This is a genomic window from Streptomyces sp. bgisy027, assembly GCF_057710365.1.
Genome location: NZ_JBYIVZ010000032.1, coordinates 57,672 through 114,649, shown reverse-complemented (window position 1 = coordinate 114,649; position 56,978 = coordinate 57,672). Strand labels below are relative to the sequence as shown.

Annotated in this window: 51 protein-coding genes, 8 tRNA genes and 1 other RNA gene (2 of these 60 cut by a window edge); 35 read left to right on the top strand and 25 right to left on the bottom strand. The window is 69.3% G+C overall.

What is annotated here, in order from left to right; all coding sequences use genetic code 11:
* The 4 genes from AC3ETA_RS29710 to AC3ETA_RS29695 all read right to left on the bottom strand — a co-directional run.
* A protein-coding gene (locus AC3ETA_RS29710; protein WP_432195962.1) for a PIN domain-containing protein crosses the window boundary here: on the bottom strand, window positions 1-93 show its 5' end (the start). 333 nt of this gene lie to the left of the window's left edge; 93 of the gene's 426 nt are visible here — the first part of the coding sequence; its start codon is at window positions 91-93; its stop codon lies off the left edge, out of view.
* Window positions 90-368, bottom strand: coding sequence for a CopG family transcriptional regulator (locus AC3ETA_RS29705; RefSeq protein ID WP_432195961.1), 279 nt, complete (start codon window positions 366-368; stop codon window positions 90-92). Before AC3ETA_RS29705 ends, AC3ETA_RS29710 begins: the two co-directional genes overlap by 4 nt.
* A 43-nt stretch (window positions 369-411) precedes the next feature.
* Window positions 412-1,323, bottom strand: coding sequence for a phosphorothioated DNA-binding restriction endonuclease (locus tag AC3ETA_RS29700; protein WP_432195960.1), 912 nt, complete (start codon window positions 1,321-1,323; stop codon window positions 412-414).
* Window positions 1,324-1,463: 140 nt separating this feature from the next.
* On the bottom strand, window positions 1,464-3,839 hold the full coding sequence (locus AC3ETA_RS29695) for a helicase-associated domain-containing protein (RefSeq protein ID WP_432195959.1): 2,376 nt from the start codon (window positions 3,837-3,839) through the stop codon (window positions 1,464-1,466).
* 505 nt (window positions 3,840-4,344) lie between these two features.
* On the opposite strand from AC3ETA_RS29695, the gene AC3ETA_RS29690 reads away from it, so the two are divergent.
* Both AC3ETA_RS29690 and AC3ETA_RS29685 read left to right on the top strand, forming a co-directional pair.
* The gene (locus AC3ETA_RS29690) at window positions 4,345-4,674 is read left to right on the top strand and encodes a hypothetical protein (RefSeq protein WP_432195958.1); all 330 of its coding nucleotides are present in this window, start codon (window positions 4,345-4,347) and stop codon (window positions 4,672-4,674) included.
* A 388-nt stretch (window positions 4,675-5,062) separates the two neighbouring features.
* Window positions 5,063-5,689, top strand: coding sequence for a response regulator (locus AC3ETA_RS29685; protein WP_432195957.1), 627 nt, complete (start codon window positions 5,063-5,065; stop codon window positions 5,687-5,689).
* Window positions 5,690-6,051: 362 nt separating this feature from the next.
* Here AC3ETA_RS29685 and AC3ETA_RS29680 read toward each other — a convergent pair whose 3' ends face one another.
* From AC3ETA_RS29680 to AC3ETA_RS29670, 3 genes are all read right to left on the bottom strand, one after another.
* Window positions 6,052-6,912 (bottom strand): ComEC/Rec2 family competence protein, encoded by an 861-nt coding sequence (locus tag AC3ETA_RS29680; protein ID WP_432195956.1) that lies wholly within the window; start codon window positions 6,910-6,912, stop codon window positions 6,052-6,054.
* 142 nt (window positions 6,913-7,054) lie between these two features.
* Window positions 7,055-9,688 (bottom strand): HsdM family class I SAM-dependent methyltransferase, encoded by a 2,634-nt coding sequence (locus AC3ETA_RS29675; RefSeq protein WP_432195955.1) that lies wholly within the window; start codon window positions 9,686-9,688, stop codon window positions 7,055-7,057.
* A 537-nt stretch (window positions 9,689-10,225) separates the two neighbouring features.
* Window positions 10,226-11,323 carry a DUF1152 domain-containing protein gene (locus tag AC3ETA_RS29670; protein WP_432195954.1) on the bottom strand — a complete coding sequence of 366 codons (1,098 nt, stop codon included), beginning with the start codon at window positions 11,321-11,323 and terminating at the stop codon, window positions 10,226-10,228.
* A gap of 80 nt (window positions 11,324-11,403) precedes the next feature.
* Here AC3ETA_RS29670 and AC3ETA_RS29665 point away from each other — a divergent pair, with 80 nt between their 5' ends.
* The 13 genes from AC3ETA_RS29665 (at window position 11,404) to AC3ETA_RS29605 (ending at window position 20,054) form a co-directional block, all read left to right on the top strand.
* A complete protein-coding gene (locus AC3ETA_RS29665) occupies window positions 11,404-12,144 on the top strand; it encodes a GntR family transcriptional regulator (protein ID WP_432195953.1) in 741 nt (246 codons plus the stop codon).
* A gap of 276 nt (window positions 12,145-12,420) precedes the next feature.
* Window positions 12,421-12,858 carry an ATP-binding protein gene (locus AC3ETA_RS29660; RefSeq protein WP_432195952.1) on the top strand — a complete coding sequence of 146 codons (438 nt, stop codon included), beginning with the start codon at window positions 12,421-12,423 and terminating at the stop codon, window positions 12,856-12,858.
* 86 nt (window positions 12,859-12,944) lie between these two features.
* Window positions 12,945-13,673, top strand: a complete 729-nt coding sequence (locus AC3ETA_RS29655) for a GntR family transcriptional regulator (RefSeq protein WP_432195951.1) — start codon at window positions 12,945-12,947, stop codon at window positions 13,671-13,673.
* 128 nt (window positions 13,674-13,801) lie between these two features.
* Complete coding sequence (locus tag AC3ETA_RS29650; protein ID WP_328426412.1) at window positions 13,802-14,152, top strand: SCO3933 family regulatory protein; 351 nt, start codon at window positions 13,802-13,804, stop codon at window positions 14,150-14,152.
* Between the two features lie 5 nt (window positions 14,153-14,157).
* Window positions 14,158-15,531, top strand: a complete 1,374-nt coding sequence (locus AC3ETA_RS29645) for an FtsK/SpoIIIE domain-containing protein (RefSeq protein WP_432195950.1) — start codon at window positions 14,158-14,160, stop codon at window positions 15,529-15,531.
* 84 nt (window positions 15,532-15,615) lie between these two features.
* Window positions 15,616-16,272 carry a DUF2637 domain-containing protein gene (locus AC3ETA_RS29640; RefSeq protein WP_432195949.1) on the top strand — a complete coding sequence of 219 codons (657 nt, stop codon included), beginning with the start codon at window positions 15,616-15,618 and terminating at the stop codon, window positions 16,270-16,272.
* A 19-nt stretch (window positions 16,273-16,291) separates the two neighbouring features.
* A complete protein-coding gene (locus AC3ETA_RS29635; RefSeq protein ID WP_328426418.1) occupies window positions 16,292-16,483 on the top strand; it encodes an RING finger protein in 192 nt (63 codons plus the stop codon).
* The gene (locus AC3ETA_RS29630) at window positions 16,483-16,674 is read left to right on the top strand and encodes a mobile element transfer protein (protein WP_432195948.1); all 192 of its coding nucleotides are present in this window, start codon (window positions 16,483-16,485) and stop codon (window positions 16,672-16,674) included. Before AC3ETA_RS29635 ends, AC3ETA_RS29630 begins: the two co-directional genes overlap by 1 nt.
* Window positions 16,675-16,684: 10 nt before the next feature.
* Complete coding sequence (locus AC3ETA_RS29625; protein WP_432195947.1) at window positions 16,685-16,879, top strand: hypothetical protein; 195 nt, start codon at window positions 16,685-16,687, stop codon at window positions 16,877-16,879.
* Window positions 16,880-16,896: 17 nt separating this feature from the next.
* Window positions 16,897-17,142 carry a SpdD protein gene (locus AC3ETA_RS29620; protein WP_432195969.1) on the top strand — a complete coding sequence of 82 codons (246 nt, stop codon included), beginning with the start codon at window positions 16,897-16,899 and terminating at the stop codon, window positions 17,140-17,142.
* A 132-nt stretch (window positions 17,143-17,274) separates the two neighbouring features.
* Window positions 17,275-18,579 (top strand): replication initiator, encoded by a 1,305-nt coding sequence (locus tag AC3ETA_RS29615; protein ID WP_432195946.1) that lies wholly within the window; start codon window positions 17,275-17,277, stop codon window positions 18,577-18,579.
* On the top strand, window positions 18,572-18,805 hold the full coding sequence (locus AC3ETA_RS29610; protein ID WP_488187649.1) for an excisionase family DNA-binding protein: 234 nt from the start codon (window positions 18,572-18,574) through the stop codon (window positions 18,803-18,805). Before AC3ETA_RS29615 ends, AC3ETA_RS29610 begins: the two co-directional genes overlap by 8 nt.
* Window positions 18,806-18,815: 10 nt before the next feature.
* Entirely contained in the window at window positions 18,816-20,054 is a 1,239-nt protein-coding gene (locus tag AC3ETA_RS29605; protein ID WP_432195944.1) for a tyrosine-type recombinase/integrase, read from the top strand.
* Between the two features lie 79 nt (window positions 20,055-20,133).
* Here the strand turns inward: AC3ETA_RS29605 and AC3ETA_RS29600 are convergent.
* Window positions 20,134-20,221: transfer RNA gene (locus tag AC3ETA_RS29600), tRNA-Ser, on the bottom strand.
* A gap of 73 nt (window positions 20,222-20,294) precedes the next feature.
* On the opposite strand from AC3ETA_RS29600, the gene ffs reads away from it, so the two are divergent.
* The 6 genes from ffs to AC3ETA_RS29570 all read left to right on the top strand — a co-directional run bounded on the left by ffs (window position 20,295) and on the right by AC3ETA_RS29570 (window position 29,822).
* Window positions 20,295-20,391: signal recognition particle sRNA small type (ffs, locus tag AC3ETA_RS29595), an RNA gene on the top strand.
* Between the two features lie 113 nt (window positions 20,392-20,504).
* Entirely contained in the window at window positions 20,505-22,820 is a 2,316-nt protein-coding gene (locus AC3ETA_RS29590) for a DNA polymerase III subunit gamma and tau (protein ID WP_432195943.1), read from the top strand.
* Between the two features lie 231 nt (window positions 22,821-23,051).
* Window positions 23,052-24,302: a phosphoribosylamine--glycine ligase gene (gene purD / locus AC3ETA_RS29585; protein ID WP_432195942.1), complete on the top strand. Its 1,251-nt coding sequence runs from the start codon at window positions 23,052-23,054 to the stop codon at window positions 24,300-24,302.
* A gap of 396 nt (window positions 24,303-24,698) precedes the next feature.
* Window positions 24,699-26,846, top strand: a complete 2,148-nt coding sequence (locus AC3ETA_RS29580; protein ID WP_432195941.1) for a M48 family metalloprotease — start codon at window positions 24,699-24,701, stop codon at window positions 26,844-26,846.
* 357 nt (window positions 26,847-27,203) lie between these two features.
* Window positions 27,204-28,694: a N,N-dimethylformamidase beta subunit family domain-containing protein gene (locus AC3ETA_RS29575; RefSeq protein ID WP_432195940.1), complete on the top strand. Its 1,491-nt coding sequence runs from the start codon at window positions 27,204-27,206 to the stop codon at window positions 28,692-28,694.
* Window positions 28,695-28,922: 228 nt separating this feature from the next.
* Window positions 28,923-29,822 (top strand): phosphoribosylaminoimidazolesuccinocarboxamide synthase, encoded by a 900-nt coding sequence (locus AC3ETA_RS29570; protein ID WP_030947641.1) that lies wholly within the window; start codon window positions 28,923-28,925, stop codon window positions 29,820-29,822.
* 58 nt (window positions 29,823-29,880) lie between these two features.
* On the opposite strand, the gene AC3ETA_RS29565 is transcribed toward AC3ETA_RS29570, so the two are convergent.
* The 8 genes from AC3ETA_RS29565 to AC3ETA_RS29530 form a co-directional block, all read right to left on the bottom strand.
* A tRNA-Gly gene (locus AC3ETA_RS29565) sits at window positions 29,881-29,956 on the bottom strand.
* Window positions 29,957-29,978: 22 nt separating this feature from the next.
* Window positions 29,979-30,593, bottom strand: coding sequence for a response regulator (locus tag AC3ETA_RS29560; RefSeq protein WP_432195939.1), 615 nt, complete (start codon window positions 30,591-30,593; stop codon window positions 29,979-29,981).
* Entirely contained in the window at window positions 30,590-31,816 is a 1,227-nt protein-coding gene (locus tag AC3ETA_RS29555; protein ID WP_432195938.1) for a sensor histidine kinase, read from the bottom strand. The genes AC3ETA_RS29560 and AC3ETA_RS29555 overlap by 4 nt, the downstream gene beginning before the upstream one ends.
* A gap of 18 nt (window positions 31,817-31,834) precedes the next feature.
* A complete protein-coding gene (locus AC3ETA_RS29550; protein WP_432195937.1) occupies window positions 31,835-32,611 on the bottom strand; it encodes an ABC transporter permease in 777 nt (258 codons plus the stop codon).
* Window positions 32,608-33,606 carry an ABC transporter ATP-binding protein gene (locus AC3ETA_RS29545; RefSeq protein ID WP_432195936.1) on the bottom strand — a complete coding sequence of 333 codons (999 nt, stop codon included), beginning with the start codon at window positions 33,604-33,606 and terminating at the stop codon, window positions 32,608-32,610. The genes AC3ETA_RS29550 and AC3ETA_RS29545 overlap by 4 nt, the downstream gene beginning before the upstream one ends.
* 140 nt (window positions 33,607-33,746) lie before the next feature.
* A tRNA-Gly gene (locus tag AC3ETA_RS29540) sits at window positions 33,747-33,819 on the bottom strand.
* 81 nt (window positions 33,820-33,900) lie between these two features.
* Window positions 33,901-33,972: transfer RNA gene (locus AC3ETA_RS29535), tRNA-Gly, on the bottom strand.
* Window positions 33,973-34,131: 159 nt separating this feature from the next.
* On the bottom strand, window positions 34,132-34,449 hold the full coding sequence (locus AC3ETA_RS29530; RefSeq protein ID WP_030947653.1) for a histone-like nucleoid-structuring protein Lsr2: 318 nt from the start codon (window positions 34,447-34,449) through the stop codon (window positions 34,132-34,134).
* 373 nt (window positions 34,450-34,822) lie between these two features.
* Between AC3ETA_RS29530 and purS the strand changes: the two genes are divergently transcribed.
* The 9 genes from purS (at window position 34,823) to purM (ending at window position 43,889) form a co-directional block, all read left to right on the top strand.
* A complete protein-coding gene (gene purS, locus AC3ETA_RS29525) occupies window positions 34,823-35,086 on the top strand; it encodes a phosphoribosylformylglycinamidine synthase subunit PurS (protein ID WP_015659417.1) in 264 nt (87 codons plus the stop codon).
* Window positions 35,083-35,787 (top strand): phosphoribosylformylglycinamidine synthase subunit PurQ, encoded by a 705-nt coding sequence (gene purQ / locus AC3ETA_RS29520; protein ID WP_432195935.1) that lies wholly within the window; start codon window positions 35,083-35,085, stop codon window positions 35,785-35,787. Before purS ends, purQ begins: the two co-directional genes overlap by 4 nt.
* Window positions 35,784-38,042 (top strand): phosphoribosylformylglycinamidine synthase subunit PurL, encoded by a 2,259-nt coding sequence (gene purL, locus AC3ETA_RS29515; RefSeq protein ID WP_432195934.1) that lies wholly within the window; start codon window positions 35,784-35,786, stop codon window positions 38,040-38,042. Before purQ ends, purL begins: the two co-directional genes overlap by 4 nt.
* Before the next feature lie 121 nt (window positions 38,043-38,163).
* Window positions 38,164-38,664: an ArsR/SmtB family transcription factor gene (locus AC3ETA_RS29510; protein ID WP_432195933.1), complete on the top strand. Its 501-nt coding sequence runs from the start codon at window positions 38,164-38,166 to the stop codon at window positions 38,662-38,664.
* 22 nt (window positions 38,665-38,686) lie between these two features.
* The gene (locus AC3ETA_RS29505) at window positions 38,687-39,520 is read left to right on the top strand and encodes a M23 family metallopeptidase (RefSeq protein WP_432195932.1); all 834 of its coding nucleotides are present in this window, start codon (window positions 38,687-38,689) and stop codon (window positions 39,518-39,520) included.
* A gap of 10 nt (window positions 39,521-39,530) precedes the next feature.
* A complete protein-coding gene (locus AC3ETA_RS29500; RefSeq protein WP_432195931.1) occupies window positions 39,531-40,328 on the top strand; it encodes a maleylpyruvate isomerase family mycothiol-dependent enzyme in 798 nt (265 codons plus the stop codon).
* 76 nt (window positions 40,329-40,404) lie between these two features.
* Entirely contained in the window at window positions 40,405-41,190 is a 786-nt protein-coding gene (locus AC3ETA_RS29495; RefSeq protein ID WP_432195930.1) for an META domain-containing protein, read from the top strand.
* A gap of 61 nt (window positions 41,191-41,251) precedes the next feature.
* Window positions 41,252-42,781: an amidophosphoribosyltransferase gene (purF, locus tag AC3ETA_RS29490; RefSeq protein ID WP_432195929.1), complete on the top strand. Its 1,530-nt coding sequence runs from the start codon at window positions 41,252-41,254 to the stop codon at window positions 42,779-42,781.
* 31 nt (window positions 42,782-42,812) lie between these two features.
* A complete protein-coding gene (purM, locus tag AC3ETA_RS29485) occupies window positions 42,813-43,889 on the top strand; it encodes a phosphoribosylformylglycinamidine cyclo-ligase (RefSeq protein WP_432195928.1) in 1,077 nt (358 codons plus the stop codon).
* 72 nt (window positions 43,890-43,961) lie between these two features.
* Here purM and AC3ETA_RS29480 read toward each other — a convergent pair whose 3' ends face one another.
* Both AC3ETA_RS29480 and AC3ETA_RS29475 read right to left on the bottom strand, forming a co-directional pair.
* Window positions 43,962-44,222, bottom strand: a complete 261-nt coding sequence (locus tag AC3ETA_RS29480) for a DUF3073 domain-containing protein (protein WP_432195927.1) — start codon at window positions 44,220-44,222, stop codon at window positions 43,962-43,964.
* 284 nt (window positions 44,223-44,506) lie between these two features.
* Window positions 44,507-45,604 carry a Leu/Phe/Val dehydrogenase gene (locus tag AC3ETA_RS29475; RefSeq protein WP_432195926.1) on the bottom strand — a complete coding sequence of 366 codons (1,098 nt, stop codon included), beginning with the start codon at window positions 45,602-45,604 and terminating at the stop codon, window positions 44,507-44,509.
* Between the two features lie 224 nt (window positions 45,605-45,828).
* On the opposite strand from AC3ETA_RS29475, the gene AC3ETA_RS29470 reads away from it, so the two are divergent.
* Window positions 45,829-46,671 carry a DUF8083 family protein gene (locus AC3ETA_RS29470; protein WP_432195925.1) on the top strand — a complete coding sequence of 281 codons (843 nt, stop codon included), beginning with the start codon at window positions 45,829-45,831 and terminating at the stop codon, window positions 46,669-46,671.
* 582 nt (window positions 46,672-47,253) lie between these two features.
* A complete protein-coding gene (bldC, locus tag AC3ETA_RS29465; RefSeq protein ID WP_003949541.1) occupies window positions 47,254-47,460 on the top strand; it encodes a developmental transcriptional regulator BldC in 207 nt (68 codons plus the stop codon).
* Window positions 47,461-47,997: 537 nt separating this feature from the next.
* On the opposite strand, the gene AC3ETA_RS29460 is transcribed toward bldC, so the two are convergent.
* The 7 genes from AC3ETA_RS29460 to AC3ETA_RS29430 all read right to left on the bottom strand — a co-directional run bounded on the left by AC3ETA_RS29460 (window position 47,998) and on the right by AC3ETA_RS29430 (window position 54,747).
* Window positions 47,998-48,192 carry a DUF6274 family protein gene (locus AC3ETA_RS29460; RefSeq protein WP_432195924.1) on the bottom strand — a complete coding sequence of 65 codons (195 nt, stop codon included), beginning with the start codon at window positions 48,190-48,192 and terminating at the stop codon, window positions 47,998-48,000.
* A gap of 377 nt (window positions 48,193-48,569) precedes the next feature.
* Window positions 48,570-48,644 (bottom strand) — tRNA-Asp (locus AC3ETA_RS29455).
* A gap of 94 nt (window positions 48,645-48,738) precedes the next feature.
* Entirely contained in the window at window positions 48,739-52,716 is a 3,978-nt protein-coding gene (hrpA, locus tag AC3ETA_RS29450) for an ATP-dependent RNA helicase HrpA (RefSeq protein ID WP_432195923.1), read from the bottom strand.
* Between the two features lie 95 nt (window positions 52,717-52,811).
* Window positions 52,812-52,885: transfer RNA gene (locus AC3ETA_RS29445), tRNA-Phe, on the bottom strand.
* A 22-nt stretch (window positions 52,886-52,907) separates the two neighbouring features.
* A tRNA-Asp gene (locus AC3ETA_RS29440) sits at window positions 52,908-52,985 on the bottom strand.
* Between the two features lie 37 nt (window positions 52,986-53,022).
* A tRNA-Glu gene (locus tag AC3ETA_RS29435) sits at window positions 53,023-53,095 on the bottom strand.
* Between the two features lie 80 nt (window positions 53,096-53,175).
* Entirely contained in the window at window positions 53,176-54,747 is a 1,572-nt protein-coding gene (locus AC3ETA_RS29430; protein WP_432195922.1) for a metallophosphoesterase family protein, read from the bottom strand.
* Window positions 54,748-54,832: 85 nt separating this feature from the next.
* Between AC3ETA_RS29430 and AC3ETA_RS29425 the strand changes: the two genes are divergently transcribed.
* From AC3ETA_RS29425 to AC3ETA_RS29415, 3 genes are all read left to right on the top strand, one after another.
* A complete protein-coding gene (locus AC3ETA_RS29425; protein WP_432195921.1) occupies window positions 54,833-55,183 on the top strand; it encodes a metallopeptidase family protein in 351 nt (116 codons plus the stop codon).
* A gap of 112 nt (window positions 55,184-55,295) precedes the next feature.
* Window positions 55,296-55,835, top strand: a complete 540-nt coding sequence (locus AC3ETA_RS29420; protein WP_432195920.1) for a hypothetical protein — start codon at window positions 55,296-55,298, stop codon at window positions 55,833-55,835.
* Between the two features lie 248 nt (window positions 55,836-56,083).
* Window positions 56,084-56,978, top strand: partial view of a DEAD/DEAH box helicase gene (locus AC3ETA_RS29415; protein WP_432195919.1) — the start only. Its footprint extends 1,223 nt past the window's final position; 895 of the gene's 2,118 nt are visible here — the first part of the coding sequence; it begins with the start codon at window positions 56,084-56,086; its stop codon lies beyond the right edge, outside the window.

Here is a 56,978-nt window from a genome sequence, read left to right as displayed (position 1 = left end):
CCGGTCGCCGCGCACGGCCAGGGACAAGGCTTCGCAGTCGAGTACGAAGACGCGCAGTGGTCGCTGCCCCGGCTCACCGGCCCGCTTCGTCACGCGGCCTCGCCCGCGCCATGGGTTCCAGCGGCGCGACGGCGCTCGTGCTCGGCGTCGAGCTCCTCCAACTCCTCGAACGCTGCCGTGCGCTCCTCCTCGGTGAGGGAGCCGTGTTCCTCCTGCAGCCAGTCGGACAGCTCCCGCAGCCGGTCCCGGTCGCGCTTGAAGCGCAGCGCCTCGGTGACGTACGCCGACAGGCCCCGCTCCGCCGCCTCCGCGCGGATCTCGTCCAGGAGATCCTCGGGAATCGTCACCGTTACCTTCTTCGTCGCCATACAAGAGACCATACTCTTGGTATCGCGCTCCTTACCAGTGCATTCATGTGACCGCCGGATCGGCGATCAGACGGTCGTGGCGGGGGCTGCCGTGGAAGACCTGGCTGGTGTGCCAGGAGCGGTGGGCGGCGGCGATGGGGCGGACGCCCGGCTGGGGACCTATGAGCGGACGGCCGGCGAGCGTGATGACGTGCTCGCGGGCGGCGGTACTGCGGCCGACGAAGCTCTGCGAGACCAGGATGCGGTGGCCGTCGCCGATGCCGAGAACGCCCTTGTCGAGGAGCTTGTGGTGCAGCGAGCACAGGCACAGCCCGTTGTCGATGTCGTCCGGTCCGTCGAACGCCCACCAGCGCACATGGGCGGCCTCCAGCCCGACCGGCACCGCGCCGATCCTGCCGTCGTACCCGCAGAAGGCGCACTGGTACTCGTACGCGGTCAGGACCATCTCCCGCATCCGCCGGTCCCGCTGCCTGCGCGCGGCCGAGAGCCGTCCGGTCTCGGCCTCCTCCAGCTCCAGGCCGACGGCTTCGCACAGCTCGCCGTGGAGGGAGGGCGGGAAGTTCAGATCGAGCAGCACCCGCGTCAGTCGGCCGAGCAGGGACGGCTCCCGCCGCAGCGCTGCCCGCAGCTGAGGCGTCAGCCGCCCGGCGGCCCCGGTCGCCCGCAGCTCCCTGACCCCGGTCCCGGGGCTGCCCGTCCCGCGCTCGGTGCGCACCTCCCACACTCCGTCACTCACCAGGTGATGGAAGGGATAAGCGGGCGTCGTCCGGTTGCCGGGCCCGTACTCGGCGAGCAGCCGCCGCAGGTCCTGCTCCACCGCGCTGTACCGCAGCTCGCCGTCGGCGTCCTGCTGGAACCGGCTGAGCGCGTACAGGAACAGCAACGGCTTGTGCGGAGCCCGCACCCCACTCCTCGTCCACTGCCTCAGCTGCGCGGTGCGCTCGACCCAGTCCATGACCGGCGATCGTAGTGGCGGCTCGTCGAACAGTGACCCGTGCACGGGGTGGGCCAGTGGGCCAAGTCGAGGGCTACGCGGGCATGACGCCGAGGACGCGGGGAGAGGGTGAAGACCCGTTCGTCCTCGCGCAGATGGCATCAGGCGTACAGATGGGGCGGGTCGAGATCGAGCTCGCTGAGGGTACGTACGGTCCGGTTGCCCGAGGCGGCGACGTACTCGACCGTGATGGCCATGCCGGCGTCGACGGCGTGGGCGAGCTGGCGGACATCGCTGTACGTCAGGTTCTTCGCGTACCCGGCGATGATCTCCTCGGTGTCCGTGCCATACGGGACCCCGGTGCCGAACGGGTCGGGATCCGGAAGTGTCGGCGGGGCGTCGCACAGCCTGGCGGCCAGGGCGCTCAGGCCGACGTCCACCGGGGTCTGCGTCGGCACAGACCGCCGTCGTTGGCCTGGGAGTGGGGTCGGAGCCGGGGCGGAGGCACGTCGGCTCCGGGGCTTCTCGACGCGTACGGTTCCGTCGGCCTTCTCGGCGACGGGCGCGTAGCCTGCGGCCCGGAGCGCGGCGAGGGCCTTGTCGAGCGGAGTCCGGCAGACCAGCACGGTCGGCACCAGCTGCCGCAGCCCGAGCACGGCGAGCCCCCGGTGGGCGGCGAGTTCGGCGAGGAGGGCGGGTTCCTCGCCGTGGATCACGCAGGCCGCGGGGGCGATGCGCATACGGCCGTGAGCGCGCGCGGTGTCGTGGATCAGATACGACAGCGGCTGGGGGAGGGCGCCGACGGCGACGTCGGCCAGATCGGCGGTGATGGCGTCGGGTGTACGGCCGGTGTCCAGGGCGCTGCGGATGGTGCCCGGGCTGAACCGCCACACGGATGCCGTGCCGACGGCTTCCCGGTCTGCGACGGCGTCCAGCAGGGCGGCCAGGCGGGCTGACGGTGTGCCCGTGACGACGGCGGTGAGGTCCGCGCCGAAGCGGGCCGTGCTGGTGGCCGTCGGCAGCAGCCGCCGACTGGCCGCGGCCAGTGCTTCGCCGTCATCGGCCTGCAAGGCGGCACCGATGCGGGAGAGGGAGCCGCGGGCAATCACACCGAGCAGTTCTGCTTCGCGGACCACGGAGGCGAAGGGCGTGGCGTCCTGGGGGAGTTGATCGGCGAGCGGACGGTGCCAGGCGACGAGCGGCCCCAGTTCCACGGGGCTCCGCACCCCTTGGTCCGCCGGGAGCGCCACCACCGCGGCGAGAAGCCCGCCCCGGGCCTGCAAACAGCCGCCACAGGGTGGTGTTCCGGCGAGTGCGGGCAGCGCCTTGCCGTCCTCGTCGCGGGCCTGGGTCGCGGTCAGCGGCAGCGTCCGCCACGCCTGGAGAAGGGTGGTGAGCTGTTCCGCCGGTTCCCGCTCCGCCCAGGCGTCGTAGCCTTCCGTCGCCGCGACCCGGTCACCGTCCCGGGCCAGCAGCCCGGCGTCGTACGCCGTCTCCAGGACGAGGCGTACGACGATGGCGTCGCACTGTGCGGCCTTGCCGATCCGGGACAGCTCACGCGCCCCGACCCCGCCGGACTTCAGACGGGCCGGCGGAGACGCGGCGCACGCCGCCAGAACCGAGGCGGCGTGGACGGCGAACGCCGTGGCGGATGCCGCCGCCTCCCGATCCACCTCCGCCTCGGTGACGGACACCGTCTGCACGATGGGCGGGCACGGCTCGAACGGGGCGTGCCAGTCGGCCCCTCGCAGCGCGAGCGCCACCTCGGCCGGCATTTGTGCGGGCCCGTACCCGGAGTACCGGTCCTGGACCAGGAGTCCGCGCTCCAGCGCCCACCGTGCACCCGGTTCGGAGTCGGCCCGTGGGGCCCCGAGCGTGAGGAACTCTGTCTGTTCCTGCCGCTGTTCACCCTGGTGACGGGCTCGCCGCTCAAGCAGTTTCCGAGTGGCCACAGGCGCCGAAGCGACCACCGCGGCCACCCGCTCCGGATCACTGTGGTGTTCCAGCAGGGTGGCCAGCCGAGCCTTCTTGGTGGTGCCGGGAGCCGGGATGCCCAGGGCCACCAGCATGCGCCGCAGCTCCTCGGAGGTCGTTGCCGCCAGTAGCCGGGCGAGCGGCGCGTCCAGCCCCAGCGGCGAATCCCACGCCTGCCGCAACGGCGCCGCCATGTGGAGCAGCCCTTGGCCGTCCGGCCAGACAAGCGCGTGATCGGCCAGTGTCTCCAGGGCAGCGACCAGCCCGCGATCGGTCTCCGTTTCGGTCACGTCCAGCAGGTCGGCCAAAGCGGCACGTGGAACGGGCCCCAATGCTGCCAGCGCCTCAGCCACCTGCAGCTGTGGCAGCGCGAGCTCCGCCAGCACCGGTGCCACCGACGCCGGGCGCTGAAGGCGGTCCGCGAGTTCGCCGAACGATCGCGGCTCCGGCGGGGACACGGCATCCGGGCGAGTCGCCAGGACTCGCTCAAGTCGACCGACTTCCAGACCGCTCAGCCACGAGGCCAGAGTTGATCCGCTGGGCTTGCCGATGGGGCACCTCACCAAGACGACGCCGTTGCTCTTCGAACCGGAACCGGTCCTGCACACGCTCCAGAATGGCGCACGGCGAGGGACACCCGCGTCCTGCGGCGGCAGGAAGCCGCTCGTGAGTGAAGGCGTTGCCCTGTCGGGCGCCCCGTCAGCGGCAAAGCGAGGCGGTGAAAAGTGCCTTATGCCGGAAATAAATGAGACCGGAACTGAGACCAGAGCATGCCGAGAACCCCGGCCGCTGAGCGGTCCGGGGTTCTCGTTTCGCCTGTTCAGGCAGCTGCGGAGGATACGAGATTCGAACTCGTGAGGGGTTGCCCCCAACACGCTTTCCAACTGTGGTGGTGGGGTGGTGGGGGTCGTTCGGGGGCGTTCACCTGGGTTCATGGGCGGCTGATCCTGGGAGCGGCTTCTACCTTCGGCCCCGTCCGAACGGCCATGAACGGCGCTGAATGAGACGGAAAGTGAGACGGAGCGCGGAGCCAGGGTCGTTAGCATCTTCGCTGTTGAAGGGGGGGTCATGGCGTTGGTTCGCAAGGGATCGCGACGCATCGTTGTCGACGGCACGGTGTACCGCTGGCGGCTGCGAGGCAGGCCGACGTACTTCCAGGGTCTGGCCTGGTCGCCGTGCACGTTCGCGGTCGAGCATGCGGACACGCCAGGGACGATGCTCGTGGTCACGACCGACCAGCCGCATCCGAGCAACTGGATCGGTCGCGAGGCTGAGCCTGTATTGCCGTCCGGGGTTGCTGCGGCTGTTCGGCTTGCCCTGAGTGAGGGTTGGACTCCGACGGCTCTGGGCTCCGCGTTCCACCTCGACCAGTCCGCCGGCTTCACGCCTTCGTACTGAAGAGCCGGGGAATCGTTGGTACCTCAGCCGACGACAGTCCGCCACGACGGAGGGGACGCCGACCGACCACGCGCGCGTATGCCTCGCCGCATCCCCACCGACCTTGGCCACGCTGCTGGCGCCGTCGACCAGAGCAAGCCACGACGGCCGGTCGGTGACGATGGCGCCTCGGCCCTCACTTGGGAAGCTGCGGGCACTTGGGGGCGGTGGGGAGCTGACCTGGACGAATCGCTGGGCCGTAGCCTCGTCGGGCTCGGCTGCTTCACTGTGATTCCCCGTTGGTCTGGTGCGCTTGTGGTGCGCCTGCCGCCCCGCAAGACTCGGATGGTCGTCACTCAATTGCGGTAGCAGTCGCCTATAAGGGCTGTCTGCATGGAAGGGCGACAGCGTGGACACCGCGAACATGATCTTGGACTTCGTCGAATCACTGGTCTGGCCCGCTGTCGTCCTGCTCTCGCTGTTGCTCTACCGGAGGGACATTAGTGATGCGATCCGGCGCCTCAAGAGTCTTGCCACGCCGGCAGGGAATGCTGAGTTTGCCGAGGCAGCGGGAGCGCTCCTGGATGAAGCCGCGGCCATGACCAAGACAGTTGTCTCTGCGGGATCGAAGCGTGGTGTTCTGCGGCGGTTGGAGCACGCGGCAGACGTCCTCAAGGGGGGCAGGCTGCTCTGGGTTGACGATCACCCAGAGGGCAACGCATCACTGATCCAGCTCTTCCGTGCCGCAGGCATGGAAGTAGACACGGCCCTTTCGACAGCCGAAGCCCTCTCGCGTCTGCGCATGCGTTCGTACGACGTCATCCTGAGTGACATTGGCCGCCAGCAGGATCCAAGCGCCGGAATCAGCATGCTTCGGGATCTCGACGACCTAGGAATTGATACGCCGGTGGTGCTTTACACCTTGGGGTTCGACTATCAAAGGGGATTTCCTCGCAGGGCCTTCGCCGTGACGGAGGCTCCCGACGAAGTAGTTCATTACGTGATCGACCTGATAGAGAGAGCCAGAGTCAGCTGAGCCTGTTGCAGGGGCCGGTACGCCTGGCCCAGTCGTGGAGCAGGACCCGCCAGAACAATCTGCTTGGGAAGCTAAGGTCATCTAGCGCTTGCTATGGATCTGACCAGCCACGGAGCGCTGTCGGCGCCTGATGGGTCGTCGCCTGGTTCCCCGATGTTCCCCGTGAGTCCCCGCCCGATCTGGCACGAGTCTGGCACGCCCTCTTCGTCCCGGAGCACCTTGGGGAGGTGGAACTTTCGGCAGCCCATGCTTCTCATCCGGGCGAGAAATCCAGGCACATGTGCAATTCCGCGACCGGTGATTGCTGTGAGGGAGTCAACCACCCACCGCCACGGTCGCTCCGGAGCGGTGCACGGTCATGTTCACGCTTGGCAGCGGGGGTGAGCCCAGCCCGCAATGGTGGAGCGGTGTTTTGGGATGCTGGGTGTGATCAAAATACCGCCGCCCTGCCGCAGCCGAACTGAAACGGTCCCTGCACACTGCCTTACCTCCCGCGCCGAGAGGCTGTGGCAAAGGGGAGTAACCTCTGTGCACATTACATGCGAATTAGAGTCGCGAATAGTTTCTATGAAGCCCTCTTGAGGATGTCTGTAGCGGTTTTGGCTACCCACACTCACGATTACGTGAGTAGGTGACACGTGGTGCAATAGCGCCGCTGAATCTAGCCCTTGATTCGTATGTGTCAGAGCTCCATGATGAGGCCACCGTAGAACATCGGAATTGAGCGAGACGCCTTTGTCGACGAGTGCTTTCCAGACGCGACCGTCAGCATCGCCGGCCACGATAATTTTCGATCCATGCGCCTCTAGAAATACAACCGAGCTGGCCAAATTTCGATCACGATGCACGAGAGCTCTATGAAGAGTCTGCCGCGATGGTGCAGCAATAGTATAGGAGAGGTTGCCAATCTTCCCGACGGCTCCCTCCTCTGCATTACCCATTTCTAGGTGCCTATACCTGTCGTCGGCGAGACGCCGATGCACTGCCAGCGCGCGCGCCCCTCGGGTGCCGTCGAAGAAAGTGTCATAGTTGTATCTAAGTGAGCGTACTCCCAAGGTATCGACGATTTGGATGATACCGCCATAGTGGTCGGCGTCCCAATGACTGATGATTGCGGTGTCGAGCGAGATACCTCGACTCTCGACGGCATCTTCAACAACAGTCTCTTTTCCTGCAGGGCAATCAATGAGCAAGGCCCTCAGCGTCTGCCAGTCGATGGCCAAGGTGGCATCGCCTTGGCCTACGTCTAGAAAGAGGATCTCTACGGTACTGCTATCGAGACCATCCCTGGTTGACGTAACAGAGTTCACTTGTGGGCCCGCCCCTCGTTTCCTAACCCGCCGTTCCGCACTGTTACCAACTTGACTAATCGTCCATGGTGCGTACGGCTTCTTGTAGGTCCTCTGGACTCATCCAGGAAGCAGACTGATGCCGAAATTGGCCAGAACTCAGGGGGGCCCCGTCACGGATCATCACATCAAAAGTTTCACCAGGACGGCAAATACTCCCCGGCATCCCTCCGGGTGGTTCAATCCACTCGCCATCTAGTGACGTGATGCCAGGCACTTCGACTAGAACCCTGCCATCAGCTACCGATAGTACTGAGCCATAGCGATCACGCATTTTCCCAGTCGTACCGAGGTGTGCCGACATAGATGCTGTACCTACTCCGCTATGGCGTTGTACTCCTTCGGGAGCCAAGGAGGTATTCAATCGCCTAACAAGCTTTTCCTGTAGCCAAGCTGGGACCCCCATGGACTCCCAAACGGTATCTTCCAGCTGGCGTAGCAATCCACTGGCCTGGTCGAGTCGATCGCTTAGGCGATGAAGTTCCTTCCCGAGTTCGGCGAATCTACGCCAAACAATCGGGTCGCTAGGAATCGGAATGGATCGTGCGTCCGCGGTACTTACGTTGCGCTCCAGCGCCCGCTCGTCAATCCAGCAGGATGCGAATCCTGAGCCAAGAAAGGCGAGAAGGCCATACAGTAGGTCATCGTCATCGTTTTTAGGCATGACCATGTGCAAACTGTTCCGCACTAGGATTCCGCGTGTATCGATGCTGGGTTTTAGCCGCCAAGGAGTGTCGGGACCACTTGCAGCCGGTGTCAGAATCTTGCGTTTTCCGAGGCCGGCGCTACCACGGCCCGTCTGAAAGTCATCGGGGAAGTGCAAGGACATGAGCGTTTCAGGATCTGGCTCTGCAAAGGGCCGAAGAGACCCTGAGAGTCTCAGGTACTCGCAGTTTCCCGTGCCGTCCAAGCGGTTTTCGATACGAGGCTTTGGCTGAGGTCCGGTAATAATTTCAGCTACATCGCCGACGCTGGCAAAATCCTGTCCCGCCGCCCAATCAGTGAGGGGTCCGGTAATGAGGTGCGAATCGGCTGGGCTATGAGCCAATGACTCAGTAAGGAAGCTCTCTGAGGGCTTGCCGTTCTTGTAGAAAGGTTCCAGCGATCCGCGGCTAATCACTCTACGGAAGAGGATTGCCCCTTGGTTTCCAGTGGCTTTCTCATGCCGCTTTGCAATGAGCACGGCGGGTGCGGCGTTCGCAGAGTTGAATGATCCTTTTGGTAGTCGCCAAACCTCAAAGATGTCGCAGAGGGCACGCACTCTATTACGACTGTCTCGGCTGCTTCGATTGCTTAGCCAGCCGATGGGCAAGACGATCGAAAGTAGACCTCCTGGCCGCAAACTGTTGAGCATCCAAAGGAGGAAGTCATCAGCGCGCTCAGACCTTCGCCCACCCACGGTGTTGGTATTCTTCCAAGGTGGATTAGCGACAATGATGGACGGTCGAGTGTCCCCTTCCAGCCCAATGGTTAGCGCGTCTTCATTCTTGACGTCCCACCCGTTACCTGCAGGTACCGCATGCAGGAAGAGACTAAGTCGCGCAATCTCGACGGCAAAAGCATCGGTGTCGTATCCGTGGAGGTGGGCGGTCAAGTCCCGATGGCTTTCCCGCAAATCCCAATCTGTTGGCTGGAGGGCTCGCAGCCGGTCATGAGCTGCTAGGAGAAGTCCTCCTGAGCCGCACGTCGGATCGACCACAACGCGTTCTTCCGGGCAAACAGTTTCTACCGGCGTGGCAGCAAGCATTTTACGTGCTAGTGCTGGCGGCGTGTAGTGAGTTCCAAGCTTTCGACGCTGTGCATCGCTGACCAATGTCTTTTCGTAAACTTCGCTCAAAATGGATGGATCCAGGCTGCGGAAATCAATGTCCTGGCCTAGACCTGAAACAATACCGGTCAATGCATCTAGCTCGCGGCTGTCCAGAGACGTGATCCAGCGAAATTCTTTAGGATGGCTCTGCATTACGGCGTCGACGGTGACGCCAGGTGTCCCCTTTGGGAGTCCTTCTTTGTCGCGGAGGACTAGGGTTGTCAGGGCACCTACGACGAGACGTGCTGCACGCTTGTGTAGACGTTCGGTTGCTTCTTCCGAAGTGGATTTCGCGTTCTGATATCCGAGCACATCAAAAGCACCTTTGAGTGCCTCTTCGACTCTGGGCGACAGGCGGTCGCCGCTGTCCTTGCGCGCGTGCTCAAGGATGGATACATCAATGGGGAAAAGTGACGGCTGGCGACTGCCTGTCTTAGCTTCTAGAACGCTTCGCGGATCAATCCTATGGGCGATACGACTCGCCTGATTGCGGTCGCTATATTCGATCTCAGTCAGAGTTTCAGAAGATCCGTCAACATTGACTGATGCGATTCGAAGGGATTCTGGAAGTGCTACCGCGATAAATGGGGCAGCCAGCGTCACGGCTAGATTGGATGCCTCATCCTGTACGCGCACCGAGGCTTCGCGAGAAGAGTGTTGCACCACTATGGCGGCAGTGCTCATGTCTTTGGGATTGCGTCGGGCAAAAGCGGCTAGGTCAACAACGGCGTTACCCAATCCGGTCCAAATTGGGTAATTTTCTTCGATCAGTTCTTCGCCGTAGCCGAGCAGGCTCAGTGTTGACTTTGCCTGACCGAGGGGCGCATGCGGCGCTGTCATGGTCTGGCCTCTCCCCTCAAGTCGCTGGTCATGGGCCTGATGCTATGTGACTCGTACGAGACGGTACCGATCGACCCCCTTCAGGGCTACACATATGGGTGATCGTGCCCATCTTTCTTCGGTCGCTACCGCGCCAATGACGGTTACAAAACGTGGTGGTGGATGAGTTCGAGCGTGCGTCTCAGGTCGGCGGAGCGGGTTTGGCCGGTGGCCTGCCCGGTCTGGGGTCGAGCATGATCAGGGGGCCGTACGCTGGTTGGCAACTCGGGCAGGCTTTGGGCCTGACCGCAATTAGCACGAGTGGCCCCCTGGTCTTGCTCGACGCGGGACCCGGACCGGGGAGGTGGCTAAAGCCGTGGAGCTGACCGCCCCAGCCACGAGGTACCCCTTCTCTGGCATCAGGCGGCTGAACGCCTAGTGCGCGGCACGGGCGCCGGCCGGGCTGGAGTGGGGCGGAGACAGGAGCGCAGGCCCGGCCGGGGGTCGGGCCGCGCGCGGGGAGCGGAGCGAGCCGCCTTGAACCCGTGAAGAGAGTTGTTACTCAGGTGGCGTCGTGACGCGCCACAGGGGCGCGTCGTACTGCTTGGGTCGACTGCTAACGAGCAACTCGCGCAGGTTGTGGCGCTGGTTGCCGTTGAGGTTCAGGGCCTCGGTGATGTGGCGGAACGTCGTGTGGGTGACTCCGCGGTCCCGGGCTTCGGCCTCGAACTGGTCCAGCTGGGCCAGGACCGTATCCGGGGCCAGCTTCAGCGGTGGCCGTTCGCTGAGCCATGCGGCCTTATTGCGCTCATAGTCGATCTCCGAGTAGCCGCAGATTTCGCGGCTATGTGTCTCCACCTCTTCGAGGGTCTCCGTCGCTATGACGGCACGAGCCAGACTGTTACGGCTCAACGCCTCGTCCATGTCGACTTCGTGGACGGTCGGACCTTCGTCCGTGAGCGGTACGGGAAGCCCAGCGTCCCGCACTTCGCAGGTGCCTCTCGCTCCTCGTGCCGTCGCCGCGAGCATCGCGGTCGCCTCGGACGGATGCCACTCCAGAACCGAGCTGATCGACTCTGTGTCCTTCACCGTGAAGGCGTGGACTAGCGGGCCGAGTATCCCGCGCAGGTCTTCGTGCGGGAGTTCGCCGTCCAGGCCGGGCCCAGCAACCAGGAGACGGATGGGCGCATTCACCTGGCAACAAGCGGCCAGTGTGAGGGCGTCAGCGAGCGGGCTCTTCAGCGTGGGCTCGTCGCCTCGGGCCAGAATGTCTCCGCCCACGTCCAGGAGGTCAATCGACGCGGGCTCCAAGTGGCTCACTAGCTCTTCGAGTTGGCGCGTCACGCCCTCTGCGCCCTGGTGTGGGTCGATCAACGCGAATGTGTGAGGGAGCTCTGCCGCGAGTCGAGGGAGGGTAGATCCCGCCGGAGCGATCGGGCGGGCTTCAGCTGGCACTGTCGAGACGGACGGTGTGAGTTGTTCGAGGCCGGTGAAGTCGTGGACGCCTCGGGGACCCGGGACCGGATCGACGAGCAGGCGGTCCCACGCGTACGTGAAGATCACCGCCGGGTCCTCGTCGCCGTAGAGGGCGGCGTCAAGCATTGCGGCGGCGACTGCGTCGCCCCCTCCTCCTGCTGCGACGATCAACCGCGTCATGCGGACAGGATACGGGGTCGAACATTTGCCACCCGCCCTATAGTGGCTAGAGGCCATAGCCACTTGGACAAGGAGGGGGCATGCCTCAGATCGAGGAGGCTCAGCCGAAGTATCTCCAGATCGCGCACTTCATCCGTGATCAGATCCTGCGGGGGGATCTGCGACCGGGGGACGAGGTTCCCTCGGAACGGCAACTTGCCGCGGACTGGAAGGTGTCGAGGCCGACGGCTGCCCGTTCGCTGGAGGCGCTGAGCCATCAGGGTCTGGTCGAGAAGCGACAGGGGTCGGGCACGTACGTGCGGAGCCTCGAAGTCAACCGGCGGGCGCGGGAGTTGTACGGGCGGGCCAGGCAGACAGGGAAGATCTACACCGCAGGTGAGTACGCGGTCATCACGTCTGCGGGCTGGCTGGAGGCGCCGGACCACGTCGCCGAGGCGTTGGGCCTGGTTAAGGATCGGCGAGCCGTGCACCGACGGCGCATCACCAACAACCAGGACGGGCCCATCACGCTGTCCACCTCCTGGTTCGCGCCGGATGTCGGCCAGAAGGCGCCCAAGCTCCTGGATCCCGAGCGGATCCAGGAAGGCGCGCTGATGTACGTCGAGAACATGACGGGCCGCCAGGGGAGCTACGCCGAAGACCGCATGTGCGCTCGGGCGGCCACGGACGAGGAATCGGCAGACCTGAAACTGGCCTTTGGGTCAGCGGTGTTGATCGTCCATCACGTCGTCTTCGACCTCCAGGACCGGCCTTTGGAGTTCGCCGAAGCCACCTACCCGCCCCACCGCTGGGCGTTCGAGCAGGGCTACCCACTCTCCTGACGGTTCGTAAGTTCCGTCGAACCGGTTGCACCTCGCGAGTGGCTAATGCCACTATCCAGTAAGTGGCTAAGGCCACTTGATCGGAAGGGGCACGGTGTGACGGGTCAGCGGCCGGAGCAGGACGCGCGCTTAGCTTGCCGGGGTTGCCGGGGGCGCGGCTGGAAACGCGTCAGCTCACGTACGGCGCTGGCGCTCTCCACCGTCAACGACCGTGCCCGTGCCACATCGAAGCGACGGTGCCTCGACTGCGACGGCACCGGCAGGGAGTGAGCACGGATGGCCTACACAATCGACCGCCACCCAGGCCCGGACGCACCCCGACTCGGAGCGATGGTCTTGCATCCAATCGCGGAGTCCGTACCGCGGGCCCGACGCTGGTTCCAGAAATTCATCGCCCCGTACAACCCGGCCTGCTCGGTCGACGACTGCGTACTGATGATCTCCGAGCTGGTCACCAACGCCATCGTCTACGGACGGTCGGATGATCCATGGGTCGTGCGGGTGGAGTGGTTCCGCGAGGGGGACTCACTGCGCGTTGAGGTGCACAATCCCGGCTTCCCTGCGAATGTGCGCATGCGCTGGCCGGACGCCAACGAGGCGCATGGGCGTGGACTCCTCCTGGTCGACTCCATCGCCGACTCCTGGCACTCCGCCCCGAGCCGCTTCGGCGGTACGGTCGTGACCTTCGTGATGGCTGATGCCTGGCGATGCTGAAAACCGCAGTAGCCCATATTCCATGGCGTAGCCATGGGCTAGCCTGGTTGACCAGTTGACTTGGCCAATCCCGACAGGCGGCACTCATGGCGTATGAGGTGGAGGCGCCGAAGTACGTTCGCCTCGCGCAGACGATTCAGCGTCGCATCGAGGACGGCACGTATCCGCCAGGCACCCGCGTTCCCAGTGAGAATCAGCTGGTGCAAGCCTTCGGGATGTCCCGCCCGACCGTCGTACGGGCGCTGGAGCTGTTGAAGCGTGACGGATGGCTGGAGTCCCGGCAGGGCTACGGCACGATTGTCCGTGGCCGCCCGGCCGTCGCCGAGCAGAGAGACCGTCGGGGGCGCGAGGCGCTGGAGCGCGATGAATCGTTGGCCGCAGGGCGCCTCGTCGAGGTCGGCCAGGTCCCGGTGCCCGCTCGCGTCGCTTCCCCGCTCGGGCTACCCAAGCGGACCAAGGTACTTGTGCGCCGGTTCCTCGTCGAAGCGGACGGCGAAGCTGTCGAGCTGGTCTCGTCGTACTTCCCCGCCGGGTTGGTCGACGGCACCGAGTTGGGCAGCCCTGAAGCCTTGACCGGCAGCCCCCGTGAGCACCTGGAAGCCCGGAAGAAGATCCGCTTCGATCACGTCACGGAGCGGGTCTCGGCTCGACTGCCGGAAAGCGACGAAGCCGAGCTGCTCGACTTGCCAGAGGGTGTGCCTGTCCTGAGCGTCCTGGTCATCGCGTGTGACGCCTCCGGGCAGGCGCTACAAGTTTCTGACGTGCTGCTTCCTGCCGATCGGCAGGAACTGGAAGACACCTACCGCTTGAACTGAGCCTCACTCGGGGCCAGTTCTCCCCAAAACTCCACTTGACAAGTCAACCTGGCATCCCTAGCTTCGAACTTGCTAAGTCAACTTGTCAGGTGGCGGGTTGATCGACTTCCGAAGAAGGAGAAATCCCTGTGCGTGTGATCCGCATCGACACCTCGGCCGCCACGATCCTGCTTACCGAAGCTCCGGCACCGAAGGTGCGCGACCGGCAGACCGGTGAGATCGCCAAGGACTCTGTAAGCGGTGAGGCACTGATGACGGTCGGCGTCGTCTTCATCGACGAGGGCGAGTCGTCCCTGGTCCAGGTCACGATCCCCGAGAGCGGGGTGACGGACGGCCTGACCGTCGGCGCCCCTGTCTCGTTGCCGGGGCTCATCGCCCGTCCGTGGGAAAGCGTGTTCAACGGCCAGCAGCGACACGGCATCGCCTACCGGGCCACCGCCATTGCTCCGGGCGCCTTCCCGATGGCTCAGGCGGGCTGATCGACGTGACCGACCTGGTGACGTGGGCCGAACTGGGAGGGTCGCTAACCGCGATAGGCGGCGCGGCCTACGCCCGGCACGCCCACCCCGCGGCGTACTGGTCCACGGTCGGACTGCCGGTCTCGGTGGTCCGGCTGCTGGTCTCGTACTCCTCGACGATGGACGCGTGCGGCCTGACGGTCGAACCGTCCCGCTGGCGGGCGCTGGCCATCAAGGCGACCACCCGCCGTGAGGTCCGGCCCGTCCCGCCCCGCCGGGGTCTGATTCGGCCCACCTCGACCGGTCTGCGTCTCCGGCTCCGCTTGGCCCCGGGCCAGGAGCCGGCGGATGTTGCGGCCTCGGCCGAACGCCTTCGGCATGCCTGGGGCGTACACGCCGTGTATGTCCGGGACGTCAAGCCCGGCGTCGTTGAACTGCGGCTCGTCGGCTTCGATGTCTTGCGGAAGGTCCGGATGCCTCGCCGGACCGAAGGCAGCCACCTCCGGGTGCCGGTGGCGCTGCGGGAGGACGCGACAGCGTTCGTCCGCGACTACCGCGCCGTACCGCATGAACTCGTCCTCGGTGCCACGCTGTCCGGCAAGTCCATGTACCTGCGCAACCTGCTCACCGGACTGGCCGCTCAGCCGGTGGTGCTGGTCGGGATCGACTGCAAGCGCGGGGTTGAGCTGGCGCCGTTCGCTCCCCGGCTTTCCGCTCTGGCGACCGATCCGGAGCAGGCGGCCGAGCTGCTGCCCGTGCTCGTGAAGGAAATGGAGGACCGCTACGACTTGATCAAGGCCCGGCAAGGCATCGCGCCCGGCACACCTGATGAGCTGATCGCCTCGGACATCTGGGGCCTGCCCGAGAGTGAACGCCCTGCTCCCCTCGTCCTGTTTATCGACGAGGTGGCCGAACTCTTCCTCGTTGCCACGCGGAAGGAGGAGGAACGGCGGGACGAGATGGTCACCCAGCTCATCCGCCTCGCTCAGCTCGGCCGGGCCGCCGGCATCTACCTGGAGGTCTGCGGCCAGCGCTTCGGCGCCGAGCTGGGCAAGGGCGCCACCATGCTCCGGGCCCAGCTCACCGGGCGCGTCTGCCACCGCGTCAACGACGAAGCCTCCGCCAAGATGGCTCTCGGCGACATCGCCCCTGAGGCCGTCTTCGCCGCCTGCGCCATCGCCTCCCAGCTACCCGGCCTCGCCGTGGTCGGCGATACATCCGGCGGCTGGTCCCGCATCCGCACTCCGTATCTCTCCCTAACCGACGCTGCGGTCAACTGCCGCGATACGGCCCACCTCGCCCCCGACGTTCCGGCGCTCGCACCCTTCCGGCCGTATGTCCCGCCTGCGGCCGTCAAGGGCGCCGGGCCGGTACCCACCCCGCGCCCCGTCACCGAGTAGCCGTACCCGCTCCCACGGTTGGCGCGGCCGTCCTGCGCCAAGTCCCTACTCCCTCTATGCCCGAAATCCGGAAGGAGTGGCGCCGTGCGTGCCTTGCCCGTCCGCGTTGACGCCGTGCTCGTCCAGGCGTTGATCGCCGCCGCGCTGTCCTTCGCCCACCTGCACGACCTGGCCTCGGCCGCCGGACAGCACGGCTGGAAGGCGTGGGCCTACCCGGTCTCCGTCGACCTGCTGATGGTGGCGGCCTGGCGGCGGCTTCGCTCCGGTGAGGCGAAGGCGGCCGGGTGGTGCTGGTTCCTCGTCGCGCTGACCGCGTCGCTCGGCGCCAACGTCGCCACCGCCGGACTGCTCGACCTGGACGACGTACCGGCCTGGCTGCGCATCCTCGTCGCGGGCTGGCCCGCTGTCGCCTTCCTCGGCGGCACGCTCCTCGCCCACGGATCGCCGAATCCGGACCAGGCTCCCGGACCGATGCCCGAACCGTCCTCGACGGCCGCAGCACCGGAACCCATCGCTCCGGAGGTCGAACCGCCCTCGACTGCGGCCGAACTGCTCGCAAACGAAGCGGAGTCGGCCCCATCGTCTCCGTCCCCGGTCCCGCCCGCTCTCGCCGCCCTGGCCCGGAAGGTCGCCGACGAACACCGTGCCCGGACCGGAACCCCCATCGACACCTCGACGCTCCGCGCCCGGCTCGGCGTACCGATGCCGCTCGCCGAAGCCATCGCAACCCAACTCAACTGATCCCGGAGGACTTTCCACCGTGCGACCGTCCACGCTCCGCGCTCTGAAACGTGCCGCCGAGCTGACCCGACAGAACCGCCTCACCGAAGCCGTGCTGATCGCCGAGCCGGTCATCCTCGCCGCCGACAGCTACGAGGGCGACGAGATCTTGCGCTGGCTCGCCGACCACGTCACCGACTTCACCGGCGAGACGAAGAAGGAGATCGACTGATGCCAGCCAACCGCCGCTTCCGCCGCATCATTCGCATCGGGCCCGTCCAGGTCGGCACCTACTACGACGGCCGGGGCCACGAGAAGCACACCGCCGCCTGCACCGCACCGCGCTGCGGCTTCTCCACGGACTACGACAGCCGCGCCGCCGCCGAACTGGCCGCCCGAACCCACCGTTGCCGCGTCCGCTGAGGAGAACGCCGTGACCGTCTCGCTCCCGCTCGTCTTCGTCCTGGGCGTCATCGCCTGGGCCGTGATCAAGTTCCTCGGCGTCCGACTCTGGGTCGCCGTCGTGATCGCGCTGTTCGGCTTCTGGCTCTCGCACACCTTCCTCGCCCCGGCCATCGAGTCCGGCACCCGCTCCGGGGTCGGCGTCGTCAACGGCACCGACAAGTGACAAGGAGGTACGCCGTGTTGTTCCGCCCGCAGCTCCCCGACACCCCGCACTCGCCCCCGGCCATCACCAGGCAGCACCAGGTGCAGGCTCCGGTGCCGTCCGCCGGCCGCCCGCTCACTCCCTATGTGGGAGCGGTCACCGCCGTGGTCGTCGTCCTCATCGTCCTCACCGCGCTCCTGGCGGCGGTCGCCGTCACGGCCGTGTCCGTGGCCATCGCCGCCGTGGTCCTGCGCTCCCTCGTCAGCAACGCCAACAGGCGCTGACCGGCCGCCGGGGCGGCAACAACGCCGCCAAGCATCCCGCCGCCCCGGGGCCGTCCCTCCCAACCGCAGAAACAGCCGAAAGGAACCCCCATCATCACCCGGCAGACTCCGCCCCCGCTGGCGGAACTCTCCATGCTGGCCTCGCTGGGCACCATGCCCGAGCTGGCCCGCCAACTCTCCGGCCTGGGCGGCTGCACCCACCCCGTCCGCCTCGACGGCCACCGCACGGAGTACGCCGTCAATACGGAGACCGGCGAGATCGGCAATGTCCTGCGCCACCTGGACTCCGCCGCGCTCCCCGCCGGTCAGCTCCTCGTCCGCTGCAACAACCGACGTGCAACCCGCTGTGCCGCGTGCGCCGAGACGTACCGCCGCGACACCTACCACCTGATCACCGCCGGACTGCGCGGCGGCAAAGGCACCCCGGAACAGGTCTCGACCCACCCGCGCGTCTTCGCCACCTTCACCGCCCCCGGCTTCGGCCCGGTCCACAACCGCCGCACCGACGGGCGCCCGTGCCGCTGCGGCACCCATCACGACCAGGAGGACGCCGCACTCGGCACCCCGCTGAACTCCGACACCTACGACTACGAAGCGGCCGTTCTCTGGAACGCGCACGCGGGCGCCCTCTGGCGGCGCTTCTCGATCTACCTCCGCCGGGAAGTCGCCAAGCGCGCCGGCCTTACTCAACGCACCTTCCGCGACCACGCCCGCGTGTCCTTCGCGAAAGTCGCCGAATACCAGAAGCGCGGGGCCGTCCACTTCCACGCGGTCATACGCCTCGATGGCCCGCAGGGCGGCGACACCTCGCCCCCGGCCTGGGCCACGGCCGAGCTGCTGACCGACGCCATCCGCGCCGCCGCGACCGCCGCACGCATCGACGGCCCGCAGATCGACGGCCGGGCCCACACCTTCGCCTTCGGGCGTCAGCTCGACGTCCGCGCGATCCGTTCCGCCGACTTCGACGACGGCCAGGACCTGACCGAGCGGGCCGTAGCGGCGTACATCGCCAAGTACGCAACCAAAGGCGCCGAGACGGCGACCGGCACCCTGGACCGGCCGATCCGCTTCCTCGCCGAGCTGGCCCACGCCCGGATCAGCGACCACGCCCGGCGCATGATCCGTACCGCCTGGGCCCTCGGCGCGCGCAAAGAGCTGGAACACCTCCGCCTACGCGCCTGGGCCCACATGCTCGGCTTCCGCGGCCACTTCTCCACCAAGTCCCGCCGCTACTCCACCACCCTCGGCGCCCTCCGTGACGCCCGAGCCGACTGGCGCCGAGCCCAAGCCGCCACGGCCGCTCCCCAGGACGGCGAAACCACGCTCGTCCTCGCCCACTGGGTCTTCGCCGGAACCGGCCTCAGCGCTGGTGAGACCTGGCTCGCCGCATCCCTCGAACCCGCCCCTGGGGTGGAAGGAGAACCAACACATGGCTGAGGTGCAAGCCATGGCGACCGCGCAGGAGTCCGCTGATCCTTCCTTGGCCCTCCTGACAGTGGAAGAGGCAGCTCGACGGCTCCGCATCGGCCGTACGACGTGCTTCCGGCTCGTGCGCGCCGGAGAGATCGAATCCGTCACGGTCGGCCGATTGCGTCGAGTGCCCGCCGATGCCGTTCCCGCCTACGTGGCCAAGCTCCGACACCGACCCGCCGAAGCGGCCTGAGGAGGACGTCATGGAAGAGAAGAAGCGCACTCGCCAGCCCAACGGGGCCTCCTCCATCTACTTGGGCAAGGACGGCAAGTGGCACGGCCGGGTGACCGTCGGCGTCCGTGATGACGGCAAGCCGGACCGCCGCCACATCGAGCGCAAGACCAAGGCGGCGGTGACCAGGGCCGTCCGTGACATGGAGCGGGCCCGAGACGAGAAGAAGCTCAGGAAACCGGGCCAGAGCTGGACCGTCCAAGCCTGGCTTGAGCACTGGGTCGAGAACATCGCCAAGCCGTACGTCTCCGAGAACACATACGACGGCTATGAGGTCGACGTACGCGTGCACCTCGTGCCCGGCCTGGGCGCTCACAAGCTCGACAAGCTGGAGCCCGAGCACTTGGAGCGCTTCTACCGGAAGATGCAGGACTCCGGGAGCTCCGCCGGCACCGCCCACCACGTTCATCGGACGATCCGGGTCGCCCTTGGTGAGGCCAAGCGGCGTAGCCACGTCGCCACCAACGTGGCCGAGATCGCCAAGGCTCCGCGACTCGAAGAAGAGGACATCGAGCCGTTCACGATCGAGGAGGTTCAGAGCGTGCTCGTCGAGGCCGCCAAGCTCCGCAACAGCGCTCGCTGGGTCGTCGCCCTGGCGCTCGGCCTCCGCCAGGGGGAGGCGCTCGGACTTCACTGGGAAGACGTCGACCTGGACGCGGGATACGTGCGCATCCGCAAGAACCGTCTCCGTCCCAAGTACGCCCACGGCTGTGGCGACAACCCGTGCGGCCGGAAAGCCGGCTACTGCCCCCAGAAGCAGCAGACCCGCCGAGAGCACAAGTCCACCAAGTCTCGCGCCGGCCGTCGCACGATCGGGCTGCCCGACCCGCTGATCAAGCTCCTCCGCCGACACCAGGAGCAGCAGGAGAAGGACCGAATCGAGGCCGGCACCGACTGGGAGCACAAGGGATATGTCTTCGCCTCCCCGACCGGCGGTCCCCTCAGCCCGAACACCGACTTCCACGTCTGGAAACGACTGCTCCGGGACGCGGGCGTACGAGACGGCCGTCTCCATGACGCTCGCCACACCGCCGCGACCGTCCTCCTGATCCTCGGCGTCCCGGACGTCGTGGTCGACGCGATCATGGGTTGGGAGCCTGGGGGAGCGGCCCGCATGCGCGCCCGCTACATGCATGTCACTGGAACGCTGCTGCGGAAAGTCGCCCAGCAAGTCGGCGACGTTCTCTGGGAGCCGCCGACGACGAACTGAGACGGAAAGTGAGACGGACAACGTCGAAGGGCCCCACCGCAAGCGGTGGGGCCCTTCGACATCGTGCCCGGTGAGGCACTGGCGGAGGATACGAGATTCGAACTCGTGAGGGGTTGCCCCCAACACGCTTTCCAAGCGTGCGCCCTAGGCCTCTAGGCGAATCCTCCGCCGGAAACATTACATGACGCTGGAGGGTGCTAGCGAACTCGTTCGGCCCCCCGGCGATCAGGTACGCTGGGCCTCAGCCCCTCACGCGGCGCTATCTGACTGAACTCCCCCAGGGCCGGAAGGCAGCAAGGGTAGGTTGGCTCTGGCGGGTGCGTGGGGGGTCTTCTCGTGCCCGGGGCCCACGGCAGGTGCGCCCGGCCCGGATTCCCGCCGCCGCGGGCGGGGCGAGCCCCCGCAACCGGGCGGTCCGCGTTGTCAGTGGGCGCCTATAACCTCGTATGCGTGTCGTCTCTCGCGCTGTACCGCCGCTATCGCCCGGAGTCGTTCGCCGAGGTCATCGGGCAGGAGCATGTCACCGACCCGTTGCAGCAGGCGCTGCGGAACAACCGGGTCAATCACGCGTACCTGTTCAGCGGTCCGCGCGGATGCGGCAAGACGACCAGCGCGCGCATCCTCGCGCGGTGTCTGAACTGCGAGCAGGGCCCCACTCCGACCCCCTGCGGGGAGTGCCAGTCCTGCCGCGACCTCGCTCGCAACGGGCCGGGGTCCATCGACGTCATCGAGATCGACGCCGCGTCCCACGGTGGTGTGGACGACGCCCGTGAGCTGCGCGAGAAGGCCTTCTTCGGGCCCGCGAGCAGCCGCTACAAGATCTACATCATCGACGAGGCCCACATGGTCACGTCGGCCGGCTTCAACGCGCTGCTGAAGGTCGTCGAGGAGCCGCCGGAGCATCTGAAGTTCATCTTCGCCACCACCGAGCCCGAGAAGGTCATCGGGACCATCCGGTCGCGGACCCACCACTACCCCTTCCGGCTCGTCCCGCCGGGCACCCTGCGCGAGTACCTGGGCGAGGTGTGCGGCCGCGAGAACATGGCCGTCGAGGAGGGCGTCCTGCCGCTCGTCGTGCGCGCGGGCGCCGGTTCGGTGCGTGACTCCATGTCCGTCATGGACCAGCTGCTCGCCGGAGCGGGGGAGGAGGGTGTGACGTATGCCATGGCCACCTCTCTGCTCGGCTACACCGACGGCTCGCTCCTCGACTCCGTCGTGGAGGCCTTCGCGACCGGTGACGGCGCCGCGGCCTTCGAGGTCGTGGACCGGATCATCGAGGGCGGCAACGACCCCCGCCGCTTCGTCGCCGACCTGCTGGAGCGGCTGCGGGACCTGGTGATCCTGGCCGCCGTGCCGGACGCCACCGAGAAGGGCCTCTTCGACGCCCCCGCCGACGTCCTGGAGCGCATGCAGGCCCAGGCGGGCACCTTCGGCGCCGCCGAACTGAGCCGCGCCGCCGACCTCGTCAGCGAGGGGCTGACGGAGATGCGGGGCGCCACCTCGCCCCGCCTCCAGCTGGAACTGATCTGCGCGCGCGTGCTCCTGCCGGCCGCCTACGGGGACGAGCGCTCGGTCATGGCCCGCCTCGACCGCCTGGAGCGGGGCGTGAACTTCTCCGGTGGCGGCGGCATGCCCGCGATGGGCTACGTTCCCGCCCCCGACGCACACGCAGCACCGGCCGCGGCTCCCGCCGCCGTTCCCCAGGCCCCGCCGGTTCCCCCCGGCGGCGGCCCGGCCGCGGCGCGGGCGGCCGTACGCGCCACGGGCCCAGCGGCCCCCGCCCCGGCCCCGGCAGGACAACGGGCCGCACCCATGGCGGAGCAGGCCCCACCCCCCGCTCAGCCGTCCCCCACACCTGCCCCTGCCCCGGCCCCCACACCTGCCCCGGCCCCGGCCCCCGAGCAGCCTCAGACTCCACCCCCCACCCCCACCCCCGCCCCCGGCGCCTGGCCCACCGCCGCGCCCGCAGGCGGCGGCCGACGCCCCGGCGGCTGGCCCACGGCGGCTCCGGCGGGCGGCGGCGCCCAGCCGACCCCGCCCCCGGCCGGGCCGGGCAGCGCCCCCGCGCCCACCCCACCACCGCCGGCGGCATCCGCACCCGCTCCGGCCGCGGGCGCGGCACCCGCCTACGCCCCGCCGAGCGGCGGCCTCGACCCCCGCATGCTCTGGCCGAACATCCTGGAGGCGGTCAAGAACCGCCGCCGCTTCACCTGGATCCTGCTCAGCCAGAACGCCCAGGTGGCCGGCTTCGACGGCACCACCCTCCAGCTCGGCTTCGTCAACGCCGGAGCGCGCGACAACTTCGCGAGCAGCGGCAGCGAGGAAGTGCTGAAGCAGGCCCTGGCCGAGCAGTTCAGCGTCCAGTGGAAGATCGAGGCGATCATCGACCCGTCGGGCGGCGGCTCGGCTCCCCCGCCGAGCGGCGGCTCCTTCGGCGGCGGAGGCGGCTACGGCGGTGGCAACACCGGCGGCTACGGCGGCGGCTACGGCGGTGGCGGTACGGCCGTCCAGCGTCCGCCCGCTCCCCAGCCGACGCCCACCCCGCCTCCGGCAGCCCCGTCGGCCCCCTCCGCCGCCCCGGCCCCGGCCCCGCAGCCACCCACGTCCGCTTCCGCCTCCGCCCCCGAGCCCCCGCCTCCGGTCGCCCCCGAGGACGACATCCCCGAGGACGACGACCCCGACCTCAACGAGTCGGCGATGTCGGGCCACGACCTGATCGTGCGGGAGCTGGGGGCGACGGTGATCGAGGAGTTCATGAACGAGTAGGGAGCGCAGGACGCCCCGTCACAGGGGCCTCCCATCTCGGCGCCGGTCCGTTCTTTTCAGGCGGTCCGGCGATCGAGGTTGAGGCCCGTTCAGGGCCGAAGCGGGGTTCTGGGGGCGGCAGCCCCCAAGGCGCGGCAAGGGTGAGCGCCGAGCGGCCCTTGGAGGAACGTCCAGCCCAGTCGGAACGGCCCCTTCAGATGCCCGCACAAGAACCCCGTTAGGCTGACCCCCGTGAAGGTCCTCGTCATCGGCAGCGGCGCCCGCGAACACGCCCTGTGCCGTTCCCTGTCCCTCGACCCCGACGTCACCGCGCTGCACTGCGCCCCCGGCAACGCCGGCATCGCCGAGGTCGCCGAGCTGCACCAGGTCGACGCCCTGGACGGCGCGGCCGTAACAGCGCTCGCCGAACGCCTCGGCGCCGACCTCGTGGTCGTGGGCCCGGAGGCACCCCTCGTCGCCGGAGTCGCCGACGCCGTGCGCGAGGCGGGCATCCCGGTCTTCGGCCCCTCCGGGGAGGCCGCGCAGCTGGAGGGCTCCAAGGCGTTCGCGAAGGACGTGATGGCGGGAGCCGGCGTCCCGACGGCCCGCTCCTACGTCTGCACCACCCCCGAGGAGGTCGACGAGGCACTCGACGCCTTCGGCGCCCCTTACGTGGTCAAGGACGACGGCCTCGCCGCGGGCAAGGGCGTCGTCGTCACCGCCGACATCGAGGCGGCCAGGACGCACGCCAACTCCTGCGAGCGCGTCGTCATCGAGGAGTTCCTCGACGGCCCCGAGGTCTCCCTCTTCGCCATCACCGACGGCGAGACGGTCCTCCCGCTCCAGCCCGCCCAGGACTTCAAGCGGGCGCTCGACGGCGACGAGGGCCCCAACACCGGCGGCATGGGCGCGTACTCCCCGCTCCCGTGGGCCGACCCGAAGCTCGTCGGCGAGGTCATGGAGACAATCCTGCAGCCGACCGTCGACGAGATGCGGCGCCGCGGCACCCCGTTCTCCGGCCTGCTCTACGCCGGTCTCGCGATCACCTCGCGCGGCGTGCGGGTCATCGAGTTCAACGCCCGCTTCGGCGACCCGGAGACACAGGTCGTCCTGGCCCGTCTGAAAACCCCGCTGGCCGGTGTCCTGCTGTCCGCCGCCAAGGGCGACCTGGCCGACCTGGAGCCCCTGCGCTGGAGCGAGGAGGCCGCGGTCACCGTCGTCGTCGCCTCGCACAACTACCCCGGCACCCCGCGCACCGGCGACCCGATCACCGGCCTCGACGAGGTGGCCGCCGAGGACGCCCCGCACGCCTACGTGCTGCACGCCGGCACCAAGCAGGACGGCGACGCGATCGTCAGCGCCGGCGGCCGCGTCCTGTCGGTGACGGCGACGGGCAAGGACCTCACCAAGGCCCGCGACCGCGCGTACAGAGCGGTCGCCCGCATCAAGCTCGACGGCTCCCAGCACCGCACGGACATCGCGGCGAAGGCGGCCGGCGAATAATTCGCACTCCCGATAAACCGGACAGGCCCCGATTCCGTCTCAGGAACCGGGGCCTGACCCTTTTCGAAGCCCAAGCCCAAGCCCAAGCCCAAGCCCAAGCCCGGGCCCGGGCCGAAGCCGAAGCCGAAGCTGGAAACTTGGCGACTGGACTTTGTTCTGGGGCAGGGGCCTGATGCTCGCTGTCCGTCATCCACCTCTCCCCAAAGCCATTCCATCGAGTGACCGATGCCCCATCCGGCTGACGTGGGTCGACGCCCCAACTAGGGTGCGGCGAAAGCGTTCCGGCACTTGGCCCACCGGCATTGCGATGTCAGTGGCGGGTGCCACAGTGGGGGAGTGAGCAAAGCCAGGACAGTACGGACAGCCAGGACACCGCGGAGGGGGTGAGGTCCGGCCGTGACCGGTATGGGTGTGGAGGCGGGTGCGCAGGCCGCGCGCGCCCGGGCCCTCGCGGTGCTGCGCATCCGCAGCCGCGCGCTGGCCGTCGCCCTGCTCCCCGCGGCGTTCGCCGTGGTGCTGCTCGCCGGCCCGTCGACCGGCCATCTCGTCGGCCCCGGCTGGCACGCCGCCCGCTGGGTGCTCACCCCGTTCGCCGTCCTCGTCCTGATCGCCGCCGCGGCCGTCGCGCTGGTCGTGGCCCGCGCCCGCCCCGCCGTCACTCCCACGGTCCCGATCGCCGAGGAACAGGCCCCGGACCTCTACCGGCTGGTGCGCGACCTCGCCGACCGCCTCGACGTCCCCGCCCCGTCCGCCATAGCGCTCACCCCGGACTGCGACAGCTGGCTGGAGGACCGCACGCACCAGGCACACGGCCCGCCCCCGGCCGAGAGCCATGAGGACGACGGGCTCAACGGCCTGCACGGCGGAAGCGCGCACGGCCCCCATCGCCGTACGCCCGCCGCGCCCGTCCTCGTCATCGGCTCCCCCTTCCTGTGGTGGATGCGCGTCGGTGAACTGCGCGCGGTCCTCGCCCCGGTGGTCGCCGGTACGGGACCCTCGGCGCACCCGGACATAGCCCAGGCCCGGCGCTTCGTCCGGGGTCTGGACGCGGCCGTGGCCGTCGCCTCGACACGCGGTCGCTGCCCGGGGTCGCGGGCGGTGTGCGCGGGCATCGGCTGGGTCGCACGGCTGCTGCTGCGCAGTTGCCGGGACCACGCAGCCGAGATGGAGCGGGGTGTGGCCGCAGCTGCCGCCGAGCGTGCACAGGCTGTGGATTACGGCCTGCGGATCGTCGCCCAGGAACAGGTCGGGCTGGCGTACGCGGGCTGGGACCGGCTGCTCACGCGGGTCGCGCTGCCCGCCTGGCGGATGGGCCGCTGGCCCTCGCGGTTGGACGCGGGCGTGGTCGCCGCGCTGACCGAGCTGTCCCGCCGGGACCGGCTGGCCGAGGGCTTTGCCTCCCGGCTGGGTGAGCGCCCCGCCTGTGACCTGCTCGAAGAGCCCGGTCTGATCGACGAGGCCACCTCGCTCCTCGCGGCCCGCCTCTTCCACGGCGGCCCCGCCGAGCCCGGCCCGGACTGGTCCCCGGTGGACTGGCAGGCGTATCCGGAGGAGGTCGTCGACCGCAAGTGGCGCACCGACGCGGCCCGCCTCCACCGCGTCCTCGACGCGCTGGGCGTCCGCCGCACCACCCGCGACACCTCCCCGGAGACCGACGGCCCGACCCTGGCCCGTGTCCTGGACCACCTGTCGACCCCGGAGACTCCCGAGCCCCTCAACCCGCACCAACTGCCCGGGACCCCGGCAGGGCACGAGATGCCCGGGACCCCGGCAGGGCACGAGATGCCCGGGACCCCGGCAGGGCACGAGGCGCCCGGAACCTCGGCGGCGCACGAGATGCCCGGGGCCCCGGCAGGGCACGAGGCGCCCGGGACCCCGGCGGCGCACGAGATGCCCGGAACCTCGGCGGCGCACGAGGCGCCCAGGACCTCGGCGGCGCACGAGCCGCCCGCATCCCCGGCAGGGCACGAGCCGCCCGGAACCCCGGCAGCGCAAGAGGCCTCCGAACCGCACCCGGCCCCACAACAGCCCAAGCCCCCCCAAGCCCTCAAGCCCCCCAAGCCCCCCAAGCCCCCCAAAGTCGCCAAAGCCCCCAAGCCCCCCTACGCCGCCATGGCCGACGATCACCCCGGCGCCGACGACCCGGAGACCGAGCGCAGCTCCGCCCTCGCCGCCGGACTGACGGCGGAGATGGCCCGCGAGGAGGCCGCGACCCCCGCGGGGCTCGCGACGTCGCCTACCCCGGACAGCACCCTCCTGGACATTGGGGCGCTCCCCCTCTTCCCGCTCCAACCCCCGCGCACCTCGCGCGAGTTGCTCACCGACCACGTCACGGCGATGGTCTGCTGCGCCGCGATGGACACCGCGGGCGCGACCCCGGGCCTGGACTGGCTGGACGGTCCCACCCTGCTGATCGACGGCGCACGGGCCGCCGATCTGACCCCCCGCGTCCTCAGCCTCATCGAGGAAGGCGACCCGGGCCCTCTGCGCGCCTGGCTCGTGGAGTCGGGGATACGCCCCGAGAAGCCGGTGCGCCTGGTCTGACGGCCGCGCCCGCCCGGGCCCGAAGGGTCGTGCAAGCCCAGGCCAGACGGCTGTGGACGGCACACGCGGCCGGAGCCCCCGGTTCCACTTTCGGCCAATTCGCAACGAATAGTGACAGGATGCGTGCGCAATGTGATGTGCTGGGACCGATAGCGCATATGGCAAGGGCTTACGACATACGACAGCCGTAACGAAAGCCCACGCCGTACGACCGAAACCTCAAGCACGAGCACCACACCGGGCACCGCAGACCCACTCGCACGCCACACACCACACGCCACGCCACACACCACGCCACGCCACACACCACACGACGCTCGACGCACCACCACGGGGGAACGAGGGAGGGGTACGGCCATGGGGTCGGAGCAGATCCGCCGCTGGGAGTCGGGAGCACTCGCGCACGCCGTGACGGACCCCTTCGGCCAGGGCCCCGTCCCCTGGCTGCGCGGAAACGTCACGTACTTCGACGACACGGGCCAGGTCGTCCCCTGGTACGTCGACGGCCAGGCACACCCGCCGACGTCGGACGCCCCGAGGGTCCCGGCCTCCCGAAGCGCCGGCCCGCGCTCCGCGGACGACGTCCACCGGCAGATCAAGGGCTTCATCTCCACCGGCGCGGTCGCCCCCGGCGAGGCGGTCGACTTCCACATCACCGTGGACCCGCCGCAGGAGTTCGCCGTCGACATCTACCGCATCGGCCACTACGGCGGCGACGGCGCGGCCAAGATCACCACCAGCCCCCGGCTGTCCGGCATCGTCCAGCCCGCGCCGCTCACCGCGGACCGCACGGTCTCCTGCCACCACTGGTGGCTGTCCTGGCGGCTCCAGATCCCCTCGTACTGGAGCATCGGCGCGTATGTCGCCGTCCTGACCACGGTCGACGGCTACCGCTCCCACATCCCCTTCACCGTCCGCGACAACCACCCCGCGGACCTGCTCCTGCTGCTGCCCGACGTGACCTGGCAGGCCTACAACCTCTACCCCGAGGACGGCCGCACCGGCGCCAGCCTCTACCACGCCTGGGACGAGGAGGGCCGGCTGCTCGGTGAGGCCGACGCCGCCACCACCGTCTCCTTCGACCGCCCGTACGCGGGCGCGGGCCTGCCCCTGCACGTGGGCCACGCCTACGACTTCATCCGCTGGGCCGAGCGCTACGGCTACGACATCGCCTACGCCGACGCCCGCGACCTGCACGCCGGCCACGTCGACCCCACCCGCTACCGCGGCCTGGTCTTCCCCGGCCACGACGAGTACTGGTCGTCGAACATGCGCCGCACTGTCGAGCTCGCCCGCGAGAACGGCACCTCCCTCGTCTTCCTCTCGGCCAACACCATGTACTGGCAGGTCGAATTGGCCTCCTCCCCGTCCGGTGTCCCGGACCGCCTGCTCACCTGCCGCAAGCGCAGGGGCCCCGGCCGCCCGGTCCTCTGGCGGGAGATCGACCGCCCCGAGCAGGAAGTGATCGGTATCCAGTACGCGGGCCAGGTCCCCGAGCCCCAGCCCCTGATCGTCCGCAACGCCGACCACTGGCTCTGGGAGGCGACCGGCGCCCACGAGGGCGACGGGATCGACGGACTGGTCGCCGGCGAGGCCGACCGCTACTTCCCGCGCGCCCCGCTGCCCGAGCACGAGGAGCGCATCCTGCTCGCCCACTCCCCCTACCCGGACCGCGAGGGCACCCTCCGCCACCAGGAGACGTCCCTGTACCGCGCCCCCTCCGGCGCCCTGGTCTTCTCCTCCGGAACCTTCGCCTGGTCCCCGGCGCTGGACCGCCCGGGCCACGTCGACGCCCGCGTCCAGCGCGCCACCGCGAACCTCCTGGACCGCATCTGCAAGCGTGACTGAGCGTCCCCGTCCCTCACTCAGCACAGCCCCCGTCACTCACCCAGCGCTGTCCCCGTCATCACCCAGCACAGCCCTCGTCACCCACTCAGCACAGTTCCCGTCACTCACCCAGCACAGCCCCCGTCATCACCCAGCACAGCCCCCGTCGCGACCCAGCACACCCCGTTCCAAGGTCAGAACCCGCATACGGGACAATCGATCCGTTGGACAGAACCACGGGGAGGAACCGTGTCCGGATTCGTAGAAAAGCCCGAGCCGATCGAGGTTCCGGGCCTGGTGCACCTGCACACCGGCAAGGTGCGGGACCTGTACCAGAACGAGGCCGGCGACCTCGTGATGGTCGCCAGCGACCGCATGTCCGCCTATGACTGGGTGCTGCCGACCGAGATCCCCGAGAAAGGCCGCGTCCTCACGCAGCTCTCGCTGTGGTGGTTCGATCAGCTCGCCGACCTGGTCCCCAACCATGTGCTGAGCACCGACGTCCCGGCCGGCGCCCCCGCCGACTGGGCGGGCCGCACCCTGGTGTGCAAGTCGCTGCAGATGGTCCCGGTCGAGGCCGTGGCCCGGGGCTACCTCACCGGCTCGGGCCTCGCCGAGTACAGCGCCTCCCGCACCGTCTGCGGCCTCGCGCTGCCCGAGGGCCTGGTCGACGGCAGCGAGCTGCCCGCCCCGATCTTCACCCCGGCCACCAAGGCCGCCGTCGGCGAGCACGACGAGAACGTCTCCTACGAGGAGGTCGCCCGCCAGGTCGGCGCCGACACCGCGGCCCGGCTGCGCCAGGCGACCCTCGCCGTCTACTCCCGGGGCCGGGACATCGCCCGCGAGCGCGGCATCATCCTCGCCGACACCAAGTTCGAGTTCGGCTTCGAGGGGGAGACACTGGTCCTCGCCGACGAGGTGCTCACGCCGGACTCCTCCCGCTTCTGGCCGGCCGACCAGTGGCAGCCGGGGCGCGCGCAGCCGTCGTACGACAAGCAGTTCGTCCGGGACTGGCTGACCTCGCCGGCCTCCGGCTGGGACCGCAAGAGCGAGCAGCCCCCGCCGCCGCTGCCGCAGGAGGTCGTGGACGCGACCCGCGCGAAGTACGTCGAGGCGTACGAGCGGCTGACCGGCACGAGCTGGAGCTGACGAGCTGACGAGCTGACCCCATGACAAAGGCCCCGGTCGTTGACCGGGGCCTTTGATCTGGAGCGAACGACGAGGTTCGAACTCGCGACCTCAACCTTGGCAAGGTTGCGCTCTACCAACTGAGCTACGTTCGCATGCGCCGTGGCGCGAGAACCACTATACCCAACCTCGCTCCCGCGCGACCCGCACCGCCGCGTGACGGTTCTCCGCGCCGAGTTTCGACGCGGCGGACGACAGATAGTTCCGCACGGTCCCCTGGGACAGCGCGGCCCGCTCCGCGATCTCCGCGACGGGCGCCCCGTCGGCGGCGAGTTCCAGCACCTCCGCCTCCCGCGCGGTCAGCGGCGAGTCCCCGGCGGCGATCGCGTCGGCGGCCAACTCCGGGTCGACGTAACGGTTGCCGGCGTGCACGGTACGGATGATCTCGGCCAGCCGCTGCGCGCTGACGGTCTTCGGGACGAACCCGCGCACACCCGCCGCAAGGGCCCGCTTCAGATGCCCCGGCCGCCCGTGACTGGTCACGATCAGCACCCGGCAGCCGGGAAGTTCGGCGCGCAGAGATGTGGCGACCTTCACACCGTCGGCCCCCGGCATCTGAAGATCCAGCACCGCGACGTCGGGCCGGTGGGCCCGGGCCATCGCCAGCGCCTCGGGTCCGCTGGCCGCCTCGGCGACGATCACGAGGTCGTCCTCCAGCGACAGCAGCGTGGCGAGCGCCCCCCGGATCAGATGCTCGTCGTCGGCCAGCAGCAGCCGCACCGGCCCGCTCATACGGTGACCTCCCGCACACCCGCCCCCGTCAACGGCACCTCCGCCACCAGCCGGAACATCCCCTCGCCGGCCCGGCCGGCCTCCAGGGTCCCGTCCACCGCGGCCAGCCGCTCACGCAGCCCGGCGAGGCCGGAGCCGCCACCCCCGTCGGAGGCTCCGGCCGCCCCGTCGTTCTCCACCTTCAGCACCACGCGTCCCTCGCTCACCCCTACTTGCACCGCACACCGCTCGGCGTTCCCGTGCCGCAGCACATTGGTGGTCGCCTCCCGCACCACCCAGGCCAGCGCCGACTGCACCTCCACGGGCAGCCCGGCCGCCTCCCCGGTCACCTCGCACGTGATCCCGGCCGCCGTCAGCACGCCCCGCGCACCGACGAGTTCGACCTCCAGATCGGCCTCCCGGTACCCCCGGACGACGTCCCGCACCTCGCGCTGCGACTCCCGTGCGATCCGCTGCACCTCGATCATCTGCTCCACGGCCTCGGGCCGGCCGCGCCGGGCCAGCTGCACGGCGAGCTCGCTCTTCAGGGCGATGACCGCGAGGTTGCGCCCCATGACGTCGTGCAGGTCCCGCCCGAACCGCAGCCGCTCCTCGGCGACCGCGAGCCGGGCACGGGCCTCACGGGCCTCGTCGAGCTCGTAGACGGACCTGAGCAGCCAGACCGAGAAGACGGCGGTGAAGGCGAGGAATCCGCCGGCGAGCAGCACGATCACCGCGGTGACGAGCGCACCGAGCGGCGACCGGGTCAGCGCGACCACCATGAGCCCCGCACCCGCCGCGAAGCCCGCGACGACGGCATACACCTGCCTGCGCGCCTTCAGGCCGAGCGCGATGATGCCCATCCCGAAGATCATGCTGACGCCGAAGACGCTGCCGGCCGCCGAGTCGATGTCGTCGCCCTTCGGGCCGTACTCGGAGATCGCGAGAGCCGTGACGGCGACCGTGGCGGTGAACGCGCCGAGCGCGCACATGAGCCGGACGGGCTGCGCACGCCGGCCGCGCACCCAGTCCACCGCCCGTGACACGGTCAGCATGCAGGTCGCCGCGTGCGCGCACACCAGGAGCATCAGCACGGCACCCGGCCAGCTCCCGATCCGGCCGATGACGGGCAACCCGACCCCGGCGAGCTCGCTCACCGCGAAGAAGTGGAACGACCCCCGCGTGTACGTCTCCACCTTCGCCGGGGTGCTCTTCCCCCGCCACCACGTTCCCGGCCCGCGCATCCGCCGCTCTCCCCTAGGTCAACGCCGGGGTTCCCAGCGGAACCACCGTCGTACAGCAAACATGCCCCCGACCGTCCAGACCAGCGCGACGAGCACGGCGCCCAGTGCCTCGGACGCCGACAGACCGCCGGTCCAGCCGCCGCGCACCAGCGTGATCACCGGGGTCAGCGGCAGCAGTTCGCACGCCGACGCCACCCGGTCGGGCAGGATCTCCATGGGCACGAACATCCCGGAGAAGATCATGGAGAGGAACACCACCGGCAATGTCGTGACCTGCGCACTCTCGACGCTGCGGGTGAAGGCGGAGGTCACCGCGGCGAGGGAAACGCACAGGAGGACTCCCAACAGCAGGCCCAGCGCGGCGAGATGGGGAGCGCGGGGCGCACCCACGTCGAGCAGGACGGTGCAGCCGATCGCCAGCACCACGCACTGTGCGAGGCCCGTGGCCACGGCCGGCAGCGCGGCCCCGGCGAGGATCTCGGTGTCCCGCAGCTCGCCGGTGCGCAGCCGCTTGAGGACGAGTTCCTCGCGCCGGGCGGTGTAGACGCTGACGAGCGTCGCGTACACCGCGTAGAGCAGCGAGAAGCCGATGGAGGCGGGCAGGATGACCGTGCCGAGGGTGAGGCCCACTTCCGCCAGGTCCATCTGCTTCGCGGCCTCCCGTGCGCTCAGGGGCAGGATCAGCGGCACGAACAGCGCCGCGAACAGGGTGCCCCTGCTGCGCCCGAGCAGGGTCAGCTCGGCCCGGGCCAACGACGTCATGCGCCCCACCGGGGTGGTCGTCGCCGTACTCATGCCGCGTACTCCTTCGTCCCGGCGGTTTCCGCCGCCTCCCGCGCGATGCCCAGGAACGCCTCCTCCAGCGACGCCGAGCGCACGTCCAGCCGCCGCAGCTCCACCCCGGCCTGCTCGGCCCACACCAGCAGCCGGGTCGCCGCCCACTGGAGGCGATGGGTGCGCAGCCGTACGAGCCGCCCCTCGACCTCGTGTCCGCTCACGCCCAGCTCACCCAGCGGCGGCAGGTCGCCGAGGAAGTAGCCCTCGGGCAGCTCGAAGGTGATCCGCGACGGCTGGGCCGCGGTCACCTCGGCCGGTGTCCCGGCCGCCGCGATTCGCCCCTGGTGCAGGATCGCGAGCCGGTCGGCGAGGCTCTCGGCCTCCTCCAGGTAGTGCGTGGTCAGCAGCACGGTCGTGCCGTTGTCGCGCAGCCCGCGCACCAACTCCCAGGTGTCCCGGCGCCCTTCGGCGTCGAGCCCGGTCGTCGGCTCGTCGAGGAACAGCACCTCGGGATCCCCGAGCAGCGCGAGCGCCAGGTCCAGCCGCCGCCGCTCACCCCCGGACAGCTGCTTGACCCGTACGTCGGCCTTCCCGGCCAGCCCTACGAGGTCCAGCACCTCCAGCGGCGGCCGCGCCCCGCTCACGCACCCCGCCCACATCCGCGCGGTCTCGGCGACGGTCAGCTCGGACGGAAAGCCGCCCTCCTGCAACATCACCCCGGTACGCGGCCGTACGGCAGCCCTCCCCCAGGGTCTCGACTTCGCTCGACCAGGGGGGACCCCCATGGCGTAGGGATCGTGCCCGAGCACCCGGATGTGCCCTGCGGCGGGCTCGGCGAGCCCTTCGAGCAGCTCCACGGTCGACGTCTTGCCGGCGCCGTTGGTGCCGAGCAGCGCGAAGACCTCTCCGCGGTCCACGGAGAAGGTGATGCCGCGCACCGCCTCGAACCCGCCCCCGTAGACACGTCGTAGGTCGGTGACCTCAATCACGTGTTCGTGTTCGTTGATGTCCATGCCCTCAGCGTCTCCGCCGCCGGATCCCGGCAGCAGTGCGCGCTGTCACCACTCGGCATGACAAATGTCAGAGCGCGCGCGGGCAAGGGCGCGCGGGCACAAGAAAGACCCCGGTCCAGTGGACCGGGGTCTCTATCAAGAGCGGACGACGAGGCTCGAACTCGCGACCTCAACCTTGGCAAGGTTGCGCTCTACCAACTGAGCTACGTCCGCATTGCCCCCGACCGGCTCTCACCGATCGGTGCGAGCACCAGCCTACCTGATCCACTTCAGTGGACCGGACCGGCGGTGCAGAGCGGGTGACAGGAATTGCACACTGCGCCTTCCCCCTGGAAGGGGGATGTTCTGCTACTGAACTACACCCGCATGCTCGGCGAGCTGGACTTTTTCGGTCCCGCCCGGCGGCGTGCTCCAGACATTAGCTGATCAGCAGGGGGGTAGCGCAAGTCGGTTGTCGCACCGGCCCAAGTCGGCTGCCCTCAGGGCCCGCTGACGGAGCCTGAGGGCACGCGGCCCCGGGTCGGCTCACTGTGCCGAGGCGAACGCCTCGTAGACCTTCTTGGGGATGCGGCCGCGGGCCGGCACCTCCATCTTGTTGGCCTGGGCCCAGGCCCGGACGGCCGCCGGGTCCGGGGCGACCTCGGTCTGCTTGTACGCCTTGCCGGACTTCGACCGCTTGCGGCCGGCTTCCACGTAGGGCGCGAGCGCCTTACGCAGTTTCTTGGCATTGGCTTCATTCAGGTCGATCTCGTACGACTTGCCGTCGAGTCCGAAGGCGATCGTTTCCGCCGCTTCCGAGCCGTCGATGTCGTCAAAGAGAGTGACCACGACCTTCTGCGCCACGAATATCGGTCCCTTCAGGCGGCACCTCATACAGCTCAGCTGCTACGACGTGCCGAGTCTCGGCTTTTGCCAATTCATTTGTACAGTGCGCGGCAATGCAATGTGAAGCCCGACTAAATCTCTCCGCGTGTCAAAAATCAAGAGGGAGCGCAGCGACTTCGATTGAGGGTGGTGGTGGGAGACGGGCGGGCGCAATAGCCATCCGCGGCTGATCGGGGATCTTTCCCGTAACTTTTCGTGAACGCCCCCCTTCGATACCTGATCGTGACGGCTGTCACGTAGCTTCCTACAACTCTACTCGCGTAGAAATTTTGTGCGGGTAGTCTGAAACCACTGCAGGAACCTGCTCAGCACCACACCACCGGGAGTGCACGTGGCACGCGTCGTAGTCGACGTCATGCTCAAGCCGGAGATCCTCGACCCCCAGGGCCAGGCGGTGCAGCGCGCACTGCCGCGACTGGGTTTCGAAGGCATCTCCGACGTACGTCAGGGAAAGCGATTCGAACTGGAAGTTGACGGACCGGTCGACGAGGCCGCGCTCGCCCGCATCCATGATCTTGCGGAATCCTTCCTTGCGAACACCGTGATCGAGGACTTCACCGTCAAGGTCGAGGAAGTCGCGGAGGCCGCGAAGTGACCGCTCGTATTGGCGTCGTCACTTTCCCGGGAAGTCTCGATGACAGGGACACCCGGCGCGCGATCCGCCTCGCGGGCGCCGAACCGGTCGCTCTCTGGCACAAGGACAAGGACCTGGGGCAGGTCGACGCCGTGGTGCTGCCCGGCGGTTTCTCCTACGGCGACTATCTGCGCGCCGGCGCCATCTCCCGCTTCTCTCCGGTGATGGAGACGGTCATCGAGCAGGCTAAGGCGGGCCTTCCGGTCCTCGGCATCTGCAATGGCTTCCAGGTCCTCACCGAGGCCCACCTCCTCCCGGGCGGGATGCTCGGCAACGACCACCTGCACTTCATCTGCCGCGACCAGAAGCTGCGGGTGGAGAACGCGGAGACGGCCTGGACCAGCGACTACAGCGCCGGCCAGGAGATCCACATCCCGCTGAAGAACATGGACGGCCGCTACGTCGCCGACCAGTACACGCTGGACAAGCTGGAGGCCGAGGGCCGGGTCGCCTTCCGGTACCTGGTCCGCGGCGAAGCCGCTGATGGATACGGCAACCCGAACGGCTCGCTCAACGACATCGCCGGCATCACCAACGAGGCCGGCAACGTCGTGGGCCTGATGCCGCACCCGGAGCACGCCGTCGAGCCGCTCATCGGGTCGGGCCGCACCGACGGCCTCCCCTTCTTCACCTCGATCCTCAAGAAGCTGGTGGGCGCATGAGCCGGACGCCTCTGGACACGGTCGAGCACGCGGCCGCGACCCCCGACGTCGAGCTGCCCTGGGCCGAGCTCGGTCTGAAGAAGGACGAGTACGAGCGGGTCGTGGAGATCCTCGGCCGCCGCCCGACCGGCGCCGAGCTCGCCATGTACTCGGTCATGTGGTCCGAGCACTGCTCCTACAAGTCCTCCAAGGTGCACCTGCGCCAGTTCGGCGAGAAGGCGCCCGAGTCGGACGCCCTGCTCGTCGGCATCGGCGAGAACGCCGGTGTCGTCGATGTCGGCCAGGGCTACGCGGTCACCTTCAAGGTCGAGTCGCACAACCACCCGTCGTACGTCGAGCCCTACCAGGGCGCGGCCACCGGCGTCGGCGGCATCGTGCGCGACATCATCGCGATGGGCGCCCGCCCGGTCGCGGTCGTCGACCCGCTGCGCTTCGGCGCCGCCGACCACCCCGACACCAAGCGCGTGCTGCCCGGCGTCGTCGCCGGCATCGGCGGCTACGGCAACTGCCTGGGCCTGCCCAACATCGGCGGCGAGGTCGTCTTCGACGCCTGCTACCAGGGCAACCCGCTGGTCAACGCCGGTGCCATCGGCGTCATGCGGCACGAGGACATCCACCTCGCCAAGGCGTCCGGCGCCGGCAACAAGGTCATCCTCTACGGGGCCCGGACCGGCGGCGACGGCATCGGCGGCGCCTCCATCCTGGCCTCCGAGACCTTCGACGACGCCAAGCCGTCCAAGCGCCCGGCCGTCCAGGTCGGCGACCCCTTCCAGGAGAAGCTCCTCATCGAGTGCACCCTGGAGGCGTTCGCCGAGAAGCTGGTCGTCGGTATCCAGGACCTGGGTGCGGCGGGCCTGTCCTGCGCCACCTCCGAGCTCGCCTCCAACGGCTCCGGCGGCATGCGCGTGACCCTGGACGACGTACCCCTGCGTGACTCCACGCTCTCGCCCGAGGAAATCCTCATGAGCGAGTCGCAGGAACGCATGTGCGCGGTCGTCGAGCCGGAGAAGGTCGACCGGTTCCTGGAGATCTGCGAGAAGTGGGACGTCATCGCCACCGTCATCGGTGAGGTGACCGACGGCGACCGCCTGGAGATCTACTGGCACGGCGGCAAGATCGTCGACGTCGACCCGCGCACGGTGGCGCACGAGGGCCCGGTCTACGAGCGCCCGTACGCCCGCCCGTCCTGGCAGGACGAGCTCCAGGCCGACGACGCGAACAAGCTGCCGCGGCCGGCCACGGGCGACGAGCTGAAGGAACAGATCCTGAAGCTGGTCGGCTCCCCGAACCAGGCCAGCAAGAAGTGGATCACCTCGCAGTACGACCACTTCGTGCAGGGCAACACCGTCCTCGCCCAGCCCGAGGACTCCGGCATGATCCGCATCGACGAGGAGACCGGCCTCGGCGTCGCCATCGCGACGGACGGCAACGGCCGGTACGCCAAGCTGGACCCGTACCACGGCGCCCAGCTGGCCCTCGCGGAGGCCTACCGCAACGTGGCGACGACCGGCGCGAAGCCGCTCGCCGTCTCCGACTGCCTGAACTTCGGCTCGCCCGAGGACCCGGCGGTGATGTGGCAGTTCGCGGAGGCCGTGCGCGGCCTGGCGGACGCGTGTCAGCAGCTGGGCACCCCGGTGACCGGCGGCAACGTCTCGCTCTACAACCAGACGGGCGAGGTGGCGATCCACCCGACCCCGGTCGTGGCCGTGCTGGGCGTCATCGACGACGTCGCGCGCCGCACGCCGGTCGCCTTCCAGGAGGACGGGCAGCTGCTCTACCTCCTCGGCGACACGCGTGAGGAGTTCAGCGGCTCGGCCTGGTCGCAGGTCGTCCACGACCACCTCGGCGGGCTGCCCCCGAAGGTGGACCTGGAGCGCGAGCGGCTGCTCGCCGAGATCCTGATCTCCGCCTCCCGCGACGGCATGATCGACTCCGCGCACGACCTGTCCGACGGCGGTCTGATCCAGGCGGTCGTCGAGTCGGCGCTGCTCGGAGGCAAGGGCGCCCGGCTGGTCGTGCCGGACGGGCTGGACGCCTTCACCTTCCTCCTCTCGGAGTCGGCCGGCCGCGCTGTCGTGGCCGTTCCGCGCTCCGAGGAGGTCCGCTTCAACGACATGTGCGGTGCGCGGGGCCTGCCGGTCACCCGTATCGGTGTCGTGGACGGTGACTCGGTGGAGCTCCAGGGCGAGTTCGCGCTCCCGCTGGAGGAACTGCGCAGGGTCCACGAGGAGACGATCCCGGCGCTGCTGAAGTAGCCGGTACCCACCCTTCGCGAAGCCCCCGTCCGGTCCGCCGGGCGGGGGCTTCGCCGTGCGCGCGGACATCCGCTGCCGGACCGCGCTTGCACGTAATTACGTAGTTCCGTAATGTCGAAATGTGGAGCTCGAACAACGCGTCGCCGACCTGGAGCGACGACTGGCAGCGCTGGAGAGCGCGCAGCACACCGCCCCTCGCCTCGGCGAAGGGGACTTCTGGGCCCTGGAGGGGCTCAAGGAGCAGTTGGCCGCGCTGACAGCGGCCGACGGAGGTGTGCTCTTCACCGGCGCCGTACGGCTGCCGACCGGGGAGCAGTACGACTGGCAGCACGGCTCGCTGACCGAGGGCCTGCTGGAGGCCGACTGGGCCGAGTGCGCGGAGTCGTTCGCGGCGCTCGGTCATCCCGTCCGGCTGCGGCTGCTGCGCGAGGTCGTCGGCGGCCGGCGCACCGCGGCCGAGCTCGCCGAGCTGGACGAGATCGGCACGACCGGCCAGATCTACCACCACCTGCGCCAACTGACCGGTGCGGGCTGGCTCCACACCACGGGCCGGGGCCGCTACGAGGTGCCGCCGGGGCGGGTCGTACCGCTGCTGGTGGCGTTGGCGACGGCTCGTCCGTGACACCGACCGAACTGGGGGAACGATGTCCGCACGCAAACTCGCCAAGATCGTCTACCGCGCCCTGCAGCTGGCCTTCGTCGGCCTGGTGATCGCCCACTCCCTGCTGGATCTGGGATATCCGTGGTGGTGGAACTTCCTGCCGATCGCCCTGTCCTTCGTGATCCTCTTCGTGGTCAACCGCTGGGGCGGCGCCCCGGACAGCCCCCGCGCCGCCCGGGAGCCGGTCGAGGTCGGCCCGCCGGTCGCCGGCCGCTGGTCGGCGCTGAACAGCCCGGCCGACCGCACGCCGAGCCACGGCACGCACGCCTACGGCCAGACCTTCGCCATCGACGTCGTCGCCGAGCCCGAGGAGGGCGTCCGCCCGGGCTTCCGGTGGCTGTGGCCGATCGCCCGCCGCAACAGCGCCTTCCCCGCCTTCGGGGCCCCGCTGCTCGCGGTGGCCGACGCCGCCGTCGTACGCGCCGTCGACGACCAGCGCGACCACCTCAGCCGCACCTCGCTGCTCGCGCTGACGTACCTGATGCTCGTGGAGGCGTCCGTACGCGACCTGTCCGGCGTCAGGCGGGTCGTCGGCAACCACGTCGTCCTCGACCTCGGCGACGGCACCTTCGCGCTCTACGCCCACCTGCGCAACGGCTCGCTCACCGTCCGCGAGGGAGACCGGGTGACCGCCGGCCGGCAGCTGGCCCGCTGCGGCAACTCCGGCAACTCCACCGAGCCCCACCTCCACTTCCAGCTGATGGACGGCCCCGACCCGGACACCGCCCGCGGCGTCCCCTTCACCTGGCGGGGCCTCGGAGTCCCCCGCAACCGCGAGATCTTCGAGGCCCCTACGGCGCAGTCGCAGGCCGCATAGGCTGCCGTTCATGCCCCCGGCCAAGAAGCGCGCCCGTGCCTACGACCCCGTCAAGATCCGTACCGCGGTGCTCGCGCAGTTCGGGCACGTACGGCAGGCCGTGCACGGCCTCACCGGCGAGCAGCTCGCGCTGCCCACCCGGCTGCCCGGCTGGACCGTACGGGAGCTGGCCGCGCACGTGACCATGGCCGTGGGGAGCGTCAACCGCAACCTCGACCGCGACGAGCCGGCGAAGGCCGAACTGACGCTGCTGGACTGGCCCTTCGCCACCGCGGCCCGCGCCGCCGACATCTCCGACCGCACCCAGGACCTCGCCACCGCCAACCCCGACCTCGACGCCCTCTACACCCGCACCGGGGAACGGCTCGCGCGGAACCTGGCGGAGGCACCCGGCGACCGCCTCCTCGCCGCCCGCACCGGCACCATGACCCTCGCCGACTACCTGGTCACCCGCACCGTCGAACTCGTCGTCCACACCGACGACCTCAACGCCGCCGTCCCCGGCCTCGACATCCCGTACGACCGCCAGGCCCTCGCCGCCTGCACCCGGCTGCTCGCCGACGCGCTCGCCGCGAAGGCGCCCGGCGGTTCGACCGAGGTGCGGATCCCGCCGTACGCCGTCGTGCAGTGCGTCGAGGGGCCCAGGCACACCCGGGGCACCCCGCCCAACGTCGTCGAGACCGACCCGCTGACCTGGATCCGGCTCGCGACCGGGCGGGTGACCTGGCGGGACGCCGTCGAGGGGGCCGAGGTCAGCGCCAGCGGGGAGCGCGCGGACCTCGGGGCCCTGCTGCCGCTCCTGGCGTGATCGGCGACGACCGGCGACCGGGGCCGGCAAGCGGAACGGAGCGGAACCGGTCCCGTGTCCCTCCCGTCCCACCGGCATGGACACACTCGGCACGGACACAAAGCGACTGGCCGCCCTCGCCGCACTGACCCTGCTCCCGTTCGCCGCCGCCTGCGGCAGCAAGGACGCGGGCAGCGAATCGGTCGGGCCCGGGGCCGCGGCCTCCGTCACCGGCGTCCACTGGGCCGTCGACGGGGTCACCGTCGACGGCAGGAAGAGCGACGCCCCGAGCGGCGCCTGGCTCAGCATCGCCGACGGCGGCAAGGTCAAGGGCAGCCTCGGCTGCAACAACTTCGGCGCGGACGCGGCGTTCGCCGACGACCACGTGACCTTCGAGCAGGTGCGGGCGACCGAGATGGCCTGCGAGGGCGTACCGCCGGACTTCGAGCAGACCCTCGCCCGCACCCTCGCCGACGGCGACCTCGGCGCCGAGGTCGACGGCGACAGGCTCACCCTCACCACCGCGGACGGCGACCGGGTCGCCCTCACCCGGCAGGAGGGCGCCCCGCTCCACGGCACGAAGTGGACCGTCACCAGCCCGGACACCGGCGGCAAGGCCCACCTCACGTTCGACCGGAAGACCTCAGAGGTCAGCGGCAGCCTCGGCTGCAACAAGGTGAAGGCGACGGCGACGGTCCGCGACGGCAGTATCACCCTCGGCACCGCGTCCACCACGCGCATGATGTGCGACACCTCACTCATGAATACGGAGAAGACCCTCCTCGGCCTCTTCGACGGCACCGTGAAGTACGGGATCGATCACCGCAACCTCACTCTGACCAGCGAAAACGGCGAGCGTGTGACCGCGGTCGCCGCAGAGTGATCGTTTACAGGCGCGTATCCCCAATTCGGACCAGTGGTCGATCTCGCCTACACTCGGTGCCGTGCCACGTGGTGACGGTCGACTCAATCACGATCTGCTCCCCGGCGAGAAAGGCCCCCAGGACGCGTGTGGCGTCTTCGGTGTCTGGGCTCCGGGCGAAGAGGTCGCAAAGCTCACGTACTTCGGGCTCTACGCCCTCCAGCATCGGGGCCAGGAATCCGCGGGAATCGCGGTCAGCAACGGCTCCCAGATCCTCGTCTTCAAGGACATGGGCCTCGTTTCCCAGGTCTTCGACGAGACCTCCCTCGGTTCGCTCCAAGGTCATATCGCGGTGGGCCACGCCCGCTACTCGACGACCGGTGCCTCCGTCTGGGAGAACGCCCAGCCGACGTTCCGCGCGACCGGGCACGGTTCCATCGCGCTCGGCCACAACGGCAACCTGGTCAACACGGCCCAGCTCGCCGAGATGGTCGCCGACCTGCCCAAGCAGGAGGGCGGCCGCACCCCGCGCGTGGCGGCCACCAACGACACCGACCTGCTCACCGCGCTGCTCGCGGCCCAGGTCGACGAGGACGGCAAGCCGCTGACCATCGAGGAGGCCGCCCACCAGGTCTTCCCGCAGGTCCAGGGCGCCTTCTCGCTCGTCTTCATGGACGAGCACACCCTCTACGCGGCCCGTGACCCGCAGGGCATCCGCCCGCTGGTCCTCGGCCGCCTGGAGCGCGGCTGGGTCGTGGCCTCCGAGTCCGCCGCCCTCGACATCTGCGGCGCCAGCTTCGTCCGCGAGGTCGAGCCGGGCGAGTTCGTCGCCATCGACGAGAACGGCCTGCGCACCTCTCGATTCGCGGAAGCGAAGCCCAAGGGCTGCGTCTTCGAGTACGTGTACCTGGCCCGCCCGGACACCGACATCGCCGGCCGCAACGTCTACCTCTCCCGAGTGGAGATGGGCCGCCGGCTCGCCAAGGAAGCCCCGGTCGAGGCCGACCTGGTCATAGCGACCCCGGAATCCGGCACCCCGGCCGCGATCGGCTACGCGGAGGCCAGCGGCATCCCGTTCGGCGCGGGCCTGGTGAAGAACGCCTACGTCGGCCGTACGTTCATCCAGCCCTCGCAGACCATCCGCCAGCTCGGCATCCGTCTGAAGCTGAACCCGCTGAAGGAAGTCATCAAGGGCAAGCGTCTGGTCGTCGTCGACGACTCGATCGTGCGCGGCAACACCCAGCGCGCCCTGGTCCGCATGCTCCGCGAGGCGGGCGCGGCCGAGGTCCACATCCGGATCTCCTCGCCGCCCGTGAAGTGGCCCTGCTTCTTCGGCATCGACTTCGCCACCCGCGCCGAGCTGATCGCCAACGGCATGTCGATCGAGGAGATCGGCACCTCCCTCGGCGCCGACTCGCTGTCCTACATCTCCATCGACGGCATGATCGAGGCGACCACCATCGCCAAGCCGAACCTCTGCCGCGCCTGCTTCGACGGCGAGTACCCGATGGAGCTCCCGGACCCCGAGCTGCTCGGCAAGCAGCTCCTGGAGACCGAGCTCGCGGCCGGTACGGCCGCACCGGCTGCCGTCGACGCGATCCGTCGCCCGTAAGCCCAGTAACCAACCCGAAAGATCCCAGGCAATGTCTGAGACTGTTGTGCCCGGCGGAGCCTCCTACGCGGCGGCCGGCGTCGACATCGAGGCGGGCGACCGCGCGGTCGAGCTGATGAAGGAGTGGGTCAGGAAGACCCGGCGCCCCGAGGTCCTCGGCGGCCTCGGCGGTTTCGCCGGCCTCTTCGACGCCTCCGCCCTCAAGCGCTACGAGCGTCCCCTGCTCGCCTCCGCCACCGACGGCGTCGGCACCAAGGTCGACATCGCGCGCCAGATGGGCGTCTACGACACCATCGGCCACGACCTGGTCGCGATGGTCATGGACGACATCGTGGTGTGCGGCGCCGAGCCGCTGTTCATGACCGACTACATCTGTGTCGGCAAGGTCCACCCCGAGCGGGTCGCCGCCATCGTGAAGGGCATCGCCGAGGGCTGTGTGCTCGCCGGCTGCGCCCTGGTCGGCGGCGAGACGGCCGAGCACCCGGGTCTGCTGGGCGAGGACGACTTCGACGTCGCCGGCGCCGGTACGGGTGTCGTGGAGGCCGACCGGCTGCTCGGCCCGGATCGCATCCGTACGGGTGACGCGGTGATCGCCATGGCGGCGTCCGGCCTTCACTCGAACGGGTACTCGCTGGTCCGCCACGTGCTGCTGAACCAGGCCGGTCTCGCGCTGGACGCGCAGATCGAGGAGTTCGGCCGCACCCTCGGCGAGGAGCTGCTGGAGCCCACGAAGATCTACTCGCTGGACTGCCTGGCCCTCACCCGCACCACCGACGTGCACGCGTACAGCCACGTCACGGGTGGCGGTCTGGCCGCCAACCTGGCCCGGGTGATCCCGGACGGCCTGCACGCGGTCGTCGACCGCTCCACCTGGACCCCGGCCCCGATCTTCGACCTCGTCGGCAGGACCGGCTCGGTCGAGCGCCTGGAGCTGGAGAAGACCCTGAACATGGGCGTCGGCATGATCGCGATCGTGCCGGAGGAGTCCACGGACGCGGCCCTGGCCACCCTGGCCGACCGCGGGGTCGACGCCTGGGTGGCGGGCGAGATCACGGACCGCGGCGAGCACACCACCGGTGCCGCCCTGGTCGGCGACTACGCGAGCTGAGCCCGGCGACAGCAGCGCAAAACCCGGTCCGGCGGGTATCCGCTCAGGACCGGGTCAGGCACTGCTGGGTAGTCAAGCGCCGCGGCGTTGTTGCGACGTGGGACCGGACTCGTCGTCCTCGTCGTCCTCATCGTCGTCGTTGTAGAGATCCGCGTACTGGGCGTACGGGTCGTCGTCGTCTTCGTCGTCCTCGAACGGCTCGCCGTTCGGCGGCTGGCTCGAAGTCGAAGCGCCCAGCTCGTTGGCCAGACGCGACAGGTCAGTCCCGCCGCTGTTGTACTTCAGCTGGCGGGCGACCTTCGTCTGCTTGGCCTTGGCCCGGCCGCGCCCCATGGCTCGACCCCCTCGGTGACGGGGCTCGACGGCCCCAGAGTCTTGACACGCGTTCATGATCTGGAACGGGCTCTCCTCGGAGAGACCGGTCCGTAGGGCTTCCACGGTACCTGAGCCCGCGCCCATACGGTACGTCGCCCGCAGCACGTGCCTGGTTCCAGAACCCTCGGAGCGCCCTGTCCCCGCTGGTCAACCGCGATTTTAACCACTTCTTGGCGGCCGACCCGCCGACGAACGTGAGAGTTCTCTCTAAGTGTGCGCCGACGGGTACCGGTCAAACCCGATCAGCGCGTCCGGCGCGCTGACGCGGCCTCGTGCATCCGCTGTTCGGCGATCCGGTCGGCCGCGGCGGCCGGCGGAATCCCATCCGTCTTCGCACGTGCGAATATGGCCAGCGTGGTGTCGTAGATCTTCGCGGCCTTCGCCTTGCACCGGTCGAAGTCGAAGCCGTGCAGTTCGTCGGCCACCTGGATGACGCCGCCGGCGTTCACCACGTAGTCGGGCGCGTAGAGGATGCCGCGGTCGGCGATGTCCTTCTCGACGCCCGGGTGGGCGAGCTGGTTGTTGGCCGCGCCGCACACCACCTTGGCGGTCAGCGCCGGGACGGTGTCGTCGTTCAGGGCGCCGCCGAGCGCGCAGGGGGCGTAGATGTCGAGGCCCTCGACGCGGATCAGGGTCGCGGTGTCCGCGACCGCGCTCACGCCCTCCGGGTGCGCGGCGAGGATCCGGCCGACGGCCTCCTCGCGCACGTCCGTGATGACGACCTCGGCGCCCTCGGCGCGCAGGTGCTCCACCAGGTGGTGGCCGACCTTGCCGACGCCGGCGATGCCGACCTTGCGGCCGCGCAGCGACGGGTCGCCCCACAGGTGCTGGGCGGAGGCGCGCATGCCCTGGTACACGCCGAAGGCGGTGAGGACGGAGGAGTCGCCGGCGCCGCCGTTCTGCGGGGAGCGTCCGGTGGTCCAGCGGCACTCACGGGCCACGACGTCCATGTCGGCGACGTAGGTGCCGACGTCGCAGGCGGTGACGTAGCGGCCGCCGAGCGAGGCCACGAACCGGCCGTAGGCCAGCAGCAGCTCCTCGGACTTGATCAGATCGGGGTCCCCGATGATCACGGCCTTGCCGCCGCCGTGGTCGAGCCCGGCCATGGCGTTCTTGTAGGACATCCCGCGCGCGAGGTTCAGCGCGTCGGCGACGGCCTCTTCCTCGGTCGCGTACGGGTAGAAGCGCGTACCGCCGAGGGCAGGGCCCAGGGCGGTGGAATGGATGGCGATGACGGCCTTGAGGCCGCTGGCGCGGTCCTGGCAGAGCACGACCTGCTCATGACCGCCCTGGTCCGAGTGGAACAGGGTGTGCAGGACGCCGTGTGTTACGTCGGTCACTGTGGTGACTCCTGAGTACGGTGCGGCGGTTGGAGCTGGCTCCCGTACGGGTGGCGGGAGAGCAGTTGAGCATGAGATTAAACCCGCCGGCGCCCGTCCAACCCGCAGTGCTCAGCATCACCTACGAGCGGAGTACGTCCGTGCGACGATTTGCATAGTTTTCCCGCGCATTTGTCGGCGGGTTTCGCAGGTTTCCCTGGCAGACGGCGGGGGAGAGAGCAGGCGTGCCCAAGGTGTCCTCGGTGATCGTCCCGTACGCGACGTATCTGCGGGTCTATGAACCGCTGGCGGCCTTCCCGGAGCCGGAGCGCGGCCACTGGGCGCGCTACGCCCGCCGCCCCGACCGTCCCTCGTACCAGGACGAACTGCGCCGTTCCCTGGCGGACTTGCTGCCCACCCCGCCCGTCCCGGTGCCGGTGCAGGAGAGCGGCGACGCCTTCGTGCTGGAGATCGACGGGGTGCTGTGCGTGTGCCCGTGGCGCACCCGGCTGCGTGGCTGGCAGGCGCTCGGGGAGCTGGCCGACGAGCTGCCGAGGCCGGTCCTGGACGCGGTGCTGCCCGAGTTCGTACGTCAGCAGGCGGCCCAGGACTACGAGCGCTGGCTGGCCCGCAACCCGGACGCGCGGCCGTGGATCCGCACCTCGACCTGGCAGGTGCCGCTGCACTGGTTCGTGCTGGTCTCGGACGAGGAGCGGCGGTTCGACAAGGGCTCGGGCGAGATCCCCCCGATGCTGCGCTACCGGACGCCGATGGTGCAGGCGCGCCGGCGGGTGGCGCGGGCCCTGCGGACGCTGAAGGACACCATCGACGAAGGGCCCCTCATCGAGGGCCTGGTCGACGTCGGGCGCTGGCTGGAGGAGTTCCACCCCCGCTCGCTGGTCGAACTGGACTACGGCGGTCTGGTGCACACCCTCCCGGCCGGCGAGCTGGAGGACGACCACTCGGCGGCCGACGTGGCCGACGGCATCGAGGCGCTGCGGCAGGGCGACGGGGCGGGGGCCGGAGAGGCCTACGCGCGGCTCGTGGAGCGCTGGCGGTCGGTGCGGGACCGGCGTTCGGCCAACTGAGCCGGCGCCGCCGGAGTGACCTGGAGCACTCCGGCCGGTGTGATCTGACGCACTGTGTGACGTAACGAACTGGCGTTTGACGGGACGCCCGTTTTGGGGTTTCGTGCTGGTTCTGAGGTTCTTGATGCCTCGTCAACAAGGGACGTAGGTCCCGATCCGGGCGTATGCATCAAGGGTGCGTCAACGGCCGCAAGCGTGACGGAATGCACGTACGCGGCTCTTGCGTCCCTAACCCCCCCTCGTGCCAAAATAGGACAAGGAGTCCGGGGAGGACTCCATCTCGACATTGCACGCTTTGGGGGGTCTTGGGACTCCTGCACGCCACTGTGACTGATCGTCACAGTGGCGTGACTGTCCGCTATGGCATGGTCCATCGGCATCCGTCGCTGATGAACACCTGGGAGGGCAATTCCATCGGTTTGGCCGACGCGGCTGGACAGATGGTGTAGTTGTAGTGCCGAGGACAAGCCGTTCGTCCTATAACCGACTCGACTCGCGTCCGCCATTTCGGGCAACGCGGGTCAAGGTGCAGAATTTAGAGGAAAGAACCGAGAAGGTTCGGTTCTCCCGAGGAGGCCGCTCATGACCGCTCGCACCCCTGATGCCGAGCCGCTGCTGACCCCGGCTGAGGTCGCCACGATGTTCCGCGTCGACCCCAAGACGGTCACGCGGTGGGCGAAGGCCGGGAAGCTCACTTCCATCCGTACGCTCGGCGGTCACCGCCGTTACCGCGAGGCTGAGGTCCGCGCTCTGCTCGCGGGTATTCCGCAGCAGCGCAGCGAGGCCTGAACAGCTTCATAACCGGACAAACCGGCGGTTCCCCCAACTCGCCGTAGCGTCCGGGCCCTAGCTCCAAGCGACGCGGGTCCTGCCCCAACAGAGCCCACGCCCAAGCCGACAGAACACTTCAGGCACGCAACAAGGGTGCGTCGTAGATCGCGCTGGACTCCGCCGGGTCCAGCGCGATCTTTTTTGTGCGCGGAGTGTGCGCCGGCCGGTGGCCCTGTGAGTGGGCTTGTCGGAGTCTGGGGAGGCCTGTCGGATCTCCGGTGCGCTCACTCTGGGTGTCCGCCGCGTGTGAGCTGTGTACCCGCCCGGAGAGGGGTGGGTGGGCGCCGGACGAGGCCCGAAACCAGCGCGGATGCTGGTGCAATTGCACATATTAAATTGACCAGTTGCAGGAGGGGTGTAAGACCTACCCCCCAGGAAACTTATGCGGTGACTCCCGTCACATGCCACAGTGCTTGTTGCCTCCGGCCTATGTGCGCTAAAGGGAGGCGCACGCTCCAGCGGCCCACGGCCGGACGGGAGTTGAGTGGCCGACGCTCATGTCGAGGACGGGGCCTCGTCCCCCGTGACCTCGTCCGGAGCCGGCTGGTAGGCGCGCGTCCCCGAGTCCATCGCGAGCCGCAGCAGGCGGTGGCAGATCGGGCAGTGTCGCGTGCGATGTCGATAGGAGCTGGCGGCCGACAGGTGCGCGCGGAGCAGGGCCCGCGTCTCGTGCCTAGCGGTTGCCGCCATGTCCCACCTCCAGGGGCCACGCGAGGAAGGGCCCTGATTTCTGGGTACCTAGCGAATGTGACTCCGTCAAGGCGGCCTGCGGGCCACTCGAACACGGGAAGGGCCCGCGGCCGGGGCAGGACGGGGCGAGGAAGCGTCCGCATCATGGAGAGACAGGGACGAAGAAGGGCCCCCATCCCTCGCACCGTGAGGAAGGGCCCGCGTCCTTGCCGGATGCGGGCCCTTCACTCTCGCTGCGGTCCTGACGGGATTTGCTGTATCCGATTGCGGCTGCGCCGCGGGCGCGGCCTCCGCCTCGGCAGGGTGGTGGGTGGGTGTGGTGCGGGCATGTGGAAAGGCCCGCGTCCTTGCCGGATGCGGGCCCTTCACTCTCGCTGCGGTCCTGACGGGATTTGAACCCGCGGCCTCCACCTTGACAGGGTGGCGAGCACTCCAAACTGCTCCACAGGACCTGGTTTCGCTGCGCGATTCGTGCGTTGCGCTGCGAGAAGAGACTGTACAGGAGCCTGAGCCCCCTGGTCGAACTCACCTAGCGTAAACAGTCTGTTACGGCGCCAGCGCGTCGATCGTCTTCACGATCCGCTTGTCCGAGATCGGGTACGCGGTGCCGAGCGCGTGGGCGAAGTAGCTGACGCGGAGCTCCTCCAGCATCCAGCGCACGTCGAGGACCTGCTGCGGTACCGGACGCCCCTGCGGCATCTGCTCCAGCAGCCAGGCGTACTCGTCGCGCATCTCGTGGACCTTCTCCATGCGCGTGGTGTCCCGCTGGACGTTCGTCGGCATCTGCTGGAGCCGGCGGTCCACCGCGATCAGGTAGCGCATCAGGTCGGGCAGGCGCCGCAGCCCCGCCTCCGTCACGAAACCGGGCTTCACAAGCCCGTCCAGCTGCCCCCGCACATCCGTGAGGTTCGCCAGCAGCGCGGGGCTGCGTACGGCGTTCAGACGGCGCTCCGCGGCCTGCCACGCGGCGAGGACCTGCTGCACCTGGCCCACCGCACGGACCGTCGTGTCGACGATCTCGGCACGCACCTTGTCGTAGAGCTTGCGGTGCGACTCCTCGTCCCACGCCGGTCCCCCGAAGTCCCCGATCAGCTTGTCCGCCGCCGCCATCGCGCAGTCGTCGAACAGGCCCTGGATCGAGCCGTGGGGGTTGGCGGACAGGGCGAGCTTCTGGGCGTTGGTCAGCTTCTCCGAGGCGAACTTCGCCGGGTTGACCGGGATGTTGCGCAGGATCAGCCGGCGGGTGCCCTTCCACATCGCCTGCTGCTGCTCGGCCTCGGTGTCGAAGAGGCGGACCGACACCGTGTCGCCGTCGTCCACCAGCGCCGGGTACGCCTTGACCGGCTGGCCGGCGCGGCGGGTCTCGAAGACGCGGGTGAGCGTGCCGATGGACCAGTCGGTCAGGCCCTTGCGCTCCAGGGACTCCCCGCCCTCGCGGGAGGCGGTGGCCGCCGCGGCCTGCGAGAGGGCCTTGCGCGCCTTCGGCTTCATCCGGAGCTGCAGGCTCTCCAGGTCCTTGTCCTCGGCCAGCTTGCGACGCCGCTCGTCGACGATGCGGAAGGTGATCCGCAGATGGTCCGGGACCCTCGCCCAGTCGAAGTCGTCCGCCTCGAAGGGCACGCCCACCATGCGCTTCAGCTCGCGCGCCATGGTCACCGTCAGCGGTTCCTGCAAGGGGGCCGCGGTGTCCAGGAACCGTTTGGCGAAGTTCGGGGCCGGCACGTAGTTGCGGCGGATCGGCTTGGGGAGGGAACGGATCAGCTCCGTCACCAGCTCCTCCCTGAGGCCCGGGATCTGCCAGTCGAAGCCCTCGTCGGTGACCTGGTTGAGGACCTGGAGCGGGAGGTGGACGGTCACACCGTCCGCGTCCGCACCCGGCTCGAACTGGTACGTCACGCGGAACTTGAGCTGTCCCTGCCGCCAGGAGTCGGGGTAGTCGGCCTTGGTGACCGCCTCCGCCGACTCCCGGATGAGCATCTCGCGCTCGAAGTCCAGGAACTCCGGCTCCTCGTGCCGCTTGCGCTTCCACCAGGAGTCGAAGTGGGCCCCGGAGACGACGTGTTCGGGCACCCGGGCGTCGTAGAAGTCGAACAGCGTCTCGTCGTCGACGACGATGTCCCGGCGCCGGGCCCGGTGTTCGAGTTCCTCGACCTCGCTCAGCAGCTTGCGGTTGTCGGCGAAGAACTTGTGGTGCGTGCGCCAGTCGCCCTCGACCAGGGCGTTGCGGATGAACAGCTCGCGGCTGGCCTCCGGGTCGATCCGGCCGTAGTTGACCTTGCGCTGGGCGACGATCGGGACGCCGTACAGGGTGACCTTCTCGTACGCCATCACCGCCGCCTGGTCCTTCTCCCAGTGCGGCTCGGAGTACGTGCGCTTCAGGAGGTGCTCGGCGAGCGGTTCGACCCACTCGGGCTCGATCTTCGCGTTGACGCGGGCCCAGAGGCGGGAGGTCTCGACGAGCTCGGCGGACATCACGAAGCGCGGGGGCTTCCTGAACAGGGACGAGCCCGGGAAGATCGCGAACTTCGCGTTGCGGGCACCGATGTACTCGTTGCGTCCGCCGTCCTTGCGCGCGCCGGGGCCGGAGTCCTTGGACTCCTTCACGTCCTTCATCCCGATGTGGGACAGCAGGCCGGCGAGGAGGGAGACGTGGACCCGGTCGTCGGGGGCGTCGTCCTCGTTGAGGTGGATGCCCATCTGCTTGGCGACCGTGCGCAACTGCGTGTAGATGTCCTGCCATTCGCGAATGCGCAGGAAGTTGAGGTACTCCTGCTTGCACATCCGGCGGAACGACGACGAGCCCCGCTCGCGCTGCTGCTCGCGGACGTAGCGCCACAGGTTGAGGAAGGCGAGGAAGTCGCTCGTCTCGTCCTTGAAGCGGGCGTGCTGCTGGTCGGCCTGGGCCTGTTTGTCGGCCGGCCGCTCGCGCGGGTCCTGGATGGACAGCGCCGCCGCTATGACCATGACCTCGCGGACGCAGCCGTTCCTGTCGGCCTCCAGGACCATGCGGGCGAGGCGCGGGTCGACGGGCAGCTGGGCGAGCTTGCGGCCGGTCTGCGTGAGCCGCTTGCGTACGTCCTTCTCGGCCGGGTCGATCGCGCCCAGCTCCTGCAGGAGCTGGACGCCGTCGCGGATGTTGCGGTGGTCCGGCGGGTCGATGAAGGGGAACTTCTCGATGTCGCCGAGCCCGGCAGCGGTCATCTGGAGGATGACGGAGGCGAGGTTCGTACGGAGGATCTCCGCGTCCGTGAACTCCGGGCGGGCGACGAAGTCGTCCTCGGAGTACAGCCGGATGCAGATGCCGTCGCTGGTGCGGCCGCAGCGGCCCTTGCGCTGGTTGGCGCTGGCCTGCGAGACGGGCTCGATGGGCAGCCGCTGCACCTTGGTGCGGTGGCTGTAGCGGCTGATCCGGGCGAAGCCGGGGTCGATGACGTACTTGATCCCGGGCACCGTGAGGGAGGTCTCGGCGACGTTGGTCGCCAGAACGATCCTGCGGCCGGTGTGCTGCTGGAAGACCCGGTGCTGCTCGGCGTGCGAGAGACGGGCGTAGAGCGGGAGGACCTCGGTGAAGCGGTAGTTCCTCTTCACGAGCGCGTCGGCCGTGTCCCTGATCTCCCGCTCTCCCGAGAGGAAGACCAGGATGTCGCCCTTGCCCTCGCCCTGGAGCTCCTCGACGGCATCGCAGATCGCGGTGATCTGATCGCGGTCGGCGTCCTCGGAGTCCTCCTCCAGCAGCGGCCGGTAGCGCACCTCCACCGGATACGTCCGCCCGCTGACCTCGACGATCGGCGCGTCCCCGAAGTGCCGGGAGAACCGCTCGGGGTCGATGGTCGCGGAGGTGATGACGACCTTGAGATCGGGCCGCTTGGGCAGCAACTGCGCGAGATATCCCAGCAGGAAGTCGATGTTGAGGGACCGCTCGTGGGCCTCGTCGATGATGATCGTGTCGTAGGCGCGCAGCTCGCGGTCGGTCTGGATCTCGGCGAGCAGGATGCCGTCCGTCATCAGCTTGATGAAGGTGCCGTCGGGATTCACCTGGTCGGTGAAGCGCACCTTCCAGCCCACGGACTCGCCCAGCGGCGTGTCCAGCTCCTCCGCGACGCGCTCGGCGACCGTGCGGGCCGCGATACGGCGGGGCTGGGTGTGCCCGATCATGCCCCTGACCCCGCGCCCGAGCTCCAGACAGATCTTCGGGATCTGGGTCGTCTTGCCGGAACCGGTCTCACCGGCGACGATCACGACCTGGTGATCGCGGATGGCCGCCGCGATCTCGTCCTTCTTCTGGCTGACCGGCAGCTGCTCGGGATAGGTGACGGCCGGGAGACGGGTGCGCCGGGTGGCGATGCGCTCCTCGCCCTTGGCGACCTCCGCCTCGATCTCCGCGAGCACGGCGGCCCGCGCCTCCGGCTTACGGATCTTGCGGGCACCTTCGAGCCGCCGACCGAGCCGGTGCGCGTCGCGCAGCGACAGCTCGTTCAGGCGGGGGGCCAGGGGGCCGAGGGCGGGGGCGGGGTGCGTAGACATACGGGACCCAGGATCTCATCCCGGCGAAATCCGTGGCGAACGCTTTTGTGGCACCCAGCAGAAAGGCCCCGATCCGGGGATCGGGGCCTTGACTGTGGCTGGGGCCGGGGTCGAACCGGCGACCTATCGCTTTTCAGGCGATCGCTCGTACCAACTGAGCTACCCAGCCATCAAGGCTTCTTTCGAAGCCTTGGCGGTCCTGACGGGATTTGAACCCGCGGCCTCCACCTTGACAGGGTGGCGAGCACTCCAAACTGCTCCACAGGACCTTGCTTTGCGTACGACAGTGTCGCACACCGTACTGCGTGCCCCCAACGGGATTCGAACCCGTGCTACCGCCTTGAAAGGGCGGCGTCCTAGGCCGCTAGACGATGAGGGCTATCGGCCCGCCTGGGCGCCTCTCAGCGCGTCGGGGACGTGAGAAGCATATGGGATGGCGGGAGGTATCGCCAAAACGGTTTACGGGGAGGCGCTGGGGGACGAGCCGGTCGGGCTCGGGGAGTCCGTCGCGCCCGGCTGGTTCTCCTCCACCAGGTGGCGCCGCACCTCGGCGGTGGTCAGGCCCAGGCCGCCCAGTTCGATCTCGTCCCAAGCCTGGAGGCGGCGGGTGCCGCGGTCGAAGTAGAGGATCGACGTCTGGATGGGGTCGGGGTGCTTGCCCTCGACCGCGCGCAGACCGCTGCCGCCGGTGGAGCCCTCCAGGCGCAGCCGGGTGCCGTACCGCAGGACCTCCATCTCCTGGTGGTGGAGGTGGCCGGCCAGGGCCAGCGGGACCTCGCCGTCGGTCTGGCGCACGGCCACCGGTTCGTGGGCGACGGCCACGTCGACGGGGGTGCCGGCGGCCCGCTGGTCGCGCAGGGCCGTGGCCAGGCGGGCGCCCGCGAGCTCGTTGGCTGCGTCGCCGCCGGCGACCTGGGAGCGGTCGGGGGTGAACTGGGGGTCGCCGATGCCGGCGAAGCGCAGGCCGGCGATGGTGCGGGCCTTGCCGTCGTCGAGGACGTGGACGTTCTTGAGGCCCTCCAGGTAGCGCTGGGTCAGCCGGGAGTCGTGGTTGCCGCGCACCCAGACGTAGGGGGCGCCGAGGTCCTGGACGGGGTCGAGGAAGCCGTTCTCGGCGGCCGTGCCGTGGTCCATGGTGTCGCCCGAGTCGACGATCACGTTGACCTTGTACTGGCTCACCAGCGAGGCGATGATCTTCCAGCTCGCCGGGTTGAGGTGGATGTCGGACACGTGCAGGACCCGGATGGTGCTCGGGTCCGGGGCGTAGGCGGGGAGGGTGGAGGTGGCGTCGTAGAGCTTGGTCACGTTGGTGACCAGGCGGGCCAACTCCTTCTGGTAGACGTCGAATTCGGTGACGATGCTGCGCGCGTTGCCGACCAGGGACGGCGCGGAGGAGAGCAGGCCGGAGAACTTCGGCTCCAGAACGGACTCGGGGTTCCAGGTCGCGTACGCCGTGCCGCCCGAGGCGGCCAGCAGGGTCAGGGCCATGCCGCCGGCGGCCAGGGCGCGGCGGGGGCAGCGGTAGACCGCGAGGCCGAGGGCCGCGGCGCCGGTGACGACGGCCACGCAACTGCGCACGGCGAGGTCGCGGGTGCCGTGGGCGACGTCCTGCGCGACCTCGTCCTGGAGGCCGGAGAGCCGCTCGGGGTGGTCGACCAGGGCCTGGGCGCGCTCCGGGTCGAGCTGGTCGACGTTGACGTCCAGCCGGACGGGCGCGATGTGGCTGTCGAGGGTGAGGGCGCCCAGCGGGGAGACGTTGATCTTCGTGCCGCCGGTGAGGGAGGGGCGCAGGGTCATCGTGGTGTTCATGGGGCCGACCGGGGCGCGTACGTTGCCGACGATCAGCAGGCCGAGCCAGGCGCCGAGGAGGACGACGGTGAGCAGGCCGAGGGCGCGTGTCCACGGGTGGGGCTGGGTGACGAGCTCCGGTGTGGGCAGCGGGCGGCGGGTCGAGTAGCGGCGGGCGAGGGCGCGCGGGGCCCTGGGGACGTGGGCGAGAACCTTCATGACTGCGGCGGGGACGCGGGCCATTGGTCCCGTATGCCCAAGTGCGCCGCTGGATATGCGGGGCCGTTGGCGGCTCCTTCCCGGACGGGTCGTACCCGACAATGGGCGTGTGCTGGAGATGACGCGCGAGGAGTTCGAGGAACTGGTCGCCGAGGCGTTGGACCGGATTCCGCCGGAGCTGACACGGCTGATGGACAACGTCGCGGTGTTCGTCGAGGACGAACCGCCCGCGGACGACCCCGAGCTGCTCGGGTTGTACGAGGGGACTCCGCTCACCGATCGCGGGGAGTGGTACGCCGGGGTGCTGCCGGACCGGATCACGATCTACCGGGGGCCGACACTGCGGATGTGCGCGTCGCGGGCGGAGGTCGTCGAGGAGACCGAGGTGACCGTGGTGCACGAGATCGCGCATCACTTCGGGATCGACGACGAGCGCCTGCACGCACTCGGCTACGGGTGAGTCGGGGCCGTCCGGGGCGCGTGGCCGGACCGTGTCGCGGGGCGCGTGTCCTCTTGCAGGTGGCGGGAGTTGGGCAGGTTGACTTCTTCGCCCGCCACTGGAGGTGGCCCCCGTGCGCCCTTTGTACGTACCTGTCCGTCTGGCCGCCACGGTGGTGGCCGTCGCCGCTGCCGCCGGCTGCATGAGTGTGGGCGACGATGCCGGCGGCGGGAACGCGAAGCCGTCGCACTCCGCGGGGCAGCGCGGTGGTGAGGCACCCGACGGGGGTTCGGCCGTGTCCGGGGACGGCTCCGGCTACGGCGCGCACGGCCAGGACGGCAAGCCGGACAAGTCGAAGGACAAGGGCAAGGACGAGAAGAAGGCCGGGAAGTCGGCGTCTCCCGAGGCCTCCCCGTCGGCCGGGGCGAGCGCGTCCGCGCCCGCGGGTGGTGACCGGCCGCCGAAGCCGGGGCAGAGCGAGAAGCCGGGTCCGACGCGGACGGCCGAGCCGTCGCCCACCCGTACGGTGGAACCGGAGCCGACGCCCACCGAGGAGCCGACGACCGCCACGCCGACGCCCACGCAGGCCGAGCCCTCGTCCTCGGCGCACGAGGAGACCGGGCCGCAGCTGGGGCAGCGGGAGCCGGCGCCGGCCGCGGGGTCGCCGGCGTGAGGTTCGGGGGGCGGGGCGATGTCGTCTTGAGTGACGTTGCCTACACCGGCCTCGGTCGGTTTGCCTTGGGGGGATGGGGGTGCGTATGGTGGTAGATCGTTTGATCCCATTTGCCCGGCGCCAACGCAGAGCGCGCCGTGTGGCGCGTACTCTCCCTTGCCGTGGCGGACCGCATTGAGGCGGTCGTAATGCGAATCACGGAGTTGACGGGCGCGTGCCGACGAGACTCCGGAAGGTTTCGCTTACGCATGTCCATTTCCAGTACTGATCACGTCGTCGTGCCCGAGAACGGCGAGAACAACGACGAGACGACCGCCCCCGAGATCACCTTCGCGGACCTCGGTCTGCCCGAGGGCGTCGTGCGCAAGCTCGCGCAGAACGGCGTGACCACCCCCTTCCCGATCCAGGCCGCGACCATCCCGGACGCCCTGGCCGGCAAGGACATCCTGGGCCGCGGTCGCACCGGCTCCGGCAAGACGCTGTCGTTCGGCCTGCCGACGCTGGCCCGCCTCTCCGGCGGCCGCACCGAGAAGCACAAGCCGCGCGCCGTCATCCTCACCCCGACCCGTGAGCTCGCGATGCAGGTCGCGGACGCCCTCCAGCCCTACGGCGACCAGCTCGGCCTGAAGATGAAGGTCGTCTGCGGCGGTACGTCGATGGGCAACCAGATCTACGCCCTGGAGCGCGGCGTCGACGTCCTCGTCGCCACCCCGGGTCGCCTCCGCGACATCATCAACCGCGGCGCCTGCTCCCTCGAGGACGTCGAGGTCGCCGTGCTCGACGAGGCCGACCAGATGTCCGACCTGGGCTTCCTGCCCGAGGTCACCGAGCTGCTCGACCAGGTTCCGGCGGGCGGTCAGCGGATGCTGTTCTCCGCGACCATGGAGAACGAGATCCAGACCCTCGTCGACCGCTACCTGAACGAGCCGGTCAGCCACGAGGTCGACGCCGCCCAGGGCGCGGTGACGACCATGTCGCACCACATCCTGGTCGTGAAGCCCAAGGACAAGGCGCCGGTCACCGCCGCGATCGCCTCCCGCAAGGGCCGCACCATCATCTTCGTCCGCACCCAGCTGGGCGCCGACCGCGTCGCCGAGCAGCTGCGCGACGCAGGCGCGAAGGCCGACGCGCTGCACGGCGGCA

What these genes read in the sequence shown, in the direction of transcription:
- AC3ETA_RS29550 (WP_432195937.1), bottom strand. Translation starts at nt 32,611, where the DNA reads ATGAGTACGGCGACGACCACCCCGGTGGGGCGCATGACGTCGTTGGCC.
- AC3ETA_RS29700 (WP_432195960.1), bottom strand. Translation starts at nt 1,323, where the DNA reads ATGGACTGGGTCGAGCGCACCGCGCAGCTGAGGCAGTGGACGAGGAGT.
- hrpA (WP_432195923.1), bottom strand. Translation starts at nt 52,716, where the DNA reads ATGTCTACGCACCCCGCCCCCGCCCTCGGCCCCCTGGCCCCCCGCCTG.
- purL (WP_432195934.1), top strand. Translation starts at nt 35,784, where the DNA reads ATGAGCCGGACGCCTCTGGACACGGTCGAGCACGCGGCCGCGACCCCC.
- bldC (WP_003949541.1), top strand. Translation starts at nt 47,254, where the DNA reads ATGACCGCTCGCACCCCTGATGCCGAGCCGCTGCTGACCCCGGCTGAG.
- AC3ETA_RS29630 (WP_432195948.1), top strand. Translation starts at nt 16,483, where the DNA reads ATGCCAGCCAACCGCCGCTTCCGCCGCATCATTCGCATCGGGCCCGTC.
- AC3ETA_RS29545 (WP_432195936.1), bottom strand. Translation starts at nt 33,606, where the DNA reads ATGGACATCAACGAACACGAACACGTGATTGAGGTCACCGACCTACGA.
- purM (WP_432195928.1), top strand. Translation starts at nt 42,813, where the DNA reads ATGTCTGAGACTGTTGTGCCCGGCGGAGCCTCCTACGCGGCGGCCGGC.
- AC3ETA_RS29505 (WP_432195932.1), top strand. Translation starts at nt 38,687, where the DNA reads ATGTCCGCACGCAAACTCGCCAAGATCGTCTACCGCGCCCTGCAGCTG.
- AC3ETA_RS29495 (WP_432195930.1), top strand. Translation starts at nt 40,405, where the DNA reads ATGGACACACTCGGCACGGACACAAAGCGACTGGCCGCCCTCGCCGCA.
- AC3ETA_RS29460 (WP_432195924.1), bottom strand. Translation starts at nt 48,192, where the DNA reads ATGGCGGCAACCGCTAGGCACGAGACGCGGGCCCTGCTCCGCGCGCAC.
- AC3ETA_RS29660 (WP_432195952.1), top strand. Translation starts at nt 12,421, where the DNA reads ATGGCCTACACAATCGACCGCCACCCAGGCCCGGACGCACCCCGACTC.
- AC3ETA_RS29500 (WP_432195931.1), top strand. Translation starts at nt 39,531, where the DNA reads ATGCCCCCGGCCAAGAAGCGCGCCCGTGCCTACGACCCCGTCAAGATC.
- AC3ETA_RS29665 (WP_432195953.1), top strand. Translation starts at nt 11,404, where the DNA reads ATGCCTCAGATCGAGGAGGCTCAGCCGAAGTATCTCCAGATCGCGCAC.
- AC3ETA_RS29610 (WP_488187649.1), top strand. Translation starts at nt 18,572, where the DNA reads ATGGCTGAGGTGCAAGCCATGGCGACCGCGCAGGAGTCCGCTGATCCT.
- AC3ETA_RS29430 (WP_432195922.1), bottom strand. Translation starts at nt 54,747, where the DNA reads ATGGCCCGCGTCCCCGCCGCAGTCATGAAGGTTCTCGCCCACGTCCCC.
- AC3ETA_RS29690 (WP_432195958.1), top strand. Translation starts at nt 4,345, where the DNA reads ATGGCGTTGGTTCGCAAGGGATCGCGACGCATCGTTGTCGACGGCACG.
- AC3ETA_RS29605 (WP_432195944.1), top strand. Translation starts at nt 18,816, where the DNA reads ATGGAAGAGAAGAAGCGCACTCGCCAGCCCAACGGGGCCTCCTCCATC.
- AC3ETA_RS29555 (WP_432195938.1), bottom strand. Translation starts at nt 31,816, where the DNA reads ATGCGCGGGCCGGGAACGTGGTGGCGGGGGAAGAGCACCCCGGCGAAG.
- AC3ETA_RS29655 (WP_432195951.1), top strand. Translation starts at nt 12,945, where the DNA reads ATGGCGTATGAGGTGGAGGCGCCGAAGTACGTTCGCCTCGCGCAGACG.
- AC3ETA_RS29615 (WP_432195946.1), top strand. Translation starts at nt 17,275, where the DNA reads ATGCTGGCCTCGCTGGGCACCATGCCCGAGCTGGCCCGCCAACTCTCC.
- AC3ETA_RS29480 (WP_432195927.1), bottom strand. Translation starts at nt 44,222, where the DNA reads ATGGGGCGCGGCCGGGCCAAGGCCAAGCAGACGAAGGTCGCCCGCCAG.
- AC3ETA_RS29675 (WP_432195955.1), bottom strand. Translation starts at nt 9,688, where the DNA reads ATGACAGCGCCGCATGCGCCCCTCGGTCAGGCAAAGTCAACACTGAGC.
- AC3ETA_RS29560 (WP_432195939.1), bottom strand. Translation starts at nt 30,593, where the DNA reads ATGAGCGGGCCGGTGCGGCTGCTGCTGGCCGACGACGAGCATCTGATC.
- AC3ETA_RS29705 (WP_432195961.1), bottom strand. Translation starts at nt 368, where the DNA reads ATGGCGACGAAGAAGGTAACGGTGACGATTCCCGAGGATCTCCTGGAC.
- AC3ETA_RS29575 (WP_432195940.1), top strand. Translation starts at nt 27,204, where the DNA reads ATGGGGTCGGAGCAGATCCGCCGCTGGGAGTCGGGAGCACTCGCGCAC.
- AC3ETA_RS29670 (WP_432195954.1), bottom strand. Translation starts at nt 11,323, where the DNA reads ATGACGCGGTTGATCGTCGCAGCAGGAGGAGGGGGCGACGCAGTCGCC.